The sequence below is a fragment of the Arthrobacter sp. Cza30 genome (assembly GCF_059090765.1).
In genome coordinates, this window is sequence record NZ_JBNHGA010000010.1 from 1 (window position 1) to 56,596 (window position 56,596).

A 56,596-nucleotide genomic window follows, 5' to 3' on the forward strand; every position below is an offset into this window, starting at 1 on the left:
CGCGGCCGCGTCGCCGCCCGCGGCGATCAGGGCGGACAGCTGCTCGTGCAGCGCGTGGAGATAGTCGGCCAGCAGTCGGTCCTCGTCGCACTCGAGACCGACCGCCTCGAAGGACGTCGCGGTCTCCACCGGCAGGTCGGTGCGTGGCATCCGGGTGTTCACGCCCGAGCCGACGACGACGATGTCAGGGCGTCCGGGAACGACCTCGGCCAGGATGCCGCACACCTTGCCGCCGTCCAGAAGCACGTCGTTCGGCCATTTGAGATCGGCGGAGTGGCCGGTGCCGCGCACCTGCTCCCGCACGGCGCGTGTCATCGCTGCGCCGGCGATGAGCGGGATCCATCCGCGCGACGCGATGGGGAGCCCGTGCCCGTCCACGACGACCGAGACGGCCAGCGCCGTGCCGGGCGGCGCCACCCAAGACCGGTCGAGTCGTCCTCGTCCCGCGCGCTGGTCCGTCGTCAGGAGCAGCGACAGGTGCGGCCACTCGCCGGGCGCCTCGGTGACGTGTCTCACGACGTCGGCATTCGTCGAGTCCGTCGTCTCGACGACGTGCACCCGGGGACTGATCGCAGCGGTGCGGGGATACCCGTCGGGAGGAATCGGCATGGACAACACGGTACGCCTGGAGCTGGGCGCTAAGGTGACGCCATGCGCGCGTCTCGACTCCTCGTCCTGGTCACGGCGATGGGCGTCGCTCTGACGGCGTGCACCGCAACGCCGACGAAGAGCGAACCGTCGGCAACGCCGACAGCCGTGAGCGGTCCGTCGTCAACGCCGACGCCCCACTCATCATCAGAACCTACTGCAACGCCGTCGGCGTCCCCCACCGTGGACGCCGTGTCCGACCCGGGTGCCGATGACGGCGCGCACGAGCAGCTCACGTGCGAGACCATGCTCGACCCGGCGGTCCTGGCCCGACACCAGAGGAACGGGCTCGCATCCCAGGCCAAACCCGTCGAGGTGGCCCACGGGGTCGCGCCTGAGGTCGGGATCAGCTGCCCGTGGGGCCTTGCCGGCATCGGTGGCGGTGAAGCCGACGCTTTCTACACGTGGGCGCGATTCGACCCCGGCACAGTCCAGCAGCTGCGGTCGAGGATGGAGGAGTCCGGCGTCTACCGCATCGAGGACACGCCCGAGGGCACCTACATGATCGACGATAGGCACAAGGGCTGGGCCTACCTCTTCGATGGCCAGGTGATGAAGGCCGCCTTCGCCGAGGAGGACCTCGCCCACATCGTGTGGCCAGGCTGACCCGAATATCCGTGACGCGGTCATCCGTGTCCCGTCCTGCGGTGCGCCTCACCCTCGCGCACAGCCGATCCCGCCCGCCCTTGTGCGAACCCTCCAAGGGATGCCGGATGCCCGCCGATAGGGTGGAACGCGTGACCCACGCGCCCGATCACCCCGACCTGTCGACGACCGCAGGCAAGATCGCCGACCTTCGCGCCCGTTACCAGGAGGCCGTCCTCGATGCCGAGGCGGTGGCCAAGGAGAAGCAGCATGCCAAGGGCAAGGGCACGGCGCGCGAGCGCATCGAGCTGCTGGTCGATCCCGGCAGCTTCGTGGAGCTCGACGAGTACGTGCGCCACCGCACGTCCGCCTTCGGCATGGACAAGTCCCGCCCCTACGGCGATTCCGTCGTGACGGGGGTCGGCACGATCCACGGCCGCACCGTCGCGGTCTACGCGCAGGACTTCTCCACCTTCGGCGGCTCGCTCGGCGAAGTGGCCGGCGACAAGATCATCAAGGTGATGGAGTTCGCGCTGCGCAGCGGCATTCCCGTCGTGGGCATGCTCGACTCCGGCGGCGCTCGCATCCAGGAGGGTGTGGTCGCCCTCGGCAAGTACGGCGAGATCTTCCGCCTGAACACGGCCGCCTCCGGCGTCATCCCGCAGATCTCGATCATCATGGGGCCGGCGGCGGGCGGCGCGGTCTACTCCCCCGCCCTCACCGACTTCGTCGTGATGGTCGACAAGACCAGCCAGATGTTCGTGACCGGGCCCGACGTCATCAAGACCGTCACGGGCGAGGACGTCGGCATGGAGGAGCTGGGCGGCGCCCACACCCACAACACCCGCTCGGGCGTGGCGCATTACCTGGCCGACGACGAGGACGACGCGATCGACTACGTGCGGACGCTGCTGGGGTTCCTCCCCGACAACAACATGTCCGAGCTGCCGGTCTACGAGACCGGATTCGAGTTCGAGACGACGGATGCCGACCGCTCCCTGAACACCGTCATCCCGGATTCCCCGAACCAGCCCTATGACATCCATCAGGTGATCCGCGGGATCGTCGACGCCGAGGACTTCCTGGAGGTGCAGCCGCTGTTCGCGCCGAACATCGTGATCGGGTTCGGCCGCATCGAGGGCCGGTCGGTCGGGATCATCGCGAACCAGCCGTCGCAGATGGCGGGCACGCTCAACATCGACGCCGGCGAGAAGGCCAGCCGCTTCGTGCGGTTCTGCGACGCCTTCTCCATCCCGATCGTGACCCTCGTCGACGTGCCCGGCTACCTCCCCGGCACCGACCAGGAGTGGACCGGCGTCATCCGCCGCGGCGCGAAACTGCTGTACGCCTACGCCGAGGCGACCGTGCCGCTGGTCACCGTCATCCTGCGCAAGGCCTACGGCGGCGCCTACATCGTGATGGGTTCCAAGCAGCTGGGCGCCGACATCAATCTCGCGTGGCCGACGGCCGAGATCGCCGTGATGGGCGGCCAGGGCGCGGTCAACATCCTCTACCGCGGCGAGATCAAGCGCGCGGAGGAGGCCGGCGAAGACGTCGCCGCCGTCCGCACCCGCCTCGCGAACGAGTACACGTACAACGTCGCGTCGCCGTTCCTCGCGGCCGAGCGGGGCGAGCTGGACGGCATCATCGAGCCGGCGCAGACGCGGGTGTCGATCGCGAAGGCGCTGCGGGCGCTGCGGGGCAAGCGCGCGCAGCTGCCGCCGAAGAAGCACGGGAACATCCCGCTGTGACCGCCACCGAGGACAGCGCCGCCGAGGACATCCGGGTCGAGGTGCTCCGCGGATCGCCGACCGAGGAGGAGCTCGCCGCCCTCATCGCGGTCGTCACCGCGGCCTACGCCGCCGAGGCGGCGCAGGCGGTCGCCGACGCTCCGAAGCGGTCGGCGTGGGAGCTGTCGCGGCGGGCCCTGCGGCAGCCGCTGCGCCGAGACCTGGGCTGGGGCCCGGTCATCGGGCGCTAGAGCGCCCGCGGAGAGCTCGGATTCCATCTGGCATGTCCAGCGAGCGTCCACTCGCGCATCCCGCTAAGGTTTTTGTCCCCCGAAATACCTACAGACGAGCCGCTTGCGACCTGGCGATACTTGTATCGCTGGAACGCTTCTGCGTTCGGCCGGTCCGACCTCCGTCTCACGGACGCCCCGGATTCGGCCACGCGGACGGTTTTCGGGTAACCGTCCGCGAGGCGAGGGGCGGGCGGCTTCGCCGCCCCTCGCCTCCTTCACACTCCGCCCCCGCCCAGCTCATCCCCCTCCCCCCGCTGGACGGGGGCGTTTCCGTGCAGGAGCGCCCGAGAGCGCGTCAGTTGCGACTGGGGTGGGGAATCTCGCGCCACAAGTCCACGGCGTCCTCGTCGCTCGGCGCGCCGACCGAAGGCGACCGGCCCACCACGGTGACGGCCACGCGCTCATCGGGCGAGGTGCGGATGTAGAGCCGGTCCGAGCTCGCCGTGCGCAGCGTCTCGGCGAGCTGTCCGCGGATGATCGTGAGCGTCTCGTCGTCGAGGCCGTCCAAGCCGCCTTCGTCGAGCACCGTCACGTTCGCCCCGCGGCGCCGGGCGCGCTCCAGCTCGGCGCGCACGTCGTCGTCGAGCAGACGCGGTCCGCGCATCTCGTCGCGCAGCCGCCCTTCGGCCAGTCGCGCCTCCAGGCGGTCCTGGTCGCTGAGGGCGCCGCCGTTCGCGACGGTTCGCGTCAGGACGGGACCGGCGACGGCGAGGGCCTTCTGCACCTGCAGCCGACGCTCCCGCTGCCGGACCGTCTGCGACGCCTGCCACGCGGATGCCGCGCGCTGCAGGCGCGTGAGCCGCGACGTGTCGCGTGCCGCGCGCTCGATCGACCCCACCAGCAACTGCGCGACCGTCACCCACACCACCGCTCCGACCAGGCCCAGCGCCAGGGCCGGCCCCGGTCCCATCCATGCCATGGACGCCACGGCGAGCACGGCGATGCCGATCCACGCGGTCCACGGGCGGCGGCGGACCATCACGATCGTCATGAGAGCGCCGATGCCGCCGAGGTACCACGTCGCGTACAGCTCCGTACGGGCGTCCGGGCCGACGGCGAACGAGATGGCGCTCGGCACGACCGCGGCGCACACGAGCGCCAGCACCTGCGCGAGAACCGGGAGGCGGCGGGGACGACCGATCCCCGTCGCGCGGTCGGAGTCCTCCGCGTCGGGTTCGGTGGTGTCGGTGTCGGGCTGCCACAGGATGCACAGCCACGTCGTGACGAGGTAGAAGGCGAGAGCGACCGTGACGATGAGCGGATCCGGCACCGGCTCCGTCCACCACAGGCCGCGCGCCGCCATGTACGCGGTGAACGCGAGCGCCAGCGTCACGAGCACGTGCTTGACGCTGATCACGACGCCGGCTCCCGCCACTCGAGGCGGACGGTCGTGCCGTCCGGTCCCGTCTCGACATCCGTCGAACCGCCCACCGCGGCGACGCGGGCGATGATCGAGGCGCGGATGCCGAGCCTGTCGTCGGGGATCTCCGCCAGGTCGAATCCGTCGCCGGCGTCGGACACGACGATGCTGATCGCACCGGACCCTGTCGTCACCCGCACCGTCAGCCCCACGCCGTCGGCGTGCTGCACGGCGTTGGCCACAGACTGCGTCGCCGCCAGGGTCAGGGCACGTGCCACCCAGCCCGGCACGATGGGGCTGGGTTCGGTGATCGAGCGCTCCACGACGAGTTCGACGCCGAGCTCGGCCGCGGCCGCCTCGATGTCATCGGCGATCTCGTCCGCCGCTCGCGGGTCGTCGTCGCCGTCGCCGCCATCGGCCTCCGTTCCGGCGAGCCCCGTGAGGGCCTCGCGCGCCATGGTCGCCGCCAGCGTCCGCTCCCGCGGGGTCTGGGCGCGCTCGGCGGCGATGAGGGCTGCCAGCACGCTGTCGTGCATCAGCGCCGCCATGGCCATGCGCTCCTGCTCGGCCGCGTCGGCTGCGGCAGCGTCCGCATAGGACGACACCGCACGGGTGCGCGTCTCGTCGACGTTCGTGGCCATCGAGCGCAGCAGCCAGCCGAGTGCGAGGAGGACGCCGCCGAGGATCAGGGCGAACGACACGTCGAGCCCGAGGATCATCCAGAACTTGCTGTGGAACCCGCCCTGGATGAGACGCACCACCCCGAACAGCACCGGCGCGAGCACCGTCCACGCGATCTGCAGCGGCAGCGGGAAGGCGAGCACGGCTGCGAGGGTCGCGATGTTGACCAGGTACCAGATCCAGGGCTCGTCGATCGAGCGCGGCTGCACACCGGCGGTCGCGACCGGCCAGGCGGCGAGCGCGAGCACGTACAGCACCGCGAAGGCGCCGGCGCAGAGGCGGACCGCCCGATCCAGGAAACAGGCGATGATCATGATCGCGAGCGGACCGAACACCGCGACCATGAGCGGCTCGTGCCACCCCGCACGTTCGTCTCCCGGGGCGCTGAGGGCGGTGAGGAAAGCTTGAACCCCCAGGATCAGCGAGCCGATGCCGGCGGCGATCGTGATGATGCGGTCGACGCGCGAACGGGTGAACGAGCCGACGCCGGATCGAGCATCCCGGGGGTGTGCGATCTGCCCCCAGGCGGTGTCCAGTGCGCCCGTCGGCTCAGCGCTCACGCGCGACGTCCCCTGCTTCCGCCTCGGAATCGGCGAGGATGCCGTCCTCCATCGCACGCCGCAGCAGGTCGACCTTCGTCGGCGCCGGTCGGCCGACCTCGACGTACTTCACCCGGACGCGGGTGATGTTCTCCTTGGCGGTCGAATACGCCACGCCCAGGCGCTCGGCGACGACCTTGAGCGGCAGCCCCGCGGCGTAGAGCCGCAGCACGTCGCGCTCCCGCGCCGACAGCTGCGCGTCGGCGAAGTCGCGGTCCCCTTCGACCGCGCTCGCCCACTCCACGTTGTTCAGCGGCTCACCCTTGGCAACCGTCCGCACCGCGGCGATGACGTCGTCGATGGGCGAGGACTTGCTGACGATGCCGGCGGCGCCCGCCGCGAGCGCCTCACGCACGGCGGCGGGGCGGTCGGCGACGCTGTGGATGATGACGCTCGACCCGTCGGTCACCAGCCGGCTGACGTTGTCGGTGACCGTCGTGCCGTCGCCGAGCGTCAGATCGAGGACGACCACGTCGGCCGGCGGGGCGGACGAGCGTCGACGCCACTGCAGGTACTCCTTGACGTTGCTGCCGGAGAAGACCACCTGCGTGGTGCCGCTGCGCAGGCAAGCCGCCTCGAGCCCGAGCCGCACCGACTCGTGGTCGTCGATGAGAGCCACGCGCGTCATGGTCGCAAGCCTAGCGAGGAGCGCGCTGACGGGTGAGCGCTGTCACCGCCTCGACGTGATGCGAGTTCGGGAACAGGTCGATCGCCTGCACAGACGCCGTCTCGTATCCGGCCTCGCGGAAGGTGGCGAGGTCACGTGCGAGGGCGACCGGATCGCAGGCGACGTACACCACGGTGGCGGGAGAGAGCGCGGCGATGCCCTCGACGACCTCGCGTCCGGCTCCCGAGCGGGGCGGATCGAGCAGCACGACGCCGCGCGACAGACGCTCGCGCTCCGGAACGGATGCCTCGGCCGCGCGTCGTGCCAGCCAGCGGTCGACGCGGCCGGTCTCTGCCCGCGCCCCGACCCACTCCGCCAGGTTCTCCCCGGCGTGCTCGGTCGCGCGGGGGTCGGATTCGACCGTCGTGACCCGAGTGCTCGGGCCGCCCAGGTCGCCGAGCGCGGCGGCGAAGAGCCCCACGCCGCCGTAGAGGTCCAGATGCGACGCGTCGGGATCCAGCGCGGGGCCGTCCGGCCGCACGACCCTCAGCGACTGCATCACCGTCGCGGTGAGCGAGTGGGCCGCGAGGCGGTGCACCTGCCAGAAGCCCTCGGCGTCGACTCGGAACTCCCGGCCCCCGACGCGCTCGATCACCACCTCTCGCGCGCGCGGATGCTGCGCGTTCGCTCCGGCCTGGCGTGGACGTGCGCCGCCCCGGCGGGGTGCGGCATGCCGCGCGCGCTCGGGGCGAGGCAGCACCCGGACGCGTCCGTCAGCGGGCTGCACGAGATCCACGCGACCGGGCTCGGCCGCGCGCAGCGCGCGCGCCGCCGCCTCGACGTCCGGTGTCGCCAGCGGGAGCTCCTCGACGGCGATGACGCGGTGGCTGCGTGCGGCGTACGGCCCGACCCGCCCGTCCTCGTCCACGTGCAGGCTCACCCGCGTGCGCCAGCCCGTGCCGTCGGACGTCTCGGCGGCCTCGGCGCCGCCGCCCTCGGGCCCGAACGCCGGCGTGATGGCGACCGGCACGTCGACCCCGCCGATCCGGTGCAGCGCGTCGCGCAGCACGCGCAGCTTCAGCTCGCGCTGGTGGTCCGGGCTGATATGGCCGAAATCCGCCCCGCCGGGCCGCGCCTCAGGCGGCACGGCGATGTCGGCCTGCCGCCACACATGCGGGCGGCGGTGCGGCGAGGCATCCAGCACCTCCAGCGCCTCGGCGCGCCAGAACGCCTTCTTCCGCGTGTCGGTCACCCGCACGCGGACGCGCTCCCCGGGGACGGCGTCGGGGACGAACACGACGCGTCCTTCGTGGCGGCCCACGAACACACCGCCGTGGGCCACATCGGTGATGTCCAGATCGAGGATGTCACCCGGTTCCGTCACGGGAACGAGCCTACGCGCCGCGGCTGGACCGGGATGAGCCCGGGCACCCCTGCTCGCTACGGTGGTCGCATGCGCGTGTGCCTCGCCTCCACCTCGCCCGCCCGCCTGATGCTGCTGCAGCAGTTCGGCATCCGTCCGCTCACCGTGGCGCCCGAGGTGGACGAGGAGGCGGTGATCGCCTCCGTCGAGGCCGCCGAGTCGCGCCGCCTGGCACCGGACGAGCACGTGCTGCTGCTGGCACGCCGTAAGGCCGCCGATGTCGCGGCGCGCCTCGCCGACGACATACCTGACTTCGACGGCATCGTCATCGGCGGCGACTCCATGTTCGAGCTCGACGGCGAGATCCTCGGCAAGCCGTACACACTCGAGAACGCGATGGCGCGCTGGCGGGCGATGCGCGGGCGCACCGGCGTGCTCCATTCCGGGCACGCCGTCGTGCGTGTGCAGCCGGGCGAGCACGCGCGCGAGGTCCACGCGACGGCCGAGGCCTCCGTGACCTTCGTCGATGACGTGACGGATGCCGAGATCGAGGCCTACGTCGCCACCGGCGAGCCGCTGCACGTCGCCGGCGCGTTCACCGTCGACAGCCTCGGCGGCGCGTTCATCTCACGAGTCGACGGCGACCCGTCGACGGTGGTGGGGATGTCGGTCTCCACGCTGCGGCGCCTCGTCCGCGACCTGGACGTCGAGTGGACGTCGCTGTGGCACACCGTCGACCCGTCCCTCGACGGCTCGGCCGCGGGCTCGCAGGCGTAGGCCGCGCGACACACCGAGGTTGTAGTAGGAATCCCACGTTTCTCGTCGGTTCTTGTACGAACCGGTCAAAAGCGGTGGGTACCCCGTCGGTAGGCTGGCATCCATGCCCCGAATCGCCAAGGTTCTCGTTGCCAACCGCGGCGAGATCGCCGTACGCGTCATCCGCGCCGCCCGTGACGCCGGCAAGTCCTCGGTCGCCGTCTACGCCGACCAGGACCGCGACGCCCTGCACGCACGGCTCGCCGACGAGGCCTATGCGCTCGAGGGCTCCACGAGCGCCGAGACCTACCTGTCGATCGACAAGATCCTGTCGGTGGCACGGCGCTCGGGCGCCGACGCGGTCCACCCCGGCTACGGCTTCCTCGCCGAGAACGCCGACTTCGCCCGTGCCGTCATCGGCTCGGGGCTGATCTGGATCGGCCCCTCCCCCGAGGCGATCGAGGCGCTCGGCGACAAGGTGACCGCTCGCCACGTCGCCGAGAAGGTCGGCGCACCCCTCGCTCCGGGCACGCCGGGGCCGGTCTCCGGCGCCGACGAGGTCGTCGCCTTCGCCCAGGAGCACGGACTGCCGATCGCGATCAAGGCCGCGTACGGCGGCGGCGGACGCGGCCTGAAGGTGGCGCGCACCCTCGACGAGGTGCCCGAGCTGTTCGAGTCGGCCACGCGCGAGGCGATCGCGGCGTTCGGCCGCGGCGAGTGCTTCGTCGAGAAGTACCTCGACAAGCCGCGGCACGTCGAGACCCAGTGCCTCGCGGATGCCGCCGGCAGCGTCGTGGTCGTCTCCACCCGCGACTGCTCGCTGCAGCGGCGCCACCAGAAGCTCGTCGAGGAGGCCCCGGCGCCCTTCCTCACCGATGAGCAGAACCGCGTGCTGTACGAGGCATCCAAGGCCATCCTCAAGGAGGTCGGCTACGTCGGCGCCGGAACATGCGAGTTCCTCATCGGCGCCGACGGCACCATCTCGTTCCTCGAGGTCAACACCCGCCTGCAGGTGGAGCATCCGGTGTCGGAGGAGGTCACGGGCATCGATCTCGTCCGCGAGCAGTTCCGCATCGCCGAGGGCGAGCAGCTCGGCTACGACGACCCCGCCCCCGAGGGGCACTCGATCGAGTTCCGCATCAACGGCGAGGACCCCGGGCGCAACTTCCTGCCGCAGCCGGGCCCCATCCACGTCTTCAAGACCTTCGGCGGCCCTGGCCTGCGCCTGGACTCCGGCGTCACCGCCGGCGACAGCGTCTCGGGCGCGTTCGACTCTCTGCTGGCGAAGATCATCGTGAGCGGTCGGAACCGCACCGAGGCGCTCGAGCGGGCACGCCGCGCGCTCGACGAGTTCGAGGTCGCCGGCCTTCCGACCGTCCTGCCCTTCCACCGCAAGGTCGTGCGCGACCCCGCCTTCACGGCCGAGGACGGCCGCTTCGGCGTCTACACCCGATGGATCGAGACGGAGTTCGTCAACGACATCCCGGCATGGGACGGCGAGCTCGAAGCGCCCAAGCCGGCTGAGAGCCGCCACACGGTCGTCGTCGAGGTCGCCGGGAAGCGGCTCGAAGTCAGCCTGCCCGATCGCGTCATGGCGCCCGTCGGCACCGCCGGCCGTCCTGCCGCGGTCCCGCCGTCGCGCCGCTCGCACGCCACGACCGTCGTCTCGGGCGCCTCCGGCGACGCCGTCAAGGCCCCGATGCAGGCGACGATCGTCAAGGTCGCCGTCGAGGAGGGTCAGGAGGTCGTCAAGGGGGACCTCGTGGTGGTGCTCGAGGCGATGAAGATGGAGCAGCCCATCCAGGCGCACAAGGACGGCCGCGTCGGTGCGATCAACGCCGCGCCGGGCACGACCGTCTCCGCCGGTCACCAGCTCCTCACCATCTCCTGACGCGACCCGGGCGCTCCGCATCCCGGGACCCGTCGAGTACGCACGGTCTCGTCGAGTCCGCATGCTGCCGGCGTCATCGACGTGCGTACTCGGCGACGACGCGCGGTCTCGACACGGAAAGCTTCCGCGAGACGGGGCTGGCAGGATGGCGGCATGGATGCTCCCCTGGACGCCGGCTCTGCTGAGGTCGAGGTCTCGGCGCTGGCGATCAACGTCGTGATCCCGCCCGAGCTGCGCTGGAGGGACACCAGACGCGACGAGGAGTTCGAGCTGCAGTCGCTCACGGTCCGGCTGCTTCCCGACAACACGCTGGCCGTGAAGGCCTACGGACGTCCGGTCGCGGGCGGTCGAGGCGCGTACGTGTCCTTCCGCATGCCCGAGCGCCCCGAGCTCATCGCCCTCGTCGAGGCGGCGGCGACGCGCGCCGCCGCCCTCTGGGGCTCCCACCGCGGTCTCGTCTAGACACGAGACCGGGCCGGGATCAGCCGCCGATGATCTTGTTGTCCACCAGGTGCATGGCGCGCGCGGCATCCGTGATGCTGCTCGACAGCGAGGGGTACACCGCGAACACGCGCGACACCTGGTCGACGGTGAGGCGCCGCTCCACGGCGATCGCGATCGGGTAGATCAGCTCGGATGCCCGCGGACCGACGATGACGCCTCCGATCACGGTGCCGCTCCCTTCGCGCGCGATGAGCTTGACGAAGCCGTCCTTGATGCCCATCATCTTCGCCCGCGGGTTCGCCGCCAGCGGCAGCTTGTGCACCATGCCGTTGATGCGGCCCTCCTGGATGTCCTTCTCCTGCCACCCGATCGTCGCGATCTCCGGCGCGGTGAAGATGTTGGAGGTGATGCGGCGCGGCTCCAGCGGGATGACGACGTCGCCCAGCGCATGGAAGACCGCGGTGCGCCCCTGCATCGAAGCGACCGAGGCCAGTGGCACGAAGGTCGTGCAGTCGCCGGCGGCGTAGATGTTCGGCACCGACGTGCGCGCGACGCGGTTGACCTGGATGTAGCCGGAGTCGGTCATCTGGATACCGGCCTGCTCCAGCCCGATGTCCTTGGTGTTGGGCACCGCGCCGACGGCCATGAGGCAGTGGCTTCCCTCGATCCGGCGTCCGTCGCTGAGGGTCACCACGACGCCGTCGCCGACGTTCTCGACCTTCTCGGCGCGAGACTTCGACAGCACCGTCATGCCGCCGCGCTTGAACACCTTCTCGAGCACGGTCGCCGCATCCGCGTCCTCGCCGGGGAGCACCTGGTCGCGACTGGAGACCAGCGTGACCTTGGAGCCGAGGTTCATGTACGCGCCGGCGAACTCCGCACCCGTGACACCCGAGCCGACCACGATGAGATGCTCGGGAAGATCGGTCATGTCGTACAGCTGCGTCCACGTGAGGATCCGCACGCCGTCGGGCCGGGCCGACGGCAGCTGACGCGGTGAGGCCCCGACCGAGATGACCAGCGTGTCGGCCTCGATCCGGTCGAAGTCCGTGCCGCCCGGTCCCGTGGACACCACGACCGCGTTCTCGCCCTCGAGCCGCCCGTGCCCGGAGACGATCCGGACGCCGGCCTCGACCAGAGCCGCTCGCATGTCGTCGGACTGCTGGCGGGCCAGCGACAGCAGGCGCCTGTTCACGGCGCGCAGGTTGATAGCGATCTCGGGCTTGAGGGGCTTGCCCTCCGTGCCCTTGGCGAACAGCTGGACGCCCAGATCGCTCGCCCCGGCGATCGCGACGGCGGCATCGGCCGTGGCGATGAGCGTCTTCGAGGGCACCACGTCGGTGATCACCGCGGACCCGCCGATGCCCGCGCGCTCGACCACGGTCACCTCTGCTCCGAGCTGCGCGGCCGCCAGCGCCGCCTCATAGCCTCCGGGTCCGCCACCGATGATGGCGACGCTCTGCGTGCGCTCGAAGCTCATGGACATGGAATCCATTCTCTCGTGACGGATGCTGCCCCGATGACACGCCCCCACCTCCCGGGGCGCGGCAGAACGGCAGCGCGGCATCCTATCCTCTCGACACACGACACCCCGCACGGGGCGGGTCGCTGGCCCCCGCGACCGGGCGTTCCTAAAGTGGGGGCATGTCACAAGCTCTGGGCAACCCCCTCGACGATCCTGCCGCCGACCCGTTCGAGGTCGCCGCGACCGCCGCCGAGGACATCGCCCGCATCACCGGCGTCGAGCGCCACGACATCGCGCTCACCCTCGGCAGCGGCTGGGGCAAGGCCGCAGAGCTGCTCGGCGAGACGACGGCGTCGTTCCCCGCCACGCAGGTGACGGGGTTCAGCGCGCCCGCCCTCGCCGGACACGTCGGCACCCTCCGCAGCGTCGTCACGCCGAAGGGCCACCGCGTACTCGTCATCGGCGCCCGCACCCACTTCTACGAGGGCCACGGCGTACGGCGCGTCGTGCACAGCGTGCGCACCGCGGCCGCGACTGGGGCGCGCACGATGGTCCTCACCAATGGGGCCGGCGGCATCAAGGGCACCTGGCAGCCGGGTCAGCCGGTGCTGATCAGCGACCACATCAACCTCACCGGCGCCTCGCCGCTCGAAGGCGCGACCTTCATCGACCTCACCGACCTGTACTCGCTGCGCCTGCGCGACCTCGCCCGGTCGGTGGATCCCTCGCTCGATGAGGGCGTGTACTGCCAGTTCCGGGGGCCGCAGTACGAGACCCCCGCCGAGGTGCAGATGGCGAAGTCGTTCGGCGGACACATCGTGGGGATGTCGACGGCCCTCGAGGCCATCGCGGCACGGCAGGCGGGCATGGAGGTGCTCGGCTTCTCGCTCATCACCAACATGGCCGCCGGCATCCAGAAGACTCCCCTGAGCCACCAGGAGGTCATCGACGCCGGCCGGGAGGCCGAGCCGGTGATCTCATCCCTTCTCGCGCGCGTGATCGGAGCACTGTGAGCGACCACGACGAGGTCCCCGCCGCGGACCCCCAGCACCAGGAGCCCGCGCCGGACGCCGTGCCGGCGGCCGAGCCCGACGAGATCCTCACCGCCGCGCGGACGTGGCTCGCGCAGGACCCCGATCCCGAGACCCGCGCCGAGCTCCGCGCCCTCATCGACGCGGCGGCATCCGGCGACGACGAGGCCCGCATGGACCTGGCCGAGCGTTTCTCCAAGCGGCTGGCATTCGGCACCGCGGGACTGCGGGGGCAGCTCGGCGCAGGCAGCAACCGCATGAACCGCGTGCTCGTCGCCCAGGCGGCCGCGGGGCTCGCCGCCTACGTCCGGGAGCGGGCCGGGATGCCTCCGGCCACGGGCGTGATCCCCGTGGCATCCCATGCTGCTCCGCCGGACCGGGTCGGCTCGGCGCTCGACGAGGCGCCCGGCATCCTCGAGGGCGCTCCCATCGTGGTGATCGGCTACGACGGACGCCGCAAGTCGGACGTGTTCGCACGCGACTCCGCCGAGATCTTCGCGGGAGCGGGTCTGCGCGCGGTCCTCCTGCCGCGACTCCTGCCCACGCCGGTCCTCGCCTTCGCGGTGCGTCACTACGGCGCCGCTGCCGGGGTCATGGTGACCGCCAGCCACAACCCGCCGGACGACAACGGCTACAAGGTGTACCTCGGAGGCGCCGACCAGGGGTCGCAGATCGTCTCGCCCGCGGACGCCGAGATCGCCGCGCACATCCAGCGGGTGGCCGACGACGGCGACGTCAGCCGCCTGCCCCGCTCGACCGCGTACGAGCACGCCACCGAGGACGTGATCGACGCCTACATCGCCGCGACGGCGGCCGTCGCCCCCGCGACCGCCGGCGCGCAGGGGCTGCGCTGGGTGTACACCGCCATGCACGGCGTCGGCTGGGAGACGCTCTCGCGCATCCTCGAGGCAGCCGGGTACCCGACGCCGATCCCCGTCACCGCGCAGCTCGATCCCGATCCGACCTTCCCGACTGTGGCGTTCCCCAATCCGGAGGAGCCCGGCGCGATGGACCTCGCCTTCCTCGCCGCCCGGGAGGCGGACGCCGATCTCATCATCGCCAACGACCCCGATGCCGACCGGCTCGCGGTCGCCATCCCGGACGAGACCGCCGACGGCGGATGGCGCCGGCTCAGCGGCAATGAGATCGGGCTTCTGCTGGGCTGGCGGGCGGCACAGCGCGCCGCGAGCGAGGGATCGACCGAAGACGCCTCGCTGGCGTGCTCCCTGGTCTCCTCGCCGGGTCTGCAGACCGTCGCCGAGCACTACGGGATGGGATTCCACGCGACGCTCACCGGCTTCAAATGGATCTCCCGCGCTCCTGGCATGGTGTACGGCTTCGAGGAGGCACTGGGCTACCTGGTGAACCCCGAGACGGTGCGCGACAAGGACGGGATCTCGGCCGCGATCGCGGTGCTCGGAATGGTGTCCGAGGCGCGCGACCGGGGCGCGACGCTCGCCGACCTGCTGACGGAGTTCGACCAGACCTTCGGCTCGTTCGCGAGCGATCAGGTGTCGGTGCGGGTGCAGGACGTCTCGCAGATCGTCCGGGTCATGGCCTCGTTGCGCGCTCGGCACCCGGAAGCGATCGGCGAGGTCGCCGTCGACCGTGTCGACGACCTGCTGGAGGGCGCGGACGACCTGCCGCCGGGCGACGTGCTGCGACTGTGGCTCGCCGACGGCTCGCGCGTCATCATCCGACCCAGCGGCACCGAGCCCAAGCTCAAGCTCTACCTCGACGTGCGCGGCGACTCGCGGGAGGAGGCGGCCGGACGGATCGCCGCTCTCGCCGACGGCGCGCGGGCGCTGCTGTCCGAGTACGGCGGCTGAGCCGCGCCCGGTCGCCGGTCACGAACCGGACACCGCGTGTCCGCGGCCTCTGCTAGAGTCGCGCGGCGGTTCCGTCATGGCGGAACCGCACGGGGGAACCGGGACGGCACGAGGAGCGATGATGACGAGCGCGCACGACCACGAGACGACGGATGCGGCGGGCGCGGCATCCCCTCCTCCCCCGACCTCTCCCCTCGGGGCACCGGGCGTCGCGGGCGCGGTCGACGCGTCGCCCGACTCGGACGGCGCCGGTGCGGGCACCGCCGCAGAGACGAAGGCGGACCCGCCGCACTGGCTGCGCAACGTCGCGCTGTTCCTTTCCGGGCAGACGGTGAGCCTGTTCGGCTCGATGCTCGTGCAGTACGCGGTGTTCTGGTACCTGACGATCACCTATCAGTCGGGGCTGGTGATGACCCTGGCGGCGGTGTTCGGCTTCCTCCCCCAGGCCATCGTGTCGATCTTCGGCGGGGTGTGGGCTGATCGCCACAACCGCAAGTTCCTCATCATGGGCGCCGACACGGTCATCGCCGCATCGACGCTCGCCCTGGCGCTCATCATGATGACCGGATACGACGAGGTGTGGCTGATCTTCGCGACGCTCGCCATCCGCTCGGCGGGCGCGGGCATCCAGACGCCGGCGATGTCGGCGCTGATCCCGCAGCTGGTCCCGACCCGCAACCTCATCCGCATCAACGGCATCAACGGATCCATCCAGTCCGCGATGGCGCTGCTCGCGCCCGCCGCGGCCGGCGCGCTGTTCGCCTGGGCTTCCGCCACCAGTGACGGCGGAGCGCGATCCCTGCTGCCGATCTTCTTCATCGACGTCGTCACGGCGGTGATCGGGGTCGGCATCCTGGCGCTCATTCCCGTCGCGACGATCCGCCGCGCCGCGGACACCCACACGGGGTACTTCGCCGACCTGGTCGACGGCGTCCGCTACGTCGCCCACCACGCGTTCGTCCGGTGGCTGCTGGTGCTCTTCGCGATCATCTTCCTGCTGACGGTCGCGCCCTCGAACCTCACACCGCTGATGCTGGTGCGCTCCTTCCCCGCCGGCGAGGAGCAGGACGTCATCAACCTGGCGGTGCTGGAAGTCGCGTTCAGCGTCGGCATGATGCTCGGCGGCATCCTGGTGGCGTCGTTCTTCGCCAAGCGCAGCCGCATCGGGCTCATCGTGGTGTCGTCGCTCGTCTTCGGCGCGCTCTCGATCGGGCTGGGGCTGTCGCCGAGCGTGTGGATCTTCTTCGGCTTCATGTTCCTGGTGGGCCTCGCAGTGCCGTTCTTCTCCACGCCGTCGATGACGCTGCTGCAGGAGACGGTGGAGCCCGAGCGGCAGGGTCGCGTCTTCGGCTTCGTGGGCATCGTGATGGCCGTCGCCATGCCGATCGGCATGGTCGCCTTCGGGCCGTTGGCCGATGTGATGCCGATCGAGGTGCTGCTGGTCGCGGCCGGCGTGCTGACGTTCGTCGTGGTGGGCCTCGCCGTCTGGCTTCCGGCGGGTCGGCGCGCGATCACCGCGGCACGGCGCGCGGCCGAGGTCGCCGATCACGACCCCGCCGCGGCGGCCGTGGCAGTGGAAGCGGAGATGCACGGGAAGGACGTGTGAGCGCGTGCTGCTGACGACACCGGTCACGCTCGAGAGCGCCCACGTCCGCCTCGAGCCGCTCGACCTCGCACACGAGGCGGACCTTGCGGAGGCCGCGGTCGGGCTGGAGCACGCGTGGTACACCTCCGTGCCGCGCCCGGACCGGGTGCGCGCGGACATCGAGCAGCGGCTGGCATGGCGGGACCAGGGCACGATGAACCCGTGGGCGGTGCGCCGGCTCGACAGCGACCGTGTCGTCGGCATGACCACCTTCTGCAACATCGACCAGGACAACCGCCACGTCGAGATCGGGCACACCTGGCTCGGCGTCGACGCGCAGCGCACGGCCGTCAACTCGGCGTCCAAGCTCCTCCTGCTCTCGCACGCCTTCGAAACGTGCGACGCCATCGCCGTGGAGCTGCGCACCCATTGGCACAACCGCCAGTCGCGCGAGGCGATCGCGCGTCTGGGCGCCAAGCAGGACGGTGTGCTGCGCAACCACCGTCTCGGGCCCGACGGAACCCTGCGCGACACCGTGGTGTTCTCGATCCTCCCGCACGAGTGGCCGGCCGTGAGGCTTGGCCTCGAGCGCCGTCTCGGTCGAGGCTGACCGCCGCGACGGGGTGCCGTCGCCCAGGGTCGTCGGCCGCTGTTGTCGCGGCATCCCGCCCCTCGTCGGTTTGGGGCGCGTTCGATACGTTCGGGGCGCGAACGTCACGGTGCCGAGGGACGGAATGCGCCCCGGACGCTGTCCGCCGCGCCTCCCGGGGTCGGCGGCATCCGGTCCCGTTGGCGGTTTGGGGCGCGTTGCGTACGTTCGGGGCGCGAACGTCACGGAGCGACGCGACGAAGTGCGCCCCGAACGCCCGCTGTCTGCCGCCACCCGGCGTAGGTCGTCCCCGCTCCTCCACAGGCACCGGAGCGTCCACAGATCGGGTCCTCGCCGCAAGGCTCGACCGCTCGCCGGAGCACACTCGACGGGTGTCATCGATGCCGTTGCTGCGCCGGGATGAGCTTCTCGCACAGGGCCACAGGCCGACGGAACTCGCTCGTGCCGTGCGAGCCGGCCGCCTCGTGCGGGTACGGGCGGGGGTGTACGCGCCGGCCGCGATGTGGGATGCCGCGAAGCCGGAGCAACGGGTCATCGCCCGCGCGCATGCTCTGGACGTGATCTCGCGTGAGCGACCGATCTTCTCTCACGAGACGGCCGCCGCTCTGCACGGGCTGGCGCTGTACAGGCCGTCCCGAGATCGGGTGCATGCCATCGTTCCTGCGCGGCGACCTGGCGCCGCCGAAGGAGTCGTCCGTCACCGCGGCGACCTCGGCGCCGAAGATGTGGTCGAGCGCCGCGGTCTCCTGTGCACTTCTCTCGCCCGCACGGTCTCCGACGTCGCACGGACAGCGACCTTCGAGCAGGCGGTCACCATCGCCGACGGCGCTCTTCGCCGACTCTTCGTATCCGGTCCGGACCGCTACGACGCCGCGGCGGCAGGCGGGTACAAGCAGACCGTCCTGGACATCGTCAAGCGATCCGCCCACGGACAGACGAACGCGGGACGCGTGCTGCGGTTCGCGGACGGACGTGCACAGCTCCCCGGTGAGAGCGTGAGCCGCGTTCGCCTCCGCGCCCTGGGCTTTCGCGACATCCGGTTGCAGGTCGCCGTCCCCGCTCCGCGGCGCGGCGCGTTCCACTACGTCGATTTCGGGCTGGAGGATGCCGTCGCCTTCGGAGAGTTCGACGGCGCGATCAAGTACACCGACGGCGCGCTGCTGAACGGACGCTCGACGTTCCAGGTTCTCGATGAGGAGAAGCAGCGCGAGGACTGGATCCGGGGGGTCACGCAGCGGCGATATGCGCGATGGGGTTGGCCGCACATCGATAGCCCGGAGGTCCTGGGTGCCCGGCTGGCGGCGTTCGGCATCCACCCGCCCCGCTGACGAGGACCCGTCGGCGCTTTCCAGTCGGGGCGCGAACTGGACGTTCGGGGCGCGATCGTCACATCGTCGAGGGACGGAATGCGCCCCGAACCCGAGGAAGTGGGCACGCCGCTGAACAGCATTCCCATCCACCCACCTCGCTGACTGCGCGCCGGCGGTCTCCGGGTTCGGGGCGCGAACCGGACGTTCGGGGCGCGATCGTGACACCGTTCACGGGCGGAATGCGCCCCGAACCCAGATTCGACGAGCGCCGTCTCGGTCGAGGCTGACCGCCGCGACGGGGTGCCGTCAGCCGTCGATGACGGCTACCAGCTCGTCGAGGAATCCGCCGAAGTCCGACGATCGGCGGACGATCCGCTGCACGCTGTCACGCTCGGAGAACACCTCGACGAACTGCTCGAACACCGTCTGGAACGCCTCACGGTCGCTCTCCGAGAACGCCACGAGCGCCACGACCTGCACCCGCCCCTCGCCCCAGGGCATGGACGGATCGGCGATGCCGATGGCGATGGCGGTCCGGGATGCCGTCATGCCGATCGCGTGCGGCACGGCGAGCGCGTCGGTGAAGGCGGTGGAGGACAGGCGCTCGCGCTGAATCGCGCGCTCGACGTAGTCGTCGTCGATCACGCCGGTTCCGACGAGCCGGGCTCCGAGCGAACGGATCACACCCTCCTCGCCGAGCGCCGGATCCAGGCCGCGGACGAACGCGGAGGGCTCGAAGTACCGCTCCAGCTCCCGGCGCAGGCGCGCGAGGCGCCGGGAGCGCCGGATCCGGCCGGCGGCCGTCTGCACGCGTTCGACGTCCGCACCGGTCAGGAAGGGCTGGATGCGCACGATGCGGTCGCCGACGACCGGAGGCTCGATGGTCGTGAGCACCAGATCCGTGTCGATCGAACGCCAGTCCGGATCGACGCGCGTCTCGACCCCGACCACCTCGATCGCCTGTCCGAGCGACCGGTCGACGCTCGAGCGCAGCAGCTCATGCAGCTCGTAGTATCCGGGGCAGACGATCGTGGCGGTGAGCAGCTGGTCCGCGCGCCGGCTTCGCTCCAGCCGGCCGCCGACGTGCATCGCGATGTACGCGATCTCGTCGTCCAGGAGCGGGATGCCGAGCCGCTCATGCAGCCCGTTGGCGATGAAGACCGCCACCTCGAAGATCATCGGGTAGGTCGACTTGAGCGAGCGGGTCAGCGGGTTGCGGGACCACGCCTGCTCCCTTGCGCGCTGACGCAGGTTCTGCACGTGCAGCGCGAGGCGCAGCAGGAAGTCCTCGTGCACGATGTCGACGAGGAACTCGGCGGCGGCCTGCTCGACGACGGACCGGACCGCCGACTCCACCTCGGGATCGATCTGCGCCCGCGTCTGCTCGCGCGCTCCGGCGATCGCCGCCCCGGGCGCGACCACGCGCGTCAGCACGAGCATCGCGAGGTGGCGCACATCTCCGCTTCCGAGGCGGACGCCGAGGTGACGCTCGGCCAGCTCGGCGATGACCGCCTCGATCTCGGACTGCTCCGGCCGCGCGCCGGCGTCGACCGCGTCGCCTGCTTCGAGCGGACGGTCGCGTGCCACCCGGTCGGCGGCGATCGCGATGTGCATCACGACGTCGCCGATGCCGAACTCGTTGACGAACCACCCCAGCGCGCCCAGCCGCGCGACGAGGTCCGTCTTGAAGGGGCCGAACGCACGAGCCCCCACCGATCCCTCCCCGAGGGTTCGTCGCAGCGCCACCAGGTCGAAGGAGCCGGCGTCCATCTCGTCGTGCGCCAGACGGCTGAGCAGTCGCCGCTGAGCGGCCTCCGTGCCCCGCAGCCGCGCGCGCGATGCCGAGCGCTCGAGGGTGAGATCCGTTCCGCCGAGCAGGCCGCGCACGCGAGCGAGGTCACCCTCGAGCGTCGCCGATGAGACGTGGAGCGCGTCGGCCGTGTCGAACACGTCGATGCCGTCGGCATTGTCCAGGAGCGCGCGCACGAGGGTGTGCAGCCGGTCCCGTGGCGTGCCCGTCTCCCCTTCGACCCGCAGGGCCTGTGCCGCATCCGGACCGGCGCGGTAACCGTGCGATCCGGACTCGACGGCGACACCCGGCGCCACGCGCGCGTTCAGGGCCGTCACATAGGACCGGACGCTGCGCGGGGTCACCCCCAGCGCGTCGGCGAGCGTGGCGGCCGTCGCCCATTCCCCTTCGCGCACGAGCAGGCCCAGCAGCCGGTCCTGACGTGCTCGGGTCACCGTGACAGTCAACCACGCCGACTTCCACGCGGCTCCGGCACGTGGCATCCGGTGGGCGTGGATTTTCCGCCCCTGCGGAAGAAGGACTGGTTGTCGGCTCCCAGCCGCTTCACAAGAATGACTTCGGAGGAGGCGGATCGATGAGGATCCTGGTGGTCTGCGGAGCGGGTGCCTCGAGCACCTTCGTCGCACAGCGCGTGCGTCACGCCGCTCACGACCGGGGTCTGTCGTACACCGCCTTCGCCGGCACCGAGCAGTCGCTCCCGATCGACCTCGATGCCGCCGACGTCGTCCTCGTGGGACCGCATCTGGCTCATGCGCTCGAGCGCATAGAGCGGGACGCGGCCGCTCGGGGCACGAAGGTCGTGCTGCTGCCGCCGGATGTCTTCGGAGATCTGGATGGCGCGCGGACGCTGTCGCTGATCCACGACGTCGTCGGCGCGCCCGGGGACCGGCTTCCCGGCCCCGGCCCGGCGGTCGAGCGACCGGCGCCGGACTGATCGGGACCGACCACGCACCACCGTCCATCGACAGAGAGGTCACCATGCCGCCCATCTCCCGCACGGTCCGGATCGGGTCGTCCCACGGCCTGCACGCCCGCCCCGCGAAGCTGTTCGCGCAGGCGGCCAAGGACGCGGGCATCCCGGTCACGATCGCGAAGGACGCCGGCAGCCCCGTGAACGCGGCCAGCATCCTGGGCGTCATCGCGCTGGGCGTCGAGCGAGGCGACTACGTGACGCTCTCAGCCGAAGGCGAGGGCGCGGAAGCGACCCTCGACCGCCTGGCGGAGCTGCTGACCACCGACCACGACGCGGAGTGATGATGACGGAGTTGCGAGGAGTGGGAATCGGCCTCGGAGTGGCCCAGGGTCCGGTGGCGCGGATGGCGGAGCCGCTGCCCGCCCCGGCCGACACGGCGAGCACGCTCACCCCGGAGGAGGAGCGGTCCCGTGTCGCCGATGCCGTCGCGGCGGTCGCGCGCGAGCTCGAGCAGCGCGGCGCTCAGGCCGGCGGCGCGGCCCAGGAGGTGCTCGAGGCGCAGGCGATGATGGCCGAGGATCCCACGCTCACCGACGAGGTCGACGCCCGCATCGCGCAGGGCAAGACCGGCGAGTACGCGGTCTTCGACGCCTTCGCGTCCTTCCGCGACCAGCTCACGGCGGTGGGCGGGTACCTGGGCGAGCGCGCCGCCGATCTCGATGACGTCGCGCAGCGGGTCATCGCGCGGCTGCGCGGTGTGCCGGCCCCGGGCGTCCCGGACCCCGGGCATCCGTTCGTGCTCGTCGCCAAGGATCTGGCCCCCGCCGACACCGCGCTGCTGGACCTCGACAAGGTGCTGGCCCTGGTGACCACCGACGGCGGACCGACGTCGCACACCGCGATCCTCGCGCGCGAGAAGTCCATCGTGGCCGTCGTGGGCGCCGTCGATGCGACAAGGCTGCGCGACGGCGAGACGGTGATCGTGGATGCCGCCGCGGGCGTCGTCACGGCGGACCCCAGCACCGAGGACCTCGCACGCGCTCAGAATCGCGCCGACGCGCGCGCCGCAGCCGCCTCGGCGCCCATCACCGACGGCGCACTGGCGGACGGCACCCGCGTGCCGCTCCTGGCGAACCTCGGCGATCCGGATGCCGCGGCCGAGGCGGTGGAGCTCGGCGCCGAGGGCGTGGGGCTGTTCCGCACGGAGTTCCTGTTCCTCAGCGCTTCGCAGGCGCCCACGGTCGAGCAGCAGCGCGAGGCGTACATCAAGCTCCTGTCGGCCTTCCCCGGCAGGAAGGTCGTCGCACGGGTCCTGGACGCCGGCGCCGACAAGCCGCTCCCGTTCCTCAACGACGCCCACGAGGAGAACCCCGCGCTGGGATTGCGGGGCCTGCGCGCCCTCCGGGCGAGCGAGGACATCCTGCGCGAGCAGCTGACGGCGCTGGCCGAAGCGGATGCCGCCACCGAGGCGGATCTGTGGGTCATGGCGCCGATGGTGTCGACGGTGGAGGAGACCGAGTACTTCGTCGCCCTCGCCCGCGAGTACGGCATCCGGACCGCCGGCGTCATGGTGGAGGTGCCCTCGTCGGCCCTCCTGGCCGACAGGATCCTCGCCCGCGCCGACTTCGCCTCCATCGGCACCAACGACCTCACCCAGTACACCCTCGCCGCCGACCGCCTGCTCGGCTCCGTCGCGTCGTTCCAGGATCCTTGGCACCCGGCGGTGCTGCGCCTCATCCGCGAGGTGGGCGAAGCCGGACGAGCCGCCGGCAAGCCGGTCGGGATCTGCGGCGAGGCCGCGGCCGATCCCCTGCTGGCGGTCGTTCTCGTCGGTCTCGGCGCCACGACGCTGTCGATGGCGCCCACCGCACTCGCCGACGTGCGGGCCACCCTGCTGCAACACGGCCTCGAAGATGCGCGACGCATCGCCGAGGCCGCCCTCGCCGCGCACGACGCGGCATCCGCCCGGATCGCGGCACAGGAGGCCGCGGCGACAACGAAGGAGACACAGCAATGACAACGGCGTCTGCACCCGCCGCACGGGGCGGCAGCAGGGCGCGAGTCGGAATCCAGCGTTTCGGCACGTTCCTGTCCGGCATGATCATGCCGAACATCCCCGCCCTCATCGCGTGGGGCATCTTCACGGCGTTCTTCATCGACGTGGGCTGGACGCCCAACGCCGACCTCTCGACGATCGTCGGTCCCTTCATCCACTACCTGCTGCCGATCCTCATCGCCTACACCGGCGGCAACATCGTCTACGGCGTGCGCGGCGGTGTGGTCGCCTCGATCGCGACGATGGGCGCGATCGCCGGCTCCGACCTGCTGGTGGCGAACTTCAACGCCGGCCTGCCCGAGGGTGAGGAACCGCTGGGCCAGGTCCACATGTTCATCGGCGCGATGATCATGGCGCCGCTGGCCGCGTACACGATGAAGCGGCTCGACAGCCTGTGGGAGGGCAAGATCCGCGCGGGCTTCGAGATGCTCGTCAACATGTTCTCGGCCGGCATCTGGGGCTTCGTGATGGCGGTGGTCGGCTTCTATCCGATCGCCTGGCTCGTCAACAGTCTCATGCAGGCCCTCGGGAACGCGGTGAGCTGGCTGGTGGACCTGAACCTGCTGCCGCTGACGAGCATCCTCATCGAGCCGGCGAAGGTGTTCTTCCTGAACAACGCCATCAACCACGGCGTGCTGACGCCGCTCGGTCTGGCCGAGGCGTCGGAGTCCGGTTCGTCGATCCTGTTCCTGCTCGAGGCCAACCCGGGCCCGGGCGTCGGCCTGCTGCTGGCGTTCACGATCTTCGGGATCGGAGCCGCTCGCGCATCGGCGCCCGGCGCCGCCGTCATCCAGTTCTTCGGCGGCATCCACGAGGTGTACTTCCCGTATGCGCTGATGAAGCCGGTCCTGATCCTCGCGCTGATCGCCGGCGGCATGACCGGTGTCACCACCAACATGCTGCTCGGAGGAACGCTGAGGGCCCCCGCCGCCCCCGGAAGCATCATCGCCGTGCTGCTGCAGACGGCGACCGGGGCGTACTTCGCCGTGATCCTGTCGGTGATCCTCTCCGCGGCCGTCACGTTCCTCATCGCCGCCGTCATCCTGCGAGCCTCGCGCAAGCGGGATCTGGAGGCGATGGCAGCCAGCGACGACGCGTTCGGAGCCGCCATCACGCAGACCGAGGCCGCCAAGGGCAAGAAGTCCGAGCACCTCGCGGGCCTGCGCGGGGGCGCCGCGACCTCCGCGGACGCGGGCATCGAGCCGGCGACCATGACCGAGCGCGAGATCAGGAACATCGTGTTCGCCTGCGACGCCGGCATGGGCTCGTCGGCCATGGGCGCGAGCGTCCTGCGCAACAAGATGAAGAAGGCCGGCATCGAGGACGTCACCGTCGTCAACAAGGCGATCTCCAACCTCGACCCGTCGGCGGACCTCGTCATCACGCAGAACCAGCTCACCGATCGTGCGCGGCAGCAGACGCCGAACGCGGTCCACGTCTCGGTGGACAACTTCATGAACTCCCCGAGATACGACGAGGTCGTGGACCTCGTGCGCGCGCAGCACCAGGATGGTGCGTGAGCGGGATCGTTTCCCGAGACAGCTGCGGGGTCGGGCGGGCGCGAGGCCCCCGACCCCGCGGCCTTCGGCGGGCGTGATCCGAGGCATCCGGAATCGAAGAAAGAGGGCGACATGGCACGCGACGTTCTGAGCATCGGACAGGTGCGCATCCACGGCGGGAGCGCGACGCGGGAGGAGGCGATGAAGGAGGCGGCCGACATCCTCGAGGCCGCGGGCGCGGTCACCGGCGCGTACTTCGACGCGATGCAGCAGCGCGAGCAGACCGTATCGACCTACATGGGCAACGAGCTGGCGATCCCGCATGGAACGAACGAGACCAAGGACGAGATCCTCTCCTCGGCGCTGTCGGTCGTCCGCTACGACGGCGGCGTGGACTGGGGTGGCGAGCACGTCACCTTCGTCATCGGCATCGCAGGGAAGGGGGACGAGCACCTGGAGATCCTCTCCCAGATCGCCGTGCTGTTCTCCGAGGAGGACGAGGTCGAGCGGCTCAAGCGCGCGCAGACGCCCGAGGAGCTGTACCAGCTGATCTCGGCGGCGGGGGTGTGATGAGAGCCGTCCACTTCGGCGCAGGCAACATCGGTCGCGGCTTCGTGGGGCTCCTCCTCCACGAGGGCGGCTACGAGGTGGTCTTCTCGGATGTGGCGGCGCCGCTCGTCGACGCCATCAACGCCGCGGAGGCGTACACCGTGCACGAGGTCGGCCCCGGCGGCAAGGACATCGTGGTCACCGGCTTCCGCGCGATCAACAGCGCGGAGCATCCCGACGAGGTGATCGAGCAGATCGCCGGAGCGAACGTCGTCACGACGGCCGTCGGCCCGACGATCCTGAAGTTCGTCGCCCCGCTGATCATGTCGGGGCTCGCGCTGCGCGACCCCGCCTCGCCCGCGCTGCAGGTGATGGCGTGCGAGAACGCCATCAACGCGACCGACATGCTGCGCGACGAGATCCGGACCCTCGCCGGGGACTCCTGGGCGGACCTGTCGGCGCGCGCCGTGTTCGCCAACACCGCGGTGGACCGCATCGTCCCGGCACAGCCTGACGGCGCCGGCGTCGACGTGACGGTCGAGCCGTTCTTCGAGTGGGCGATCGAGCGTCAGCCGTTCGGCGACGATCCGCCCACCATCCCCGGCGCCCACTTCGTCGACGATCTGGCGCCGTACATCGAACGGAAGCTCTTCACCGTCAACACCGGGCACGCCGCCACCGCGTACTTCGGCGCACGCGCCGGGGCCGAGACGATCGCGCAGGCCCTCGCCGACGCGTCGATCGCCGCCCGGGTGGAAGCGGCGCTCGAGGAGACGTCCGCCCTGCTGCAGGCCAAGCACGAGTTCGACGCGGCCGAGCTCGAGGCCTACCGCGCCACGATCCTCGACCGCTTCCGCAACGAGGCGCTGCCCGACACCGTATGGCGGGTGGGCCGACAGCCGCTGCGCAAGCTCTCGCGTTCCGAGCGGTTCGTGGGGCCGGCCGCCGAAGCCGCAGAACGGGGTCTTCCTGTCGACGCTCTCGTCGACGCCATCGGTGCGGCGCTGGCGTTCGTCGATGAGGATGACACGCAGGCGGTCGAGCTGCAGCGGAAGCTCAGGGAGCAGGACGCGTCGTCGTTCACGGCGGACGTGACGGGCCTGGAGCCGGGGCATCCGCTCGTCCCGCGCGTGGAGGCGGTGGTGGCCGCTCGGCAGGCCGAGCTCGCGGGGCGCTGATCCGCGGCGCTCCCCCGGCGGTGGGCGCCCTGCGCGCAACGGCGCGCGCGACTCCTGAGAATCGAACGAGCACCTCGAGGATCGCCGGTGCGGCCGCGCGCTTGCCGCCGATCCCCAGGAGTTCTGCACGCGGGCGATCGGCGGATCGACGTCGCGGCCCGGCGTCAGCCGCCGAAGCCCTCGCCGATGAGGTCGATGAGCTCCTCGCGCTCCTCCACGGGGAGGAACGCGCCGGCGGCGGCGTTGAGCTGGAACACCTCGAGGTCGTCCAGGCCGTAGTCGAACGTCTCGGCCAGCAGGGCCAGCTCGCGCGTCAGGGACGTCCGGCTCATCGTGCGATTGTCGACGTTCACCGTGACGGCGAAGCCGAGCTGGTACAGCAGATCGAACGGGTGGTCCTCGATCGTGGTCCCCCACCGCGCGATCGCACCGGTCTGCAGGTTCGATGAGGGCGACAGCTCCAGCGGGATCTCACGGTCGCGCACCCAGCGCGCCAGGTCGCCGAACTGGACCAGAACCTCCTCGCCGGCGCGTGAGACCACCTCGAGGTCCTCCGCGATCCGCACGCCGTGCCCCAGGCGCAGCGCGCGCCCGTCGATCAGCGCCGACCGGATGGAGTCCACTCCCGCCGCTTCGCCGGCGTGCACGGTCACGGGGAAGAACTGCGATGCGAGGTAGTCGAACGCCCCGCGGTGCTTCGCCGGCGGAAAGCCGTCCTCAGGGCCGGCGATGTCGAACCCGACCGCGCCGCGGCCGCGCCACTGCACCGCCAGCCGGGCGATCTCCAGCGACCGGTCGGTGTGGCGCATCGCCGTGAGGAGCTGACCCACCCGGATGTCGTGGCCCCGCGCCTCCGCGGCGTCCTCGCCCTCCTCGATCCCCTCCTGCACGGCCTCGACGGCTTCCTCGAGCGAGAGTCCGCTGGAGAGGTGCTGCTCGGGCGCCCAGCGCACCTCGCCGTAGATGACGCCGTCGGCGGCGAGGTCCTCGACGAACTCGCGCGCGACACGTGCCAGGCCCTCGCGGGTCTGCATGACCGCCGTCGTCAGCTCGAAGGTCTTGAGGTACTCCACGAGCGATCCCGAGTCGCTCTTCTCCGCGAACCAGTCGGCGAGGTCGTCGGCGTCGCCCTCGGGGACGTCGAGTCCGATCTCGTCCGCAAGCTCGATGATCGTGCCGGGCCGCACGCCGCCGTCGAGGTGGTCGTGCAGCGAGACCTTCGGCAGGCTCCGGATCGACACGCCGTCGAGGATGGCGTCGCCGTGCTGGTCGATGGGCATGGAGTTCTCCTCGGGAGGGTCGACGGATGAGTGGACGAGCGGATGCCGAGCCTAGGCGGTGATGCGTTCGAGCACGAGTGGACGCCGAGCCGGAGCATCCGCTCCGATCTCCCATGCCCCCTCGAGCGCGTCGAGGGCCCGCTCGAACCTCGACCCATCATGGCCGAGCAGAGTGAACAGCGGCTGACCGGCCGTGACCTCGTCGCCCGGCTTGGCGTGCAGGTCGATGCCGGCGGCGTGGATGACGGGATCCTCGGCGCGGGCTCGGCCGGCGCCGAGTCGCCATGCGGCGACGCCGAACGGCAGCGCCTCGATGCGCGTGACATAGCCGGACGCCGGAGCGGTGACGGTGTGGGTCTCGCGCGGCTCCGGCAGCGCGGCATCCGGGTCGCCGTCCTGCGCCCGGATCATCGCTCGCCACGTGTCCATGGCGCGGCCGTCGTGCAGCGCCGCCTCCACATCCGCGTCGGGCTGACCGGCGAGGGCCAGCATCTCGCGCGCGAGCGCGAGAGTCAGCTCGACGACGTCCGCCGGTCCGCCCCCGGCGAGGACCTCGACGGACTCGCGCACCTCATTGGCATTGCCGATCGCGAGGCCCAGCGGCGTGTTCATGTCGGTGAGGAGCGCCGTCGTGGACACGCCGGAGTCGGTGCCGAGCGCGACCATGGTGCGGGCGAGCTCCCGGGCCTTGTCGACATCGCGCATGAACGCGCCCGAACCGAACTTCACGTCGAGGACGAGCGAGTCCGTGCCCTCGGCGATCTTCTTGGACATGATGCTCGACGCGATGAGCGGGATCGCCTCGACGGTGCCGGTGACGTCGCGAAGGGCGTACAGCTTCTTGTCGGCGGGAGCCAGGCCCGAACCGGCGGCGCAGATCACGGCGCCGACGTCGCGCAGCTGCGCGAGGAGCTCGTCGTTGGACAGCGCAGCGCGCCACCCGGGGATGGACTCGAGCTTGTCGAGGGTGCCTCCCGTGTGGCCGAGGCCGCGACCGGAGAGCTGCGGCACGGCGACGCCGAACGAGGCGACCAGCGGAGCGAGGGGCAGCGTGATCTTGTCGCCGACACCGCCGGTGGAGTGCTTGTCGACGGTCGGCTTGCCGAGGCTCGCGAAGCTCATCCGCTCGCCCGACGCGATCATGGCGTCGGTCATCACGCGGATCTCGTCGCGGGTCATGCCGTTGAGGAGCACCGCCATCGCGAAGGCGGCCATCTGCGCGTCCGCGACGTACCCGCGGGTGTACGCGTCGATCATCCAGCGCAGTGCGTCCTCGGCCACGACGCCCCCGTCGCGCTTGGCGCGGATGACGTCGACCGCGTCGTAGGGCTCCACCGCCGCCGAGCGGACCTCGCTCATCGCGCCGCCTCTTCGAGGTCGCGCGGCCCGAAGGCGTCGGGCAGCACCTCGTCGATCGTGCGGATGCCCGACACCGTCTCGAGCAGCATGCCGGGGAGGGCGAACTCGTACAGCAGCTGCCGGCAGCGCCCGCACGGCATGATCGTGTGGCCGTCTCCGTTGACGCACACGAAGGCGACGAGCTGACCCCCGCCGGACATCTGCAGCTCGCTCACCAGGCCGCACTCCGCGCAGAGCCCCACGCCGTACGAGGCGTTCTCGACGTTGCAGCCCGTGACGATGCGGCCGTCCGACACGAGCGCCGCGGCGCCCACCCGGTAGCGGGAGTACGGCGCGTACGCGCGGTGCATCGCCTCCGTCGCGGCGGCACGCAGCTCATCCCAGTCGATGTCGGTCACGAAGGCACTCCTATCGCGTCGGTTGAGGAAGGGTCGGATGCGGCGGCGCCGCACGCCCGCGCATCGGTCACGCCTGGCACGGTGCGGTCAGCCCTTGATGTAGGGCTTCCCCGCCGCCGCGGGTCCACGGATCTGACCGGCGAACCCGGCGACCGCGAGGATCGTCACCACGTACGGCAGCATGAGCATGAACTCGCTCGGGATCGGGGTCTTCAGCACCGTCAGCAGATTCTGCAGGTTGGTGACGAAACCGAACATCAGAGCGGCGAGCGTCGCACGAATCGGGTCCCAGCGGCCGAAGATGACCGCGGCGAGCGCGATGAAGCCGAGGCCCGCCGTCATCTCCTTCCCGAACTGCGGCACCGACACGAGCGTGAAGTACGCGCCGCCGATGCCGGCCACCGCCCCGGCGAGCGACACGTTCCAGAACCGGCTCGAGTTCACCTTGATGCCGACGGTGTCGGCCGCCTGCGGGTGCTCGCCGACCGCTCGCAGGCGCAGGCCCCACCGGGTGCGGTACAGGCCCCACGCGACCACCGCCACGGTGATGAACATGAGGTAGACGATGAACGTCTGGTCGAACAGCACCGGGCCGATGATCGGGATGTCGCTGAGCACCGGGATCTCGATGCGGGTGAACCGCACGGGGTCATTGAGCTCGGACTCGTTGGGCGCGAGGAGCGCGCCGTAGAGGAACCCGGTGAGGCCGGTCACGAGCACGTTCAGCACGACCCCGACGATGACCTGCTCGACGAGGTACTTGATCGCGAAGGCCGCGAGCACGAAGGCGACGAGCACTCCGCCGACCATCGCGCCGATCAGGCCGATGAACGGGTTGTGGGTGATGCTCGACAGCACCGCGGCCGAGAAGGCGCCGAGCAGCAGCTGCCCCTCGATGGCGACGTTCACGACGCCGACCCGCTCGCCGATCACCCCGCCGAGGGCGCCGAACACGAGCGGGACCGACAGCGAGACCGCCCCGACCAGGAGGCTGGACACGGGCACCAGGCCGCCGGCGGCGGACCACACCAGGAAGGCGAACACCGCCAGCACGCCGAACACGATGACCAGCCACAGGCCGGGCGACCGATACGACCACGCGTCCCAGAACGCCCACGCCGTCAGCAGCGCGAGGACGGCGAGGAGGGTCCAGCAGGTGCCCGCGGTGGGAAGTCCCACATCGGGCAGCGCGAAGATCGACGAGGCGTCGCCCAGGCGGAAGGTGCTGATCCCGTCGCGCGGGGCGAGGGCGAACAGCGCGGCGAGGAGCAGCGTGACCGCGCCCAGCACGATGGGGGTCTTGAGACGGCGCTGCCGGACGGTGGCGAGGTGGATCGTCCCGTCGTCGGATGCCGTCGGTGCGAGCGTGCTCACGTGGTCACCGCCTTCTTCGAAGCTTTGGCTCGGGCCTTCGCGGCCTTCTCGGCGTCGGTCTTCGGCAGGAAGAAGATCGTCCGCAGCAGCGGAGGCGCCGCGATGAAGAGCACGATGAGCGACTGGACGACGAGCACGATGTCCACCGGGATGCCCTGAGCCTGCATCGAGAACGACCCGGCCTTCAGCATCCCGAACAGGATGCCGGCGGCGAACGTGCCCCATGCGCGGCTGCGACCCAGGAGCGCCACCGTGATGGCGTCGAATCCGATACCGGCGTCGATCGTGGCGGTGAAGCCCGTCACCACGGACCCCTGGATCTGATTCATCGCCGCCAGACCCGCCAGGCCGCCGGCGAAGAGCATGGCGTAGATGTAGATGCGCTGCACGCTGATGCCGGCCGCGCGCGCGGCGTTCGGGTTCTCCCCCACCGCGCGCATGCGCAGTCCGAGGCTCGACCGCTCGATGATCCACCACACCAGGAGGGTGACGAGGACCACGATGACGAAGCCCCAGTCCAGCGAGGGGAAGGCCGGGCCGAACAGCTCGGGGAACCGGGCGGATTCGGGTGTCGCGCTGCTGATCGGCTGGTTCGTGCCCTCCTTCTGCAGCAGCGCCGGCGTCCGGATCATCCACAGCAGCAGGTAGTACGCGACGTAGTTGAACATGATGGTGAGGATCACCTCGTGCGCACCGGTGTACGCCTTCAGCACACCCACGATCCCGCCCCACAGCGCGCCGCCGACGATCCCGGCCAGCAGCGTCGCGGGCAGGTGCAGCCACATCGGCAGGTCGATGTGGAAGGTGAACAGGGCCGCGAACACCGCGCCCATCAGCATCTGGCCGCGGGCGCCGATGTTGAACAGGCCGACGCGGAACGCCAGGGCGACGCCCAGACCGGCGGCGATGAGCGGCGCCGCGAAGCCCAGCGCGTTGGTCAGCGGCTTGATCTGGGCTGCGAAATCGGCACCGCGAGGGTTGAACACCGCCCCGCGGAACAGCGCCTCGTACCCGCCGTAGATCGCGCTCCATGCCGCGGCGAACGTGTCGCCCGGCCGCGCGAAGAAGTAGCCGGCGGCCTGCTGGACGTCCTCGTCGGTGAGGGCGATGAGGATGCCGCCGACGAGCATCGCGAGCACGATGGCGAGCACCGTCGTCACGACGCTGCCGCGCATGAGCTCCTTGACGAAGACGCTCGTGCGCGGCGGGGCCGGCGGCTCGTGACCGGTGAGAGGTCCGGCCGCGCGCGGGAGCTGCGGCTCGGTCGGAGGTGCGGCGCCGTCCGCGCCGGGGGTCGCCCCGCTCATGCCGCGACCTCGGTGGCGCCGGCCATCATCAGCCCGAGCAGCTCGCGCGACGTGTCGCCGGGCACGATGCCGACGATCGTGCCGCGGTACATCACGGCGATCCGGTCGGCGAGCGCGGTGACCTCGTCGAGCTCGGTGGAGACGACGACGACCGGGATGCCGGCATCCCGGGTCTCGACGATCCTGCGATGGATGAACTCAATCGAGCCCACGTCCACGCCGCGCGTGGGCTGGGCGGCGACGAGGAGGCGCAGCTCGCGGCTCATCTCTCTCGCGATCACCACTTTCTGCTGGTTGCCGCCGGAGAGCGCGCCGGCGGGCGTCGCCGGACCCTGCGTGCGGATGTCGTACTCGGCGATGCGCTCCTTGGCGAAGGCCTCGACCGCCTGCCGGCGGATCGTGCCGGCGCGGACGAACGCCTCGTCCTCGGACCGGTCGAGGATGAGGTTCTCGGCGACCGAGAAGTTGCCCACCAGGCCGTCCTCCTTGCGGTCCTCGGGGACGAATCCGACCCCGGCGTCGAGGATGGACCGCACGCTCCTGCCGACGAGCTCGACGCCGTCCAGCTCGATCGATCCCTGGACGCGTGCGGCGAGACCGACGATGGCCTCCACGAGCTCGGTCTGGCCGTTGCCCTGCACGCCGGCGATGGCGAGGATCTCGCCGGGGCGCACCTCGAAGCTGGCGTCGTCGACGACGACGGCTCCCGAGGGCGTCAGGACGCGCAGGTCCCGCACGCGCAGACCGCCTTCGCCCAGGCGCGGCGCGTCCTTCTGCACGGTCAGCTCCACCGCGCGTCCGACCATCAGCGAGGCGAGCTCCGCGTTCGTCGCCGTCGGCGAGGCCTCACCCACGACCTTGCCGAGACGGATGACGGTGATGCTGTCGGCGACCTCGCGCACCTCGCGCAGCTTGTGGGTGATGAAGACGATCGACGTGCCTCCGTCGCGCAGCTGGCGCATGATCGCCATGAGCTCGTCGGTCTCCTGGGGCGTCAGCACTGCGGTGGGCTCGTCGAACACGAGCACCTTGGCGTCGCGCGAGAGCGCCTTGATGATCTCGACGCGCTGCTGCACGCCGACCGGGAGATCGCCGACGATGGCGTCCGGGTCGATCTCGAAGCCGAACCGGTCGGCCACCTCGCGCACGTGCCGTCGGGCGGCGGCCAGGTCCAGGACGCCGGGGCCCCGCGTGCTCTCGTGCCCCAGCATGACGTTCTCGGCGACGGTGAACACGGGGATCAGCATGAAGTGCTGGTGCACCATGCCGATGCCGGCTGCCATCGCGTCGCCGGGTCCCCGGAAGTGCTGGACCTCGCCGTCCAGCAGGATCTCGCCCTCGTCGGCCTGGTACAGGCCGTAGAGCACGTTCATGAGCGTGGACTTGCCGGCGCCGTTCTCGCCCAGGAGGGCGTGGATCTCACCGGGCTGCACCACGAGGTCGATGTGGTCGTTCGCGACCAGGCTGCCGAATCTCTTGGTGATCCCGCGGAGTTCCAGCTTCATATGTGCACCCTATTCATTCGGTCCGCCGCGGCGCTATCGCTCGCACCACGGCCCCATCGCAGTTCGGGGCGGACAGCGCCAGATCCGCTGCCCGCCCCGACCGTGATGGTTCAGATCACGGGGAGTTCGGCGACTCCACCGTGATGTCGCCGGCGACGATCTGCTCCTGGAGAGCGGTGAGCTCGTCCTGCAGACCCTCCGGCAGCTGGGACTCGAAGTCGTGGAAGCTCGACAGCTTCACGCCCTCGTTCTCGAGCGTTCCGATGTACGGCTCGGCGTCGAACTCGCCGCCTGCGGCGGCGATGGTGGCGTCGTAGACCGCGACGTCGATGGCCTTCATGATCGACACGAGGGTGATGTCGGCGACATCGGTGTCGGCCACGGCGAGGTCGGAGTCGACGCCGAGCATCACGACGTCGGAGCCGCCGTCGGCGATCGCGGCTGCGGCGCTCTGGTAGATCGGGCCGCCGACGGGAAGGATGACGTCGACGCCCTGGTCGAGCACGCCCTGCGCGGTCTGCTTGGCGGTGTCATTGGCCTCGAAGCCACCCGTGAACGAACCGGTCTGCGCCTCGGTGTCCCAGCCGAAGACCTGGACGTTCCCGCCCTTGTCCTCGTTGTACTTCTGGACACCCAGCTGGTAGCCGTCCATGAAGACCGCGACCGACGGGATCTGCATGCCGCCGAACGTGCCCACCTTGTTCACGCCGCTCTGCGACGACCACGCGGCGGCCGCGTAGCCGCCGAGGTACGCCGCCTCGGCCGTGTTGAAAACCAGCGGCTTGATGTTCTCGGCGTCCGTGGTGCCGTCGAAGTCGGTGTCGGCGTAGTCGTCGATGATCGCGTAGTTCACGTCGGGGTTCGCCTGAGCGGACTCCACGGTGGCCGCGGCGAGGTTGAAGCCGACCGAGACGATCAGCGTGCAGCCTTCGGCGACGGCGGTCTCCATGTTGGGGGCGTAGTCGTTCTCCGAGGTCGACTCCAGCTCGAGCGGGTCGACGCCCAGCTCCTCGGCGGCACGGTCCATGCCCTCCTTGGCGGACTGGTTGAACGACTTGTCGTTCCAGCCGCCGGCGTCGGAGATGAGGCAGGGCAGGAAGCCCTCGACGACATCGCCGCCCGCGTCCCCGGTCGGCGAGGTCTCGGGTGCGCTGCCGCAGCCGGCGAGGGCCAGCGCGATGCCCGCGGCGGCGGCGACGCCGGCGAGCTTCTTGGTGCGTGAGATGGTCAAGTGAGCCTCCACTTAAAGGGCCCCGCGTCCTTCACGGGGACTGCACAAAGTTACCCACTGTGACGTGCGGCTTGCATACGCGGCGAGGCCTCGCGCGCGAATGGTTACAAAGACGCAATGTCCCGTCACACGGGCGCCATACCCGCGCGGCTACAGCACCTCGCCACGACCGCTGAGCTTCAGGGCGTCGACGACGCCCTTCACCCGCTGCGCGTGCTCGCTCGTGGTCACCAGCAGGGCATCCGCCGTGTCGACCACGACGATGTCGCGCACGCCGATGAGCGTGATCACCCGACCGGTCTGGCTCACGACGATGCCGCTGGCGGCATCCGACAGGACGCGTGCGTTCTCGCCGAGGATCGCCAGGTCGTTCTTGCGGCCGCCGGAGTTGAGCTTCGCCAGGCTCGCGAAATCGCCGACGTCGTCCCAGTCGAAGTGGCCGGGGATCACCGCGAGCCTGCCCTTGGCCGCGGAGGGCTCCGCCACCGAGTAGTCGATGGCGATCTTCTTGAGAGTCGGCCACACGCGGTCGACCGCGGGCCCCCGCAGCTCCCGGTCGTCCCACGCGTCGGCGAGCTCGAGCAGGCCCGCGTGCAGCTCCGGTTCGTTCGCGGCGATCTCGGCCAGCAGCACGTCGGCGCGGGAGATGAACATGCCGGCGTTCCACAGGTAGTTGCGGTCGGCGAAGTACTCCTTGGCGGTGTCGAGGTCGGGCTTCTCGACGAAGCTGTCCACCAGCGCCGCTTCGGGCGCGCCCTCGACGATGAGGCCCGCGCCCTTCTTGATGTAGCCGAAGCCCACCGACGGCTCCGACGGCTGGATGCCGATCGTGCAGATGTAGCCTTCGCGCGCGGTGGCGACGGCCTGCTGCACCGCCCACTCGAACAGCTGCGGCACGCGGATCACGTGGTCGGCCGCGAACGAGCCGATGATGACGTCCGGCTCGCGCTTGGCGAGGATCGCCGCGGCGAGCCCGATCGCGGCCGTGGAGTCGCGCGGCTCGGATTCGAGGAAGACGTTCCTGTCGGCGATGCCGGGGAGCTCCCTCTCGACCGCGGCGCGGTGCGCGCGACCGGTGACCACGGCGATCCGGTCGCGGCCGGCCAGCGGCTCCAGCCGGTCCCAGGTGTCGCGCAGCAGCGTCTGCCCGGACCCGGTCAGATCGTGCAGGAACTTGGGCGCGTCCGCGCGCGAGAGCGGCCACAGCCGGCTGCCGATGCCGCCCGCAGGGATCACGGCGTAGAAGTCGTCGATGGGTCCAGGCATGCCTGCCAGGGTAGTCGGCCACCGGCGTGCGCCCCATCGGCGGGCCGGACGGGAAAGATCGTCGCTTCTTGACGCGGCGCAAGATCCCTCCGGAAGGAGGGGCGGTAAGGCCCCCCTTCGTCGCCGCCCTCCGGAATGCGGGAATAGGATGGATGCAGCGCCCGCGTGACGCCGATGGCTCCGAGCCGACTGCTGCGGGGCCGCTTCAGGGGCATCGCCCCGCCCCATCGTGTTCGATCCAGGGAGGACGGCCGTGTCTGCACCAGCACGCGTCACACCGTCGGTATCCGAAACCAGCTCTCGAGTCCCCCGCGGAACGCTGTACCGCGGGAACGAGGGAATGTGGTCGTGGGTGCTGCACCGCATCACCGGCGTCGCCATCTTCTTCTTCCTGCTGGTGCACATCCTCGACACCGCCCTCATCAGGGTCTCGCCCGAGGCGTACGACGCTGTCATCGGCACCTACAAGAACCCCCTCATGGGGCTCGGCGAAGTCGCTCTGGTCGCCGCCATCGTCTACCACGCCTACAACGGTCTGCGCGTGATCGCGGTCGACATGTGGTCGTGGGCGACGCGTCACCAGCGGCAGCTGTGGTGGGGCGTCCTCGGCCTGTGGGTCGCCACCATGGCGCCCTTCACCGTGCGTCACCTGATGAACGTGTTCGGCGACTTCGGAGGAGGCCACTGATGTCCGCGACCATCGCCGACCCCCGCGCTCCCCGCTCGACCGTCCGCCGCAAGGGGCCCAATCTCGAGAAGTGGGGCTGGGTCTACATGCGCGCCTCGGGCGTGCTGCTGGTGGTGCTGATCTTCGGGCACCTCTTCGTCAACCTCATGCTCGGCGAAGGCATCCACGGCATCGACTTCGCCTTCGTCGCGGGCAAGTTCGCGTCGCCCTTCTGGCAGTGGTGGGACGTGCTCATGCTGTGGCTCGCGCTGATCCACGGCGCCAACGGCATGCGCACCATCGTCAACGACTACGTCACGCACGAGCGCACCCGGAAGGTGCTCGTGTGGGCGCTGTGGCTGACGGCGGCCTTCCTGATCCTGCTCGGAACGCTCGTCGTCTTCACCTTCGACCCCTGCATCCCGAACCTGAGCGACGGCAGCGTCCTGACCGAGATCTGCGCCGCGCAGAGCTGAGCGACCCACGAAGTCCAGACACGATCGAGGCATTCCACACGTGAGCACCCAGACCACCGACAGCTACGTCAAGGACGGCGTCCACTACCACCAGTTCGACATCGTCATCGTGGGCGCCGGCGGTGCCGGCATGCGCGCCGCGATCGAAGCCGGGCCGGGGGCGCGGACCGCGGTCATCTCGAAGCTGTACCCGACGCGCTCGCACACCGGCGCGGCGCAGGGCGGCATGGCGGCGGCGCTGGCGAACGTCGAAGAGGACTCGTGGGAGTGGCACACCTTCGACACCGTCAAGGGCGGCGACTACCTCGTCGATCAGGATGCCGCGGAGATCCTCGCCAAGGAGGCGATCGACGCCGTCATCGACCTCGAGAACATGGGCCTGCCCTTCAACCGCACGCCCGACGGCAAGATCGACCAGCGTCGTTTCGGCGGTCACACGGCAGACCACGGCAAGACCCCGGTGCGCCGCGCGTGCTACGCCGCCGACCGCACCGGCCACATGATCCTGCAGACGCTGTTCCAGAACTGCGTCAAGCTCGGCATCAACTTCTTCAACGAGTTCTACGTGCTCGACCTCATCACGGTCGGGGACGGCAAGGACAAGCAGATCGCCGGCGTCGTCGCCCATGAGCTGGCCACCGGCGACCTCCACGTCTTCCATTCCAAGGCCGTGATCTTCGCCACCGGCGGCTTCGGCAAGATCTTCAAGACGACCTCCAACGCGCACACGCTGACCGGCGACGGCGTGGGCATCATCTGGCGCAAGGGCCTGCCGCTGGAGGACATGGAGTTCTTCCAGTTCCATCCGACGGGCCTGGCCGGACTCGGCATCCTGCTCACCGAGGGAGCGCGCGGCGAGGGCGCGATCCTGCGCAACGTCAGCGGCGAACGCTTCATGGAGCGCTACGCGCCCACGATCAAGGACCTCGCGCCGCGCGACATCGTCAGCCGGTGCATGGTGCAGGAGGTCGCCGAGGGCCGGGGTGCCGGCCCGCACCGCGACTACGTGCTCCTGGACTGCACGCACCTGGGCGCCGAGGTCCTCGAGACGAAGCTCCCCGACATCACCGAGTTCGCGCGCACGTACCTGGGCGTGGACCCCGTCGTCGAGCCGGTGCCGGTCATGCCGACCGCGCACTACGCCATGGGCGGCATCCCGACCAACAACAACGCCGAGGTGCTCAGCGACAACACCACCGTCGTTCCGGGCCTGTACGCCGCCGGCGAGTGCGCGTGCGTGTCGGTGCACGGCTCGAACCGCCTCGGCACCAACTCGCTGCTGGACATCAACGTCTTCGGCAAGCGCGCCGGCCGCAACGCGGTGCAGTACGTGCAGACGGCCGAGTTCGTGCCCCTCCCCGAGGACCCGGCGCGCGAGGTCCGCGACATGATCGAGGGCCTGCGCAACAACCCCGGCACCGAGCGGATCGCGGTGCTCCGCAAGACGCTGCAGGACGAGATGGACCGGAAGGCCCAGGTGTTCCGCACCGAGGAGTCGCTCGGCGAGGTGATGGAGGTCATCGCGGAGCTTCGCGAGCGCTATCGCAACGTCCACGTCGACGACAAGGGCAAGCGGTACAACACCGACCTGCTCGAGGCGGTCGAGCTGGGGTTCCTGCTCGACATCGCCGAGGTGGTCGTCGTCACCGCCCGCAACCGCAAGGAGAGCCGCGGCGGCCACATGCGCGACGACTTCCCCCAGCGCGACGACGAGAACTACATGAAGCACACCATGGCGTACCTGACGGGCGACCCGCACTCGTCGATCGCCGAAGACCACATCACGCTGGACTGGAAGCCCGTCGTGGTGACCCGCTACCAGCCGATGGAGAGGAAGTACTGATGGCGACCTCGGTCACCGACGTCATCGAGCGCACGGATGCCGACGCGCAGGAGACCGTGCAGGACACGGCCGGCGACACCGGCATCCAGTCGTTCCTGGTGACGTTCATCATCCGCCGCTTCGACCCCGAGGTCGACGAAGAGCCGCGCTGGGTCGACTACGACGTCGAGCTGTACTCGACCGACCGTGTCCTGGACGCGCTGCACAAGATCAAGTGGGAGGTCGACGGCTCCCTGTCGTTCCGCCGCTCGTGCGCCCACGGCATCTGCGGCTCGGACGCGATGCGCATCAACGGCCGCAACCGGCTGGCGTGCAAGACGCTCATCAAGGACCTCGACATCTCGCAGCCGATCTACGTCGAGGCGATCAAGGGCCTGCCGCTGGAGAAGGACCTCATCGTCGACATGGAGCCGTTCTTCGCGTCGTACCGCGAGGTGCAGCCCTTCCTCATCGCGAACTCGAAGCCCGAGCCCGGCAAGGAGCGGATCCAGTCCATCGTCGACCGTGAGGTCTTCGACGACACCACCAAGTGCATCCTGTGCGCTGCGTGCACGTCGTCGTGCCCGGTCTTCTGGACCGACGGACAATACTTCGGCCCCGCCGCCATCGTCAACGCGCACCGCTTCATCTTCGACTCGCGCGACGACGCCGGCGACGTGCGCCTGGACATCCTCAACGACAAGGAGGGCGTGTGGCGCTGCCGCACGACCTTCAACTGCACCGAGGCGTGCCCCCGCGGCATCGAGGTGACCAAGGCGATCGCCGAGGTCAAGCAGGCCGTCCTCCGCGGGCGCCGGTAGGCAGCGGCCCGAGCGGCAGCCCCGGCGCCGCCGCGAAAGATGGGTGTCGTCGGCTCTCGATAGGCTGACAGGCGTGCCACGTCGTGTCCGAATCGCCTCCGTCAACGTCAACGGCATCCGCGCCGCGACCCGCAAGGGCATGCTGGAGTGGCTGGACGCGGCCGACATCGACGTCATGGCGCTGCAGGAGGTGCGGGCGACCGAGGAGGAGCTGCGCGTCGCGCTTCCCGGCTGGGAGATCGTCAACGACGAAGCCCTGAGCAAAGGCCGGGCGGGGGTCGCCGTCGCCAGCCGCATGCCCTCCGTCGAGGTGCGCCGCGTGCTGGGTCCGGAGCCTCTGGACTCCGCCGGCCGCTGGATCGAAGCGGACTTCGACATCGATGGCGAGCGGCTCATCGTGGTGAGCGCGTACGTGCACACCGGCGAGGCCGAGACGCCCAAGCAGGACGCCAAATGGGCGTTCCTCGACGCCATGGAGCGACGGATGCCCCAGCTCGCGGGCGCGTCGCCCCTTGCGCTCATCATGGGCGATCTGAACGTCGGCCACCGTGAGCTCGACATCCGCAACTGGAAGGGCAACATCAAGAAGGCCGGTTTCCTCCCCCGCGAGCGCGCCTACTTCGACCGGTTCTTCGGCGACGCCGGCGCCGAGGTGACCGGCGCAGACGGCTCGACGGGCACGGGCCTCGGCTGGGTGGACGTGGGCCGCCGCTTCCACGGCGACGTCGACGGACCGTACACATGGTGGTCCATGCGCGGCCGGGCATTCGACAACGACGCCGGCTGGCGGATCGACTACCACCTCGCCACGCCGGCCCTCGGCGAGCGCGTGACCGACTACCGGGTCGTGCGCGCTCCGTCGTGGGACACGCGCTGGAGCGACCACGCACCCGTCGTCGCGGACTACGCCCTCGGCCGCTGACCGCACGGTCCCGCCCCGCCGGGGCGTGGCATCTGTCGCCCATAGACTTGACGGATGAGCAAACCGCGTCTGTACTCCGGCATGCAGCCCTCGGCCGACTCGCTCCAGATCGGCAACTACATCGGGGCTCTCATGCAGTGGCGCGACCTGCAGGAGTCCTACGACGCGTTCTTCTCCGTGGTCGACCTGCACGCGATCACCGTCGCGCAGGACCCCGAACATCTCCGCGAGAAGACGCGGCGCACCGCCGCACAGTACATCGCCGCCGGCATCGAGCCTTCGAGGTCCACGCTGTACGTGCAGTCGCACGTGTCGGCGCACCCCGAGCTCGCGTGGATCCTCTCGACCATCACCGGCTTCGGCGAGGCCGGCCGCATGACGCAGTTCAAGGACAAGTCGTCGCGCTACGGCTCGGACGCCACCTCGGTCGGCCTCTTCACCTACCCGATCCTGATGGCCGCCGACATCCTGCTGTACCAGACCGACATCGTGCCCGTCGGCGACGACCAGAAGCAGCACGTCGAGCTCACGCGCGATCTGGCGGAGCGCTTCAACAGCCGCTTCGGCAAGACCTTCCGAGTGCCGACGCCGGTCATCCAGCAGGAGACCGCCCGCATCTACGACCTGCAGAATCCGACGGCGAAGATGTCGAAGTCCGCAGAATCGGATGCCGGCGTGCTGTGGCTGCTCGACGACCCGGCCAAGTCGGCGAAGAAGATCATGCGCGCTGTCACCGATTCCGAGGGGTCGGTGCGCTACGACCGCGAGAACAAGCCCGGCGTGTCCAATCTGCTCGTGATCTACGCCGCGCTGACCGGCCGGCAGATCCCCGCGATCGAGGACGAGTACGCCGGGCGAGGCTACGGCGACTTCAAGAAGGGCCTCGCCGAGGTCGTGGTGAACGAGTTCGGGCCCGTGCGCCAGCGCGCACTGGACCTGCTCGACGACCCGGCCGAGCTCGACCGCGTGCTCGCGGTCAACGCCGCCAGAGCGCAGGAGGTCGCCGACCGGACCCTCGCCGACGTGTACGACAAGGTGGGTCTCCTCCGCCGCGTCTGACGCTGGCGCGACGGTGACACGCGGCCAACGCGCATAACTCAGGCAGATCGCCGGTTTCGCGCCGGATCCGCCGCGGAACCGGCACCACAGCCTGAGTTATGCGCAGGCGAGAGTGCCTGCCGGCTCGCGCTACTACGTGGAGCGGCCTCGAGGTGAGCGGACCAGCCCTCGAACGGCGTCCCTCACCGGGTCGGGCCGATACATGATGTCCTCGGCCAGGGGGCGGAATATGACGTATCCGAGCGCCGCGGCGGCGAGGTCGCGCCTGCTGTCGCGACGCCGCTTCTCCCAGCCCTCGTGATGCGCCTTGCTGTCGCACTCGATGATGAGCCATCCGCCCACCACGAAGTCCACACGGCCGACGCCCGGAAGCTGCACCTGCGCCTGGAAGCGAAGCCCGAGCTGTCGCAGGATCAGCCGCATCAGGGTCTCCGGCCCGGACTCGGCCGTCCCATCGGCCAGGCGGAGGATCACGCGATAGCGGTCGGGCAGACAGCCGAAGGCTTCGTGCACCTCCGCTCGCGTCAGGATCCCGAGGTGGAGAACGCTGTCGATGGTCGCGACGGCCGCTCGCGCCGGCTGGCAGCGCACCGCCTGGATCACCGCGTCGAGGATGCCGACGCATCCCAGCGTCCCAGCGGCGGCGTCCTCGAGCGGCCACCAGTGCATCGTCAGCGACCGCCGGGCGTCTCCGTCCAGTCGCTTGTGGCGGTCGTCTGGGTCGCGAAGGCGGGACATCGTCCGCGGCAGATGAACGTGCAGAGACGCCGCATCGAGGACGAACACTCCGAGCAGCGCCAGGAGCGAGACGCACGCAAGCCGCCCGCCGACGCGGACGGCGCGATCTACGCCGTTCCACGGCAGAGCCATGTAGCGGTCGCGGCGCACACGCAGCAGTCGGCCCGCTCTCACCTCTCGTGTGATCTGCCGAGGCCGCATGCCGGCCGCGAGCAGGTCGGCGCGAGTGAGTACTGCACCTGGCGCCACACCCGACACGAACACGAGGTCACCATGTCCCACGTCGGTGCCGCTGCTGCCGGCTCATCTGCGAGTTGTGGACGCCGCGCCCGCGGCGAGGCTTGTGAAGGACGGGCCGCGGGCGGGCATAACTCAGGCTGACGGGTCCGGTCAGCACTGAATCACCGCGGCAAGGCAGGTTCCGCCTGAGTTATGCGCAGGCACCGGCGCGCACGGAGACGGGGCCGGCGCGCCGGCGGCAGGGCATCGCTGGCGGCAAGAGTCCTCGGTGCGGCGCCGCAGGTGCGCACATCTCAGGCCGACCGGCCCGATCGGGACCGACCCGGCGCGCCGAACGGGATTCTGCCTGAGTTATGCGCGGTTGCGCGGCGGAGGGCAAGGGGACTCCGCGCCGTACGGGCCGAGTTGTGACACACAACCCCGGCCGGCGTCATGCCCATGGAGTCCGGCGCGCGGCGCGCTACCGTGGCCGCATGGAACCGGTCACGCTGCGCACGGAGCGCCTCGAGCTGTCCCTGCCTCGCACCGACGACGTCGATGCGATCTACGAGGCGTGCCAGGATTCCGAGATCCAGCGATACACCACCGTGCCGTCGCCGTACGAGCGCCAGCATGCGGAGGGATTCGTCGCCCGGGTGCCCGAGGACTGGGCCGCTGGACAGCACCTCACGTGGGTGATCCGGGAGGGCGACGGGCTCGTCGGCACCATCGGGCTGTACCGCATCGACGGGAGGGGCACCGGGGAGATCGGCTACTGGGTGGCGCCCCGGCGGCGCGGCGGCGGCCGCCTGCGGGAAGCAGCCGGCGCCGTCATCGACTGGGGGTTCTCCCCCGCGGGCACGGACCTCGCGCGCATCGAGTGGCGCGCCGTCGTCGGCAACGTCGCGTCGGCGCGCGTGGCCCGCGCCCTCGGCTTCCGCTACGAGGGGACGCTGCGCGGCGCCCTCGTCAACGCCCGCAAGGACCGCGACGACGGCTGGATCGCCGGCCTGCTGCGCGACGACGACAGGATGCCCCGTCCCTGGCCCGTGCTCGAGGACTGACATCCCGCCCGCCCGTGTGTCGGTGCGGCGTGCGAGGATGGGCCCATGCCGGAGATGCCAGAGGTGCAGGGCCTCGTCGAGTTCCTCCGCGACCGCGTCTCCGGTGTGCGTGTCGAACGGGCGACGGTGGCGAACATCGCCGCCCTCAAGACCTACGACCCGCCGATCGACGCGCTGAAGGATGCCGAGATCACGGGCGCCTTCCGTCACGGGAAGTTCGTCGATCTGGCGACCACCGGCCCGCACCTGGTGTTCCACCTGGCCAAGGCGGGCTGGCTGCGCTGGTACGACGAGCTGCCGCGCACCCTCATCAAGCCGGGCAAGACCCCGATCGCGCTGCGCGTGGCCCTCTCGGACGGCTCGGGGTTCGACCTCACCGAGGCCGGCACGAAGAAGTCGCTCGCGGTGTACGTCGTGCGCGATCCCGCGGACGTCCCCGGCGTCTCCCGGCTGGGCCCCGACCCCCTCGACCCGTCGTTCGACCGCGACACCTTCGCCGGCCTCCTCGCGGGTCGCCGGACGCAGATCAAGGGCGTGCTGCGCGATCAGATGATCATCGCGGGCGTCGGCAACGCGTACTCCGATGAGATCCTGCACGCCGCGAGGATGTCTCCGTACGCGCTCGCCTCGAGCCTCGAGGAAGCCGACATCGACCGGCTGTATCAGGCGATGACCGACACCCTCGCCGAGGCGGTGGCCGCGGCATCGGGAAAGCCGCCCGCCGAGCTGAAAGACGCCAAGCGCCGGGGCATGCGCGTGCACGGCCGGCGCGGCGAGACCTGCCCGGTCTGCGGCGACGAGGTGCGCAGCGTCTTCTTCGCCGACAACTCGCTGGAGTACTGCCCGACCTGCCAGACCGGCGGCAAGATCCTCGCCGACCGTCGGCTCTCGCGCCTGCTGAAGTAGCCCCGCGAGCCGAGTCGTCAGGGGCCGGTGGTGCCCATGAGGATGCGGGCGTCCTCGTCGACCCAGTCCAGCGACTTCGACACCGCCTTCTTCCACAGCCGGTACCGGCGTTCGCGCTCGTCCGGCGTCATCCGCGGCTCGAAGCGCACATCCTCGCGCCAGTGCGCCCGCAGCTCGTCGAGGTCCCGCCAGACCCCGGTGGCCAGGCCCGCGGCGTACGCGGCGCCGAGAGCCGTGGTCTCGACGACCTTCGGGCGGACCACGGGGATGCCGAGGATGTCGGCCTGGAACTGCATCAGCAGGTCATCGCGGGTCATGCCGCCGTCCACGCGCAGCTCGGTCAGTCCTCGGCCGGTGTCGGCGAGCACGGCCTCGATGACGTCGCGGGTCTGGAAGGCCGTGGATTCCAGCGCGGCACGGGCGATGTGGGCCTTGTTGACGTAGCGGGTCAGGCCCACGAGGGCACCGCGGGCGTCGGGGCGCCAGTACGGCGCGAACAGGCCCGAGAACGCGGGGACGAAGTAGGCCCCGCCGTTGTGCTCGACGGTGGCGGCGAGGGTCTCGACGTCCTCGGACCGTCGGATGATCCCGAGGTTGTCGCGCAGCCACTGCACGAGCGAGCCGGTGACCGCGATCGATCCCTCCACGGCGTAGCGCGCGGGCTGCCCGTCGATCCGGTACGCGACCGTCGTGATGAGGCCGCTGTCGGACCGGACGATCTCGGTGCCCGTTCCCACGAGCAGGAAGTTGCCGGTGCCGTAGGTGTTCTTAGACTCCCCCGCGTCGAACGCCGCCTGCCCGAACGTCGCGGCCTGCTGGTCGCCGAGGATGCCGGCGATCGGCACGCCGTCCAGCGCCGACGGCAGTTGCGAGAGGCCGACGACCTCAGAGGACGAGCGGATCTCGGGCATCATCGCGCGCGGGATCGCCCACGCCTCGAGCAGCTCGTCCGACCAGTCGAGGGTGCGCAGATCCATCAGCAGCGTGCGGGAGGCGTTGGTGACGTCGGTGACGTGGATGCCGCCGCGCGTGCCGCCGGTGAGGTTCCAGATGACCCACGTGTCGGGGGTGCCGAAAAGCAGGTTCCCGGATTCGGCGGCGGCGCGCGCTCCGGGCACGTGGTCGAGGATCCACGCCACCTTGGACGCCGAGAAGTAGGTCGCCAGCGGCAGCCCCGTCGCGTCGGCGAACCGGTTCCCGCCGCCCTCGGCGGCGAGGCGGTCGATGGCGGACTGCGTGCGGGTGTCCTGCCAGACGATGGCGTTGTGCACCGGCCTCCCGGTGCGCTTGTCCCACACCACGGCCGTCTCGCGCTGATTCGTCACACCGACCGCCGCGATGTCGGATGCCGCCAGACCGGCGCGCGACAGGCACGAGGCGATCACCCACTCGGTGCCCGTCCAGATCTCCACGGGATCGTGCTCGACCCAGCCGGCGCGCGGGAAGATCTGCTCGTGCTCCCGCTGAGCGACCGAGACGACGGCGCCGGTCGCGTCGAAGACGATCGCTCGGGTCGAGGTGGTGCCTTGATCGATCGCCAGGACGTGGTCCACCAACGCCGTCTCCTCTTCTGCGGGCGGCTTCGCCCGCTCGGTGTGCCGCGTTCGCGCGGTGCGGTCAGGCTATCGCGCCGACGCCTCGGCCCAGGTGGGATCGGCGGCGTGGACGCGTGCCAGCCCGCGCTCGACCTCCGCCGCGACGCGGGCTCCGTCCCACCCGAGCACGGGTGCGATGGCGGCGGCGACCTCCTCCGCTGCACCCCGGGTCGCGCCTCCGGTGAAGGCGATGCTGGTGCGTCGCAGCAGCACGTCATCGAGGTGGACGACATCCTCATGCTCTGCAAGGTGGCGCAGCTCGCCGGTCGAGTACTCCGGCAGGTGGTCGAGCGCAGCGTCGTCCGCGTCGGCGAGGATGGCGTCGATCGCGTCGGCGGCGACCGTGCCGTACCGGTCGAGAAGCATCGCGACCCGGGCTCGCGGCAGATCGGCGGCGTGCATCGCGATCCACTGCTGGCGCGCACGCTCGGTGATCGGGTACCCGCGGCCTCCGCCGATGGCGATGCCCTTGGTCGAGCGGCGACGCGGCTGGGACAGCAGACCCAACGCGCGATCGGCGAGGTGCTCGGCTGACGCGCGGAACGTCGTCCACTTGCCGCCGATGAGGCTCAGGACGGTGGCATCCCCGGACGTCAACGGCGCGCTCTCGATCCGGTAGTCCCGCGAGACGAAGCCGGGGGCGAGGTCGCCGTGGCCGGGCAGCGGTCGCACCCCGGCGAAGCGATACACGATCTGGGAGCGGTCAACCGCGACCTCCGGCAGCACCTGCGCCACGAGATCGACGAAATAGTCGACCTCGGCCTCGGTGCACACGATCGGGTCGGTCATGTCGTGCTCGAGGTCCGTCGTGCCCACGAGCACGCGCCCCTTCAGCGGGTAGAGCAGCACGATGCGGCCGTCCTCGTTCTCGAAAAACAGCTCGCGCCCAGCGGTCGCCGCCAGAAGCTCCGGGTGATCCAGCACGATGTGCGAGCCCTTGGTCCCGCCCATGTAGCCGGTGGCGTGGCCGAGGCCGGCGTTGGTGAGGTCGGTCCACGGCCCGGTGGCATTGACGACCACGGATGCCGCGAAGAGGATCTCCGCGCCGGTCTCGGCGTCGCGGAGCACCACCTTCCCGTCCCGTGCGCCCACCGCAGTGGTGTAGTTCGCGGCACGGGCGCGCTCGCCGCCGGCTTCTCGACCGTCACGGAGCACGTCGAGCGCGAGTCGTTCCGGGTCGTGCAGCGACGCGTCCCAATACGTGGCGGTGTACTTCACCTCCGGGTTCAAGCGCGGCAGCTGGCGGAGTGACCGCTTGCGACCGTGGAAGGCATGGCGCGGGACGCGGCCGCCGCCGCGCGAGAACGAGTCGTAGATCACCAGCCCGATCTTGATCAGGAGCGCCCCGCGCTCGCGCGGCTTCCCGCCGCCGTGGCGCAGGAAGCGCAGCGGCGCCGAGAGCACGCCCGAGAAGGTGGAGAAGATCGGGATGGTCGTCTGCAGCGGGCGGACGTAGTGCGGCGCCGTGCGCAGCAGCTCGTTGCGCTCGGTCACGGCCTCGTGAACCAGGCGGAACTCCCCGTTCTCGAGATACCGGATGCCGCCGTGGATCATGTGCGACGAGGCCGCCGATGCCCCGCTGACGAAGTCGCCGCGCTCCACGAGCGCCACGTCGACTCCCTGCATCGCGAGGTCGCGGAACGTCGCCAGGCCGTTGATACCGCCGCCGATGATCAGCACGTCCGCGTAGGGGCGCTCGGCGAGCATCTCGAACCGGTCCGTCTTCTGCACCGCACTCATCGCCTCACCCTCCCGGCCCCCAGGGTACGTCGCGCGCCTGACAATGCCCCTCAGGCTCGGCACCCGGCCGAGTGCATGCGCCGACATGGAATGAATCGGCCGATGCGGCGTTGACTACACTCGTGAGCATCAACGTGCTCCGGGGTCGGTGAGAATCCGAACCGGCGGTGAGAGTCCGCGAGCCAAGGCACCAGCGTCCGACAAGACGCCGCCGCGGCCGATCCGGTGGAATCCCGGAACCGACGGTGATGCGACGACGGTCTGCCCCGCAGGCTGCGTCGCTAGTCCGGATGGGAGGCAGCACGGGCGGCGTCACGCGCGCCGCAGCTTCCCCTGCCCCGGAGCGCCGACACGGCGGAACGAGGAGCGGATGGCGAGCACGGCGGAACACGACGCGATGCGTCGCGCGCTGGCGATCGCCCGCAACGGCCCGCGCGGCGTGAACCCGCAGGTCGGAGCCGTCATCCTGTCGCCGGCCGGTGACGTGCTGGCCGAGGGGTGGCACCGCGGCGCAGGCACGCCGCACGCCGAGGTGGACGCCCTCTCCCGGCTGTCCCCCGGCGGCGCGCGCGGCGCCACCGCAGTGGTGACGCTCGAGCCGTGCAACCACACCGGCCGGACGGGGCCGTGCTCGGAGGCGCTGATCGCCGCCGGCATCTCGCGGGCGGTGTACGCCGTGGCCGATCCCGGCGACCACTCCTCCGGAGGCGCCGAGCGCCTCCGCGCGGCCGGTGTCGACGTCGAAGCAGGGCTTCTCGCCGCCGACGCCGAGTCGCTGCTGGCCTCCTGGCTCACCGTGCAGCGGCTGGGTCGCCCCCACGTCACGGTCAAGTGGGCGCAGAGCCTCGACGGGCGCGCCGCCGCCGCCGACGGCACCAGCCGATGGATCACCGGCGCGCTCGCTCGCGCCGACGTGCACCGCCGCCGCGCGCTCGCTGACGCCATCGTCGTGGGCACGGGCACCGTGCTGGCCGACGATCCCGCTCTCACAGCGCGCACGCACGAGGGCGCGCTGCTGCCCGATCAGCCGGTGCCCGTCGTCGTCGGGGCCCGGGCAGTGCCCGCCGATGCGGCGCTGCGGCGCCACCCGCGCGAGTTCCTGCAGTACCCGGGAGATCTTCCGGCGATGCTCGCCGACCTGCGCGATCGCGGCGTGCACCGGGTCTTCGTCGAGGGCGGCCCCGCGGTCGCGGCCTCATTCCTTCGCGAGGAGCTCGCCGACGAGCTCCTGGTCTACGTGGCGCCCGTGCTGCTGGGCGGCGACATGCTCGCGGTGCGCGACATCGGCGTCGACACCATCGCCGACGCCCGCCGGCTCGAGGTCTCGAGCGTCGACACACTCGGCGAGGACCTGCTCGTCGTCGCCACCGTGCGGCCGGCATCCGCAGCGCAGGACGCGCCTCGCGACGGACACAAGGAAGGGAACGTCTGATGTTCACGGGAATCGTCGAAGAGATCGGCGAAGTCACGGCGGTCGAGCCGTCCGGCGAGGGTCTGCGCGTGACGGTGCGCGGCCCGAAGGCCGTCGAGGACGCCGCGCACGGGGATTCGATCTCGGTCAGCGGCGTGTGCCTGACCGTGATCGATCGAGGCGAGGACTGGTTCGCCGCCGATGTGATGAAGCAGACGCTCGACATGTCGACGCTGTCCGGCGTCGCTCCCGGACGCGTCGTCAACCTCGAACGGGCCACCGCCGCCCACGGGCGCCTCGGCGGCCACATCGTTCAGGGCCACATCGACGGCACCGGCGAGGTCCTCGAGGTCCGCCCCGGGGAGCAGTGGCGCGTGCTGCGCATCGCTCTCCCGACCCACCTCGCTCCTCTCGTCGTCGACAAGGGCTCCATCGCCGTGGACGGCGTCTCGCTGACAGTGAGCGCCGTCAGCCCCGCCCCGGGGAGCAGTGGCGCAGCGGATGCCTGGTTCGAGGTCTCGCTCATCCCCGAGACGCTCGTCGCGACGACGCTGGGCGACCGCGTCCCCGGCGACCGCGTCAACCTGGAGACCGACATCCTGGCGCGTCACGTCCAGCGCCTTCTCACTTTCGCTCCCGCGACCGCGTCCGCGGTCGTCCCCGCAGTCCCCGCGGCTCCCGCCGCATCCACGGAAGGAGGCTCCGAATGAGCCTTGCCACGATCCCCGAGGCGCTGGAGGCGCTGCGCGCCGGCCGGCCCGTCATCGTCGCCGACGATGAGAATCGCGAGAACGAGGGCGACGTCGTGCTCTCGGCCCAGCTGGCCACGCCCGAGTGGGTCGCGTGGACGGTCCGCTGGACCAGCGGCTTCCTGTGCGCGCCGATGCCCGCGGAGTGGGCGGATCGCCTGGATCTGCCGCCGATGGTGGAGAACAACGAGGACGCACGCGGCACCGCCTACACGGTGAGCGTCGATGCGGCCGACCGTCAGTCCACCGGCATCAGCGCGTCCGACCGCGCACACACTCTCAACGTGCTGGCCGACCCCGAATCGACGCCCGCCAGCCTGATCCGCCCGGGACACATCCTGCCGCTGCGCGCGGTCGATGGCGGCGTGCGCGAGCGCGCCGGGCACACCGAGGCCGCCGTCGAGCTCACGCGGCTGGCGGGCCTGGCTCCCGTCGGCGTCATCGGCGAGGTCGTCGCCGAGGACGGCAGCATGATGCGGATGCCCGGTCTGCAGGAGCTGGGCGCCCGCGACGGGGTCCCGGTCATCACGATCGAGCAGCTCATCGCCCACCTCGACGAGCACGAGCCGGTACAGCCGGCTCCCCGCCGCTCGCACAAGCGCCGGGTGAGCCTGCGGGCGGAGGCGCGCGTTCCCACGTCACACGGCGAGTTCCGCTTCCTCGCGTACAAGGACCGCGTCACCGGCACCGACCACGTCGCCGTCGTCTCGGGCGAGCTGACGGACGCACCGCTCGTGCGCGTGCACTCGGAGTGCCTGACCGGCGAGGCGTTCGGGTCGCTCAAATGCGAGTGCGGTCCCCAGCTGGACGCCGCGCTCGACGCGATCGAGCAGGACGGCGGCGTCGTGGTCTACATGCGCGGCCACGAGGGACGCGGCATCGGCCTCATCAACAAGCTGCGCGCCTACTCGCTGCAGGAGCGGGGCCTGGACACCGTCGATGCCAATCTCGCGCTGGGCCTGCCCGCCGACGCCCGCGACTACGCGGCCGCCGCCGGCATCCTCGCCGACCTGGGTGTCGAGAAGGTGCGCCTGCTGACGAACAACACCGACAAGGTGAACCAGTTGCGCGAACTCGGACTGGACATCGTCGAGCAGGTTCCGCTGCTCGTCGGCGTCGGCCCGAACAACCACCAGTACCTGGCCACCAAGCGCGACCGCATGGGCCACATCATCGCCGAGGACGACCTCGTCGATGCGCTCGCGCAGATGCACGAAGGAGCAGCCCGTTGAGCGGCAAGGGAGCACCGCAGACCATCGGCCGGATCGACGCGACCGGACTGAACGTCGTCGTCGTCGCCGGCACGTGGCACGAAGCGATCACCGACGGCCTCATCGCCGGCGCCGGACGCGCGCTCGAGGACGCCGGGGCCACGTGGCGCCTGGTGCGCGTCCCCGGCTCGTTCGAGCTGCCCGTCGCCGCGAAGACGGCGCTCGATGCGGGCGCGGACGCTGTGGTGGCCCTCGGGGTCATCATCCGCGGCGGCACCCCGCACTTCGACTTCGTGTCGTCGGCGGCGACGGACGGCCTGACGCGCGTGGCCCTCGACACCGGCAAGCCCGTCGGATTCGGCGTGCTGACGCTCGACGACGAGGCCCAGGGCCTCGCTCGCGCGGGCCTGCCCGATTCGGAGGAGGACAAGGGCTTCGAGGCGGCCGACGCGGCCATGCGCACGGCGCTCGTCCTGCGGGAGCTCCGAGAAGGCGCATCGCAGCGCGGCTGAGCCGTGAAGTGAGGGGCGCCTTCGTGGCGGCCCACCGCGCGAGGCCGTACGGTGACGAGCATGGAAACCCTGCGTCAGATCGTCGTGCTCGTCCACCTCGTCGGCTTCGCGGTGCTGTTCGGGGCCTGGGTCGTCGAGGCGGTGGGCACACGCCGGCAGATCACCCGTCTCATGCACTGGGGGCTCGCCATCGCGGGCATCGCCGGCCTCATCCTCGCGGCCCCGTGGGGGCTGGACGGCGACCTGAACTACGTCAAGCTGGGCACGAAGCTCGTGATCCTGTTGGTGATCGGCGCGCTGCTGGGCATCGGCGCAGGCCGTCAGCGTCGCGCCGGGGCCGTCCCGTCCGCCCTCTTCTGGGGGATCGGCGTGCTGACCCTCGCGAACGCCGCCATCGCGCTGCTCTGGCGCTGACCTCATGAGGACGGAGCGGATGCCTCACCGTCGGCGGCACCCTTCGTCTCCGTCGTGCGTCGCGCGGGAAGCGCTCGCGCAACCGGCGACTAGACTGGATGCTCGTGCCTCGGCGACAGCGCCTGCACTCCCGGTGACCCAGCGCAGCGCCGCCTGACGCGTCACCCCTGCGCCGAGCGACCGCCCACCGGGCCGTCCCACGAGGACGCTCCTCCTCGAGCATCACAGGTTTCCATGGCTTCCCCCACCAAAGCATCCACTCCCACTGCGCCCGGCGCGGCTCCCGCCAACCCGCGCTCCCGCGTCATCACCGCGAGCCTCGTCGGCACCACGATCGAGTTCTACGACTTCTACGTCTACGCGACCGCGGCGGTGCTGGTCTTCCCGATCCTCTTCTTCCCCACCGGCAACGACACCACGTCGCTGCTGCTGTCGTTCAGCGTCTTCGGCGCGGCGATGATCGCGCGGCCCCTCGGCGCCATCGTCTTCGGCCATTTCGGCGACCGCTTCGGCCGCAAGGCGACCCTCGTCGCCTCGCTGCTGACGATGGGCATCGCGACGTTCCTCATCGGCTGCCTCCCCACCTTCAACGAGATCGGCGTATGGGCGGCCGTGCTGCTGCTGATCCTGCGCCTGGCCCAGGGCTTCGCCCTCGGCGGCGAATGGTCCGGCGCCGCGCTCGTGGCCACGGAGAACGCCCCGAAGGGCAAGCGCGCCTGGTACGGCACGTTCCCGCAGCTGGGTGCGCCGCTCGGCTTCATCATCGCCAACTCGGTGTTCCTCGGCATCAACTACCTGCTCCCCCACCCCGATGGTGCGGGTCAGCGCTCCGCCGACTTCCTGGCGTGGGGCTGGCGGGTGCCGTTCCTCTTCTCCGCGATCATGGTGATCATCGGCCTGTGGGTGCGGCTGAAGCTGGTCGAGTCCGAGACCTTCGTCAAGGCGGAGAAGAAGGGTGCGATCCGCAGGTTCCCGCTGGGTGCGGTTCTGCGCCACCACTGGTGGCACCTGATCCTCGGCACGTTCATCATGCTGGCGACCTACGTGCTGTTCTACCTGATGACGAACTTCACGCTGTCGTACGGCACGAAGGCCGCCGACCTCGAGACGGCGTCCGCTGCGGCGCAGAAGGCGGCGGAGGCCGCCGGCACGTCCTTCGACGCGAGCGCGTTCGCCGCGCAGTTCTACCCGGGCCTGGGGTTCGGCTACACCGACTTCGTGCTCATGCAGATCATCGGCGTCGTCTTCTTCGGCATCTTCACGCTGCTGTCGGGGCCGATCGCCGACGCGATCGGCCGGCGTCGCCTGCTGCTGTGGGTCACCGGACTCATCGTGGTCTTCGGCTTCACGTTCAACATCTTCCTGTCGCCGCAGCTCGACCCGAAGTTCACCGGCGCGCTGACGCAGGCGTTCCTGATCTTCGGGTTCATGCTGATGGGCTCGACGTTCGGTCCGATGGGCGCGGTCCTGCCGGAGCTGTTCCCGACGAACGTGCGGTACTCGGGCTCGGCGATCTCCTACAACGTCTCGTCGATCCTCGGCGCGGCGCTCGCTCCTATCGTGGCGGTGGCGCTGTGGTCGGCCGCGGACGGCAGCCCGTGGCTGGTCGGGCTGTACCTCTCGGCCATGGGCGTGCTGACCTTCATCGCGCTCCTGCTCTCACCCGAGACGAAGGACGTCGACTACGAAGCCGACCTCGGCGTCGGGGCGACCGGCTCGCTCTGAGCGCTCCGCCGCCCGGAGAACGGATGCCGCGCACCCTCGGGTGCGCGGCATCCGTCGTTCGTGCCGCGGGCGCGCCGCGGTGTCAGTCGAGGAAGAGCGCGCGCAGGCGCTTGGTGGTGAACACCAGTCCGACCGCGATCATGACGACGTAGTAGAGCACGTGCCACCACATGTCGGGCGTGAGGATGCCGGTGGTCAGCCCGCGCACCAGCTCGACGCCGTGCCACAGCGGGAACGCCATGACGATCGTCTGCACCCAGTCGGGGTAGACCGAGATCGGGTACAGGGTCGCCGAGAACAGGAACATCGGCAGCAGGACGAAGTTGATCCAGTCCATGTGCTGGAACGTCTTCATGTAGCTGGTGACCGCCATGCCCAGACTCGCGAAGCCGAACGCGATGAGGAGCACCGCGGGGATGGCGAGGATCGCGGTCGGGGCGAGGTTCAGCCCGAGCAGCTGCATGATGATCATGAAGCCGGTCGCGTACAGCAGGCCGCGCAGCAGCGCGTAGAGGATCTCGCCGAGCGCGACGTCGAGGGGTCCGAGCGACGTCGCCAGCATGCCCTCGTAGAGCTTGCCGTAGTTCAGCTTGAAGAAGACGTTCCAGGTGGAGTCATAGATGGCGCCGTTCATCGCCGACACCGCCAGCAGCGCCGGCGCGATGAAGGCGGCATACGAGACCTCAACGCCGCTGGAGGTCTCGACGTCGCCGATGATCCCGCCCAGGCCGATGCCCATCGATGCCAGGTAGAACACCGGCTCGAAGAATCCCGACAGCACGACGATCCAGCTCGAGGAGCGGGCCGCGACCAGTCCTCGCTGGACGACGGACTGCGGATTGCCGGCCCAGAGGGCGCGGACGCCGCCGCGGCGGACGGCGTCGTCGGACTGCACGAGGGCCGTGCGGGAGGCGGGTGCGCTCACTTCGCCAGCCTCCTCTCGAACAGCCGCCGTGCCATGACCATCCCCGCCACGGCGAGCACGAGCAGATACGCGACGTGGACCGCGATCAGGACGGCGTCGGTGTCCTTCCCGTAGGTGACCACGCGCCCGAGCTCGGTGGCGTGCCACAGCGGCGAGACCCAGCCGATCCACTGGAGCCACCCGAGGTTGTCCAGCGGATAGAACGTGCCTGAGAAGAGGAACATCGGCATGAAGATGAACCGCTGCACCAGCGCGAACTGGCCCTTGTCGTCCTCGATCGACGCGGCATAGGCCATGAGCGGCGCGCCGAACGCCAGGCCCGCCAGCAGCCCGATGATCGCAGAGAGCCAGGCGGTCGCCGGCACGAGCGCGTCGGGGTGGAGCCACATGAGGAACAGCGCGACGAAGACGAAGTAGAGCACGACGGTGACCGCCATGCGAGCCGCGGCACCCGCCGCCACGCCGTTGGCGATCTGGCCGGACGACAGCGGCGAGGCGTTGAAGCCGTAGAAGTAGCGCCGCCACTTGAAGCCCGACATCACCGGGTAGGTGAACTCCTCCGACGCCACGGCGATCGCGGACGTCATCAGCAGGGCCGGCGCGACGAAGACGAGATACGGGACCTCGACGCCGCCGTCGAGGATCGGCTCACGGATGAGGGCGGCAAGTCCCACGGCCAGGCCCAGCAGGTACAGCACCGGCTGCCCGAGGGCCCCCACGATGATCGTCCAGCCGTACGCGCGCATCGCCCGGACCATGTGCTCTGCGACGTACCACGTGCCCAGCGCCCGGGGCTTGCGCCCCCACTCCATGGCCTCCGCCCGCAGCCCGTCGATGCTCGCCTCGTCGACGGCGCTCGACGGCGGTGCCGGCGGCGACGCGGACGCAGAGGGGCGGCGGCCGCCGTCCGCGGCCCGGGACTCCTCCTCGCTCATTCGATCAGCGACCTTCCGGTCAGTCGCAGGAACACGTCTTCGAGGCTCGAGCGGCGCACGAGCGAGGTCAGGGGCTGCAAGCCGCGGCCGATGACGGCCTCGAGCGCCTGCTCGCCGTTGTGGGCGTAGACGAGGATGCGGTCGGGGAGCACCTCGACGCGGTCGCCGATGCC

52 protein-coding genes (1 of these 52 cut by a window edge) are annotated in these 56,596 nt (G+C 70.6%); 31 read left to right on the forward strand and 21 right to left on the reverse strand.

What is annotated here, in order from left to right:
- On the reverse strand, positions 1-609 hold a 609-nt coding region (locus tag AC5RVZ_RS28000; protein ID WP_494068899.1), incomplete at its 3' end, for a biotin--[acetyl-CoA-carboxylase] ligase.
- A 42-nt stretch (positions 610-651) separates the two neighbouring features.
- Between AC5RVZ_RS28000 and AC5RVZ_RS28005 the strand changes: the two genes are divergently transcribed.
- The 3 genes from AC5RVZ_RS28005 to AC5RVZ_RS28015 all read left to right on the forward strand — a co-directional run bounded on the left by AC5RVZ_RS28005 (position 652) and on the right by AC5RVZ_RS28015 (position 3,214).
- Positions 652-1,254 carry a hypothetical protein gene (locus AC5RVZ_RS28005; protein WP_494068900.1) on the forward strand — a complete coding sequence of 201 codons (603 nt, stop codon included), beginning with the start codon at positions 652-654 and terminating at the stop codon, positions 1,252-1,254.
- Between the two features lie 107 nt (positions 1,255-1,361).
- Positions 1,362-2,984, forward strand: coding sequence for an acyl-CoA carboxylase subunit beta (locus tag AC5RVZ_RS28010; RefSeq protein WP_494068901.1), 1,623 nt, complete (start codon positions 1,362-1,364; stop codon positions 2,982-2,984).
- Complete coding sequence (locus AC5RVZ_RS28015; protein ID WP_494068902.1) at positions 2,981-3,214, forward strand: acyl-CoA carboxylase epsilon subunit; 234 nt, start codon at positions 2,981-2,983, stop codon at positions 3,212-3,214. Before AC5RVZ_RS28010 ends, AC5RVZ_RS28015 begins: the two co-directional genes overlap by 4 nt.
- 337 nt (positions 3,215-3,551) lie before the next feature.
- On the opposite strand, the gene AC5RVZ_RS28020 is transcribed toward AC5RVZ_RS28015, so the two are convergent.
- The 4 genes from AC5RVZ_RS28020 to AC5RVZ_RS28035 are packed head-to-tail and all read right to left on the reverse strand — an operon-like array spanning position 3,552 to position 7,887.
- Complete coding sequence (locus tag AC5RVZ_RS28020) at positions 3,552-4,613, reverse strand: DUF8320 family protein (RefSeq protein ID WP_494068903.1); 1,062 nt, start codon at positions 4,611-4,613, stop codon at positions 3,552-3,554.
- Positions 4,610-5,857 carry a sensor histidine kinase gene (locus AC5RVZ_RS28025; RefSeq protein WP_494068904.1) on the reverse strand — a complete coding sequence of 416 codons (1,248 nt, stop codon included), beginning with the start codon at positions 5,855-5,857 and terminating at the stop codon, positions 4,610-4,612. Before AC5RVZ_RS28025 ends, AC5RVZ_RS28020 begins: the two co-directional genes overlap by 4 nt.
- A complete protein-coding gene (locus AC5RVZ_RS28030; protein WP_494068905.1) occupies positions 5,847-6,524 on the reverse strand; it encodes a response regulator in 678 nt (225 codons plus the stop codon). The genes AC5RVZ_RS28025 and AC5RVZ_RS28030 overlap by 11 nt, the downstream gene beginning before the upstream one ends.
- 10 nt (positions 6,525-6,534) lie before the next feature.
- Positions 6,535-7,887, reverse strand: coding sequence for a class I SAM-dependent RNA methyltransferase (locus AC5RVZ_RS28035; RefSeq protein ID WP_494068906.1), 1,353 nt, complete (start codon positions 7,885-7,887; stop codon positions 6,535-6,537).
- Between the two features lie 69 nt (positions 7,888-7,956).
- On the opposite strand from AC5RVZ_RS28035, the gene AC5RVZ_RS28040 reads away from it, so the two are divergent.
- The 3 genes from AC5RVZ_RS28040 to AC5RVZ_RS28050 all read left to right on the forward strand — a co-directional run bounded on the left by AC5RVZ_RS28040 (position 7,957) and on the right by AC5RVZ_RS28050 (position 10,975).
- On the forward strand, positions 7,957-8,643 hold the full coding sequence (locus tag AC5RVZ_RS28040; protein ID WP_494068907.1) for a Maf family protein: 687 nt from the start codon (positions 7,957-7,959) through the stop codon (positions 8,641-8,643).
- A 103-nt stretch (positions 8,644-8,746) separates the two neighbouring features.
- Complete coding sequence (locus AC5RVZ_RS28045; protein ID WP_494068908.1) at positions 8,747-10,513, forward strand: acetyl/propionyl/methylcrotonyl-CoA carboxylase subunit alpha; 1,767 nt, start codon at positions 8,747-8,749, stop codon at positions 10,511-10,513.
- Between the two features lie 153 nt (positions 10,514-10,666).
- Positions 10,667-10,975 carry a hypothetical protein gene (locus tag AC5RVZ_RS28050; RefSeq protein ID WP_494068909.1) on the forward strand — a complete coding sequence of 103 codons (309 nt, stop codon included), beginning with the start codon at positions 10,667-10,669 and terminating at the stop codon, positions 10,973-10,975.
- Positions 10,976-10,994: 19 nt separating this feature from the next.
- Here AC5RVZ_RS28050 and AC5RVZ_RS28055 read toward each other — a convergent pair whose 3' ends face one another.
- Complete coding sequence (locus tag AC5RVZ_RS28055; RefSeq protein ID WP_494068910.1) at positions 10,995-12,452, reverse strand: NAD(P)H-quinone dehydrogenase; 1,458 nt, start codon at positions 12,450-12,452, stop codon at positions 10,995-10,997.
- A 149-nt stretch (positions 12,453-12,601) separates the two neighbouring features.
- Between AC5RVZ_RS28055 and AC5RVZ_RS28060 the strand changes: the two genes are divergently transcribed.
- From AC5RVZ_RS28060 to AC5RVZ_RS28080, 5 genes are all read left to right on the forward strand, one after another.
- Positions 12,602-13,435 (forward strand): purine-nucleoside phosphorylase, encoded by an 834-nt coding sequence (locus AC5RVZ_RS28060; protein WP_494068911.1) that lies wholly within the window; start codon positions 12,602-12,604, stop codon positions 13,433-13,435.
- A gap of 59 nt (positions 13,436-13,494) precedes the next feature.
- Positions 13,495-15,282, forward strand: a complete 1,788-nt coding sequence (locus tag AC5RVZ_RS28065; RefSeq protein ID WP_494069070.1) for a phospho-sugar mutase — start codon at positions 13,495-13,497, stop codon at positions 15,280-15,282.
- 118 nt (positions 15,283-15,400) lie between these two features.
- Complete coding sequence (locus tag AC5RVZ_RS28070; protein ID WP_494068912.1) at positions 15,401-16,888, forward strand: MFS transporter; 1,488 nt, start codon at positions 15,401-15,403, stop codon at positions 16,886-16,888.
- A 4-nt stretch (positions 16,889-16,892) separates the two neighbouring features.
- Entirely contained in the window at positions 16,893-17,477 is a 585-nt protein-coding gene (locus tag AC5RVZ_RS28075) for a GNAT family N-acetyltransferase (protein WP_494068913.1), read from the forward strand.
- Between the two features lie 371 nt (positions 17,478-17,848).
- Positions 17,849-18,805 carry a type IV toxin-antitoxin system AbiEi family antitoxin domain-containing protein gene (locus AC5RVZ_RS28080; RefSeq protein WP_494068914.1) on the forward strand — a complete coding sequence of 319 codons (957 nt, stop codon included), beginning with the start codon at positions 17,849-17,851 and terminating at the stop codon, positions 18,803-18,805.
- 288 nt (positions 18,806-19,093) lie between these two features.
- Here AC5RVZ_RS28080 and AC5RVZ_RS28085 read toward each other — a convergent pair whose 3' ends face one another.
- Complete coding sequence (locus tag AC5RVZ_RS28085) at positions 19,094-21,031, reverse strand: BglG family transcription antiterminator (RefSeq protein ID WP_494068915.1); 1,938 nt, start codon at positions 21,029-21,031, stop codon at positions 19,094-19,096.
- 140 nt (positions 21,032-21,171) lie between these two features.
- On the opposite strand from AC5RVZ_RS28085, the gene AC5RVZ_RS28090 reads away from it, so the two are divergent.
- The 6 genes from AC5RVZ_RS28090 (at position 21,172) to AC5RVZ_RS28115 (ending at position 26,792) form a co-directional block, all read left to right on the forward strand.
- Complete coding sequence (locus AC5RVZ_RS28090; RefSeq protein ID WP_494068916.1) at positions 21,172-21,531, forward strand: PTS sugar transporter subunit IIB; 360 nt, start codon at positions 21,172-21,174, stop codon at positions 21,529-21,531.
- Positions 21,532-21,575: 44 nt separating this feature from the next.
- Complete coding sequence (locus tag AC5RVZ_RS28095) at positions 21,576-21,851, forward strand: HPr family phosphocarrier protein (RefSeq protein ID WP_494068917.1); 276 nt, start codon at positions 21,576-21,578, stop codon at positions 21,849-21,851.
- 2 nt (positions 21,852-21,853) lie between these two features.
- Positions 21,854-23,527, forward strand: a complete 1,674-nt coding sequence (gene ptsP / locus AC5RVZ_RS28100) for a phosphoenolpyruvate--protein phosphotransferase (RefSeq protein ID WP_494068918.1) — start codon at positions 21,854-21,856, stop codon at positions 23,525-23,527.
- The gene (locus tag AC5RVZ_RS28105; RefSeq protein WP_494068919.1) at positions 23,524-25,086 is read left to right on the forward strand and encodes a PTS mannitol transporter subunit IIBC; all 1,563 of its coding nucleotides are present in this window, start codon (positions 23,524-23,526) and stop codon (positions 25,084-25,086) included. Before ptsP ends, AC5RVZ_RS28105 begins: the two co-directional genes overlap by 4 nt.
- A 111-nt stretch (positions 25,087-25,197) precedes the next feature.
- Positions 25,198-25,635, forward strand: coding sequence for a PTS mannitol transporter subunit IIA (locus tag AC5RVZ_RS28110; protein WP_494068920.1), 438 nt, complete (start codon positions 25,198-25,200; stop codon positions 25,633-25,635).
- On the forward strand, positions 25,635-26,792 hold the full coding sequence (locus tag AC5RVZ_RS28115) for a mannitol-1-phosphate 5-dehydrogenase (RefSeq protein ID WP_494068921.1): 1,158 nt from the start codon (positions 25,635-25,637) through the stop codon (positions 26,790-26,792). The genes AC5RVZ_RS28110 and AC5RVZ_RS28115 overlap by 1 nt, the downstream gene beginning before the upstream one ends.
- A gap of 164 nt (positions 26,793-26,956) precedes the next feature.
- Here the strand turns inward: AC5RVZ_RS28115 and AC5RVZ_RS28120 are convergent, their stop codons facing one another.
- From AC5RVZ_RS28120 to AC5RVZ_RS28155, 8 genes are all read right to left on the reverse strand, one after another.
- Positions 26,957-28,072 (reverse strand): adenosine deaminase, encoded by a 1,116-nt coding sequence (locus AC5RVZ_RS28120; protein WP_494068922.1) that lies wholly within the window; start codon positions 28,070-28,072, stop codon positions 26,957-26,959.
- 51 nt (positions 28,073-28,123) lie between these two features.
- Positions 28,124-29,431 (reverse strand): thymidine phosphorylase, encoded by a 1,308-nt coding sequence (locus AC5RVZ_RS28125; protein ID WP_494068923.1) that lies wholly within the window; start codon positions 29,429-29,431, stop codon positions 28,124-28,126.
- On the reverse strand, positions 29,428-29,829 hold the full coding sequence (locus AC5RVZ_RS28130) for a cytidine deaminase (RefSeq protein ID WP_494068924.1): 402 nt from the start codon (positions 29,827-29,829) through the stop codon (positions 29,428-29,430). Before AC5RVZ_RS28130 ends, AC5RVZ_RS28125 begins: the two co-directional genes overlap by 4 nt.
- 87 nt (positions 29,830-29,916) lie before the next feature.
- Positions 29,917-31,203 (reverse strand): ABC transporter permease, encoded by a 1,287-nt coding sequence (locus AC5RVZ_RS28135; protein WP_494068925.1) that lies wholly within the window; start codon positions 31,201-31,203, stop codon positions 29,917-29,919.
- A complete protein-coding gene (locus tag AC5RVZ_RS28140) occupies positions 31,200-32,510 on the reverse strand; it encodes an ABC transporter permease (RefSeq protein WP_494068926.1) in 1,311 nt (436 codons plus the stop codon). The genes AC5RVZ_RS28135 and AC5RVZ_RS28140 overlap by 4 nt, the downstream gene beginning before the upstream one ends.
- Positions 32,507-34,015 (reverse strand): ABC transporter ATP-binding protein, encoded by a 1,509-nt coding sequence (locus AC5RVZ_RS28145; RefSeq protein ID WP_494068927.1) that lies wholly within the window; start codon positions 34,013-34,015, stop codon positions 32,507-32,509. Before AC5RVZ_RS28145 ends, AC5RVZ_RS28140 begins: the two co-directional genes overlap by 4 nt.
- A 115-nt stretch (positions 34,016-34,130) precedes the next feature.
- Entirely contained in the window at positions 34,131-35,246 is a 1,116-nt protein-coding gene (locus AC5RVZ_RS28150; RefSeq protein ID WP_494068928.1) for a BMP family lipoprotein, read from the reverse strand.
- A 150-nt stretch (positions 35,247-35,396) separates the two neighbouring features.
- Positions 35,397-36,512 (reverse strand): mannose-1-phosphate guanylyltransferase, encoded by a 1,116-nt coding sequence (locus tag AC5RVZ_RS28155; RefSeq protein WP_494068929.1) that lies wholly within the window; start codon positions 36,510-36,512, stop codon positions 35,397-35,399.
- Between the two features lie 253 nt (positions 36,513-36,765).
- Here AC5RVZ_RS28155 and sdhC point away from each other — a divergent pair, with 253 nt between their 5' ends.
- From sdhC to trpS, 6 genes are all read left to right on the forward strand, one after another.
- The gene (gene sdhC, locus AC5RVZ_RS28160; protein WP_494068930.1) at positions 36,766-37,200 is read left to right on the forward strand and encodes a succinate dehydrogenase, cytochrome b556 subunit; all 435 of its coding nucleotides are present in this window, start codon (positions 36,766-36,768) and stop codon (positions 37,198-37,200) included.
- Positions 37,200-37,655 (forward strand): succinate dehydrogenase hydrophobic membrane anchor subunit, encoded by a 456-nt coding sequence (locus AC5RVZ_RS28165; protein ID WP_494068931.1) that lies wholly within the window; start codon positions 37,200-37,202, stop codon positions 37,653-37,655. The genes sdhC and AC5RVZ_RS28165 overlap by 1 nt, the downstream gene beginning before the upstream one ends.
- A gap of 40 nt (positions 37,656-37,695) precedes the next feature.
- The gene (sdhA, locus tag AC5RVZ_RS28170; protein WP_494068932.1) at positions 37,696-39,498 is read left to right on the forward strand and encodes a succinate dehydrogenase flavoprotein subunit; all 1,803 of its coding nucleotides are present in this window, start codon (positions 37,696-37,698) and stop codon (positions 39,496-39,498) included.
- Positions 39,498-40,298 carry a succinate dehydrogenase iron-sulfur subunit gene (locus AC5RVZ_RS28175; RefSeq protein ID WP_494068933.1) on the forward strand — a complete coding sequence of 267 codons (801 nt, stop codon included), beginning with the start codon at positions 39,498-39,500 and terminating at the stop codon, positions 40,296-40,298. The genes sdhA and AC5RVZ_RS28175 overlap by 1 nt, the downstream gene beginning before the upstream one ends.
- A 73-nt stretch (positions 40,299-40,371) precedes the next feature.
- The gene (locus AC5RVZ_RS28180; protein ID WP_494068934.1) at positions 40,372-41,220 is read left to right on the forward strand and encodes an exodeoxyribonuclease III; all 849 of its coding nucleotides are present in this window, start codon (positions 40,372-40,374) and stop codon (positions 41,218-41,220) included.
- 54 nt (positions 41,221-41,274) lie between these two features.
- On the forward strand, positions 41,275-42,279 hold the full coding sequence (gene trpS, locus AC5RVZ_RS28185) for a tryptophan--tRNA ligase (RefSeq protein WP_494068935.1): 1,005 nt from the start codon (positions 41,275-41,277) through the stop codon (positions 42,277-42,279).
- A gap of 132 nt (positions 42,280-42,411) precedes the next feature.
- Here the strand turns inward: trpS and AC5RVZ_RS28190 are convergent, their stop codons facing one another.
- Positions 42,412-43,299, reverse strand: coding sequence for an endonuclease domain-containing protein (locus AC5RVZ_RS28190; protein WP_494068936.1), 888 nt, complete (start codon positions 43,297-43,299; stop codon positions 42,412-42,414).
- 431 nt (positions 43,300-43,730) lie between these two features.
- On the opposite strand from AC5RVZ_RS28190, the gene AC5RVZ_RS28195 reads away from it, so the two are divergent.
- Positions 43,731-44,300 (forward strand): GNAT family N-acetyltransferase, encoded by a 570-nt coding sequence (locus tag AC5RVZ_RS28195; RefSeq protein WP_494068937.1) that lies wholly within the window; start codon positions 43,731-43,733, stop codon positions 44,298-44,300.
- Between the two features lie 45 nt (positions 44,301-44,345).
- A complete protein-coding gene (locus AC5RVZ_RS28200; RefSeq protein ID WP_494068938.1) occupies positions 44,346-45,206 on the forward strand; it encodes an Fpg/Nei family DNA glycosylase in 861 nt (286 codons plus the stop codon).
- A gap of 17 nt (positions 45,207-45,223) precedes the next feature.
- Here the strand turns inward: AC5RVZ_RS28200 and glpK are convergent, their stop codons facing one another.
- Both glpK and AC5RVZ_RS28210 read right to left on the reverse strand, forming a co-directional pair.
- On the reverse strand, positions 45,224-46,762 hold the full coding sequence (gene glpK, locus AC5RVZ_RS28205; RefSeq protein WP_494068939.1) for a glycerol kinase GlpK: 1,539 nt from the start codon (positions 46,760-46,762) through the stop codon (positions 45,224-45,226).
- A 66-nt stretch (positions 46,763-46,828) separates the two neighbouring features.
- Positions 46,829-48,541, reverse strand: coding sequence for a glycerol-3-phosphate dehydrogenase/oxidase (locus AC5RVZ_RS28210; RefSeq protein WP_494068940.1), 1,713 nt, complete (start codon positions 48,539-48,541; stop codon positions 46,829-46,831).
- Positions 48,542-48,911: 370 nt separating this feature from the next.
- Between AC5RVZ_RS28210 and ribD the strand changes: the two genes are divergently transcribed.
- From ribD to AC5RVZ_RS28240, 6 genes are all read left to right on the forward strand, one after another.
- Positions 48,912-49,973 carry a bifunctional diaminohydroxyphosphoribosylaminopyrimidine deaminase/5-amino-6-(5-phosphoribosylamino)uracil reductase RibD gene (gene ribD / locus AC5RVZ_RS28215; RefSeq protein WP_494068941.1) on the forward strand — a complete coding sequence of 354 codons (1,062 nt, stop codon included), beginning with the start codon at positions 48,912-48,914 and terminating at the stop codon, positions 49,971-49,973.
- Positions 49,973-50,662: a riboflavin synthase gene (locus AC5RVZ_RS28220; RefSeq protein ID WP_494068942.1), complete on the forward strand. Its 690-nt coding sequence runs from the start codon at positions 49,973-49,975 to the stop codon at positions 50,660-50,662. Before ribD ends, AC5RVZ_RS28220 begins: the two co-directional genes overlap by 1 nt.
- Positions 50,659-51,933 (forward strand): GTP cyclohydrolase II, encoded by a 1,275-nt coding sequence (ribA, locus tag AC5RVZ_RS28225; RefSeq protein ID WP_494068943.1) that lies wholly within the window; start codon positions 50,659-50,661, stop codon positions 51,931-51,933. The genes AC5RVZ_RS28220 and ribA overlap by 4 nt, the downstream gene beginning before the upstream one ends.
- The gene (gene ribH, locus AC5RVZ_RS28230) at positions 51,930-52,424 is read left to right on the forward strand and encodes a 6,7-dimethyl-8-ribityllumazine synthase (RefSeq protein WP_494068944.1); all 495 of its coding nucleotides are present in this window, start codon (positions 51,930-51,932) and stop codon (positions 52,422-52,424) included. The genes ribA and ribH overlap by 4 nt, the downstream gene beginning before the upstream one ends.
- 60 nt (positions 52,425-52,484) lie before the next feature.
- Positions 52,485-52,838 carry a Fe-S protein gene (locus tag AC5RVZ_RS28235; protein WP_494068945.1) on the forward strand — a complete coding sequence of 118 codons (354 nt, stop codon included), beginning with the start codon at positions 52,485-52,487 and terminating at the stop codon, positions 52,836-52,838.
- A 234-nt stretch (positions 52,839-53,072) separates the two neighbouring features.
- Positions 53,073-54,563: an MFS transporter gene (locus AC5RVZ_RS28240; protein ID WP_494068946.1), complete on the forward strand. Its 1,491-nt coding sequence runs from the start codon at positions 53,073-53,075 to the stop codon at positions 54,561-54,563.
- A gap of 82 nt (positions 54,564-54,645) precedes the next feature.
- On the opposite strand, the gene AC5RVZ_RS28245 is transcribed toward AC5RVZ_RS28240, so the two are convergent.
- From AC5RVZ_RS28245 to AC5RVZ_RS28255, 3 genes are all read right to left on the reverse strand, one after another.
- Entirely contained in the window at positions 54,646-55,488 is an 843-nt protein-coding gene (locus AC5RVZ_RS28245; protein ID WP_494068947.1) for an ABC transporter permease, read from the reverse strand.
- The gene (locus AC5RVZ_RS28250; protein WP_494069071.1) at positions 55,485-56,300 is read right to left on the reverse strand and encodes an ABC transporter permease; all 816 of its coding nucleotides are present in this window, start codon (positions 56,298-56,300) and stop codon (positions 55,485-55,487) included. The genes AC5RVZ_RS28245 and AC5RVZ_RS28250 overlap by 4 nt, the downstream gene beginning before the upstream one ends.
- Before the next feature lie 119 nt (positions 56,301-56,419).
- Positions 56,420-56,596: the 3' end of an ABC transporter ATP-binding protein gene (locus AC5RVZ_RS28255; protein WP_494068948.1), read on the reverse strand. 765 nt of this gene lie beyond the right edge of the window; 177 of the gene's 942 nt are visible here — the last part of the coding sequence; its start codon lies off the right edge, out of view — the gene reads right to left on this strand; its stop codon occupies positions 56,420-56,422.

What these genes read in the sequence shown, in the direction of transcription:
- AC5RVZ_RS28120 (WP_494068922.1), bottom strand. Translation starts at nt 28,072, where the DNA reads ATGCCCATCGACCAGCACGGCGACGCCATCCTCGACGGCGTGTCGATC.
- AC5RVZ_RS28050 (WP_494068909.1), top strand. Translation starts at nt 10,667, where the DNA reads ATGGATGCTCCCCTGGACGCCGGCTCTGCTGAGGTCGAGGTCTCGGCG.
- AC5RVZ_RS28250 (WP_494069071.1), bottom strand. Translation starts at nt 56,300, where the DNA reads ATGGAGTGGGGGCGCAAGCCCCGGGCGCTGGGCACGTGGTACGTCGCA.
- AC5RVZ_RS28115 (WP_494068921.1), top strand. Translation starts at nt 25,635, where the DNA reads ATGAGAGCCGTCCACTTCGGCGCAGGCAACATCGGTCGCGGCTTCGTG.
- AC5RVZ_RS28175 (WP_494068933.1), top strand. Translation starts at nt 39,498, where the DNA reads ATGGCGACCTCGGTCACCGACGTCATCGAGCGCACGGATGCCGACGCG.
- AC5RVZ_RS28210 (WP_494068940.1), bottom strand. Translation starts at nt 48,541, where the DNA reads ATGAGTGCGGTGCAGAAGACGGACCGGTTCGAGATGCTCGCCGAGCGC.
- AC5RVZ_RS28030 (WP_494068905.1), bottom strand. Translation starts at nt 6,524, where the DNA reads ATGACGCGCGTGGCTCTCATCGACGACCACGAGTCGGTGCGGCTCGGG.
- AC5RVZ_RS28145 (WP_494068927.1), bottom strand. Translation starts at nt 34,015, where the DNA reads ATGAAGCTGGAACTCCGCGGGATCACCAAGAGATTCGGCAGCCTGGTC.
- AC5RVZ_RS28140 (WP_494068926.1), bottom strand. Translation starts at nt 32,510, where the DNA reads ATGAGCGGGGCGACCCCCGGCGCGGACGGCGCCGCACCTCCGACCGAG.
- AC5RVZ_RS28070 (WP_494068912.1), top strand. Translation starts at nt 15,401, where the DNA reads ATGATGACGAGCGCGCACGACCACGAGACGACGGATGCGGCGGGCGCG.
- AC5RVZ_RS28105 (WP_494068919.1), top strand. Translation starts at nt 23,524, where the DNA reads ATGACAACGGCGTCTGCACCCGCCGCACGGGGCGGCAGCAGGGCGCGA.
- AC5RVZ_RS28010 (WP_494068901.1), top strand. Translation starts at nt 1,362, where the DNA reads ATGCCCGCCGATAGGGTGGAACGCGTGACCCACGCGCCCGATCACCCC.
- ribD (WP_494068941.1), top strand. Translation starts at nt 48,912, where the DNA reads ATGGCGAGCACGGCGGAACACGACGCGATGCGTCGCGCGCTGGCGATC.
- trpS (WP_494068935.1), top strand. Translation starts at nt 41,275, where the DNA reads ATGAGCAAACCGCGTCTGTACTCCGGCATGCAGCCCTCGGCCGACTCG.
- AC5RVZ_RS28220 (WP_494068942.1), top strand. Translation starts at nt 49,973, where the DNA reads ATGTTCACGGGAATCGTCGAAGAGATCGGCGAAGTCACGGCGGTCGAG.
- AC5RVZ_RS28060 (WP_494068911.1), top strand. Translation starts at nt 12,602, where the DNA reads ATGTCACAAGCTCTGGGCAACCCCCTCGACGATCCTGCCGCCGACCCG.
- AC5RVZ_RS28090 (WP_494068916.1), top strand. Translation starts at nt 21,172, where the DNA reads ATGAGGATCCTGGTGGTCTGCGGAGCGGGTGCCTCGAGCACCTTCGTC.
- AC5RVZ_RS28095 (WP_494068917.1), top strand. Translation starts at nt 21,576, where the DNA reads ATGCCGCCCATCTCCCGCACGGTCCGGATCGGGTCGTCCCACGGCCTG.
- AC5RVZ_RS28040 (WP_494068907.1), top strand. Translation starts at nt 7,957, where the DNA reads ATGCGCGTGTGCCTCGCCTCCACCTCGCCCGCCCGCCTGATGCTGCTG.
- AC5RVZ_RS28235 (WP_494068945.1), top strand. Translation starts at nt 52,485, where the DNA reads ATGGAAACCCTGCGTCAGATCGTCGTGCTCGTCCACCTCGTCGGCTTC.
- AC5RVZ_RS28055 (WP_494068910.1), bottom strand. Translation starts at nt 12,452, where the DNA reads ATGGATTCCATGTCCATGAGCTTCGAGCGCACGCAGAGCGTCGCCATC.
- ribA (WP_494068943.1), top strand. Translation starts at nt 50,659, where the DNA reads ATGAGCCTTGCCACGATCCCCGAGGCGCTGGAGGCGCTGCGCGCCGGC.
- AC5RVZ_RS28125 (WP_494068923.1), bottom strand. Translation starts at nt 29,431, where the DNA reads ATGAGCGAGGTCCGCTCGGCGGCGGTGGAGCCCTACGACGCGGTCGAC.
- AC5RVZ_RS28165 (WP_494068931.1), top strand. Translation starts at nt 37,200, where the DNA reads ATGTCCGCGACCATCGCCGACCCCCGCGCTCCCCGCTCGACCGTCCGC.
- AC5RVZ_RS28240 (WP_494068946.1), top strand. Translation starts at nt 53,073, where the DNA reads ATGGCTTCCCCCACCAAAGCATCCACTCCCACTGCGCCCGGCGCGGCT.
- AC5RVZ_RS28005 (WP_494068900.1), top strand. Translation starts at nt 652, where the DNA reads ATGCGCGCGTCTCGACTCCTCGTCCTGGTCACGGCGATGGGCGTCGCT.
- AC5RVZ_RS28045 (WP_494068908.1), top strand. Translation starts at nt 8,747, where the DNA reads ATGCCCCGAATCGCCAAGGTTCTCGTTGCCAACCGCGGCGAGATCGCC.
- AC5RVZ_RS28200 (WP_494068938.1), top strand. Translation starts at nt 44,346, where the DNA reads ATGCCGGAGATGCCAGAGGTGCAGGGCCTCGTCGAGTTCCTCCGCGAC.
- ptsP (WP_494068918.1), top strand. Translation starts at nt 21,854, where the DNA reads ATGACGGAGTTGCGAGGAGTGGGAATCGGCCTCGGAGTGGCCCAGGGT.
- AC5RVZ_RS28155 (WP_494068929.1), bottom strand. Translation starts at nt 36,512, where the DNA reads ATGCCTGGACCCATCGACGACTTCTACGCCGTGATCCCTGCGGGCGGC.
- AC5RVZ_RS28195 (WP_494068937.1), top strand. Translation starts at nt 43,731, where the DNA reads ATGGAACCGGTCACGCTGCGCACGGAGCGCCTCGAGCTGTCCCTGCCT.
- AC5RVZ_RS28110 (WP_494068920.1), top strand. Translation starts at nt 25,198, where the DNA reads ATGGCACGCGACGTTCTGAGCATCGGACAGGTGCGCATCCACGGCGGG.